Source organism: Blastococcus atacamensis (assembly GCF_002938425.1).
GTDB classification, from domain to species: domain Bacteria; phylum Actinomycetota; class Actinomycetes; order Mycobacteriales; family Geodermatophilaceae; genus Blastococcus; species Blastococcus atacamensis.
Window position 1 is genome coordinate 1 of record NZ_POQU01000009.1, and the last position, 55369, is coordinate 55369.

General features: G+C 73.8%; 59 protein-coding genes and 1 pseudogene (1 of these 60 cut by a window edge). 28 read left to right on the forward strand and 32 right to left on the reverse strand.

All coding sequences use genetic code 11. From position 1 onward, the window contains the following. The 3 genes and pseudogenes from C5508_RS19815 to C5508_RS19440 form a co-directional block, all read right to left on the reverse strand. Window positions 1-326, reverse strand: a pseudogene (locus C5508_RS19815) (hypothetical protein); the annotation flags it as partial. After that, window positions 326-1270, reverse strand: a complete 945-nt coding sequence (locus C5508_RS04020; RefSeq protein WP_104523669.1) for a Ppx/GppA phosphatase family protein — start codon at window positions 1268-1270, stop codon at window positions 326-328. The pseudogene C5508_RS19815 and the gene C5508_RS04020, both read right to left, overlap by 1 nt. An 18-nt stretch (window positions 1271-1288) precedes the next feature. Next, window positions 1289-1450, reverse strand: coding sequence for a hypothetical protein (locus C5508_RS19440; RefSeq protein ID WP_157943987.1), 162 nt, complete (start codon window positions 1448-1450; stop codon window positions 1289-1291). Between the two features lie 35 nt (window positions 1451-1485). Between C5508_RS19440 and C5508_RS04025 the strand changes: the two genes are divergently transcribed. Next, window positions 1486-2295: a hypothetical protein gene (locus tag C5508_RS04025; protein ID WP_232796904.1), complete on the forward strand. Its 810-nt coding sequence runs from the start codon at window positions 1486-1488 to the stop codon at window positions 2293-2295. On the opposite strand, the gene C5508_RS04030 is transcribed toward C5508_RS04025, so the two are convergent. Next, window positions 2188-3270, reverse strand: a complete 1083-nt coding sequence (locus C5508_RS04030) for a helix-turn-helix domain-containing protein (protein ID WP_104523671.1) — start codon at window positions 3268-3270, stop codon at window positions 2188-2190. The two genes, C5508_RS04025 and C5508_RS04030, sit on opposite strands and share 108 nt — an antisense overlap. Window positions 3271-3351: 81 nt before the next feature. Between C5508_RS04030 and C5508_RS04035 the strand changes: the two genes are divergently transcribed. Continuing rightward, window positions 3352-3579 carry a hypothetical protein gene (locus tag C5508_RS04035; protein ID WP_104523672.1) on the forward strand — a complete coding sequence of 76 codons (228 nt, stop codon included), beginning with the start codon at window positions 3352-3354 and terminating at the stop codon, window positions 3577-3579. 10 nt (window positions 3580-3589) lie between these two features. Beyond that, window positions 3590-3790 carry a DUF3072 domain-containing protein gene (locus tag C5508_RS04040; protein WP_104523673.1) on the forward strand — a complete coding sequence of 67 codons (201 nt, stop codon included), beginning with the start codon at window positions 3590-3592 and terminating at the stop codon, window positions 3788-3790. 4 nt (window positions 3791-3794) lie between these two features. Here the strand turns inward: C5508_RS04040 and C5508_RS04045 are convergent, their stop codons facing one another. Both C5508_RS04045 and C5508_RS04050 read right to left on the reverse strand, forming a co-directional pair. Further along, entirely contained in the window at window positions 3795-4481 is a 687-nt protein-coding gene (locus C5508_RS04045; RefSeq protein WP_104523674.1) for a response regulator transcription factor, read from the reverse strand. Then, complete coding sequence (locus C5508_RS04050) at window positions 4478-5683, reverse strand: sensor histidine kinase (protein WP_104523675.1); 1206 nt, start codon at window positions 5681-5683, stop codon at window positions 4478-4480. The genes C5508_RS04045 and C5508_RS04050 overlap by 4 nt, the downstream gene beginning before the upstream one ends. Window positions 5684-5851: 168 nt before the next feature. Between C5508_RS04050 and phoU the strand changes: the two genes are divergently transcribed. Then, entirely contained in the window at window positions 5852-6511 is a 660-nt protein-coding gene (gene phoU, locus C5508_RS04055; RefSeq protein ID WP_104523676.1) for a phosphate signaling complex protein PhoU, read from the forward strand. Between the two features lie 153 nt (window positions 6512-6664). Here the strand turns inward: phoU and C5508_RS04060 are convergent, their stop codons facing one another. The 5 genes from C5508_RS04060 to mshA form a co-directional block, all read right to left on the reverse strand. Next, window positions 6665-7423, reverse strand: coding sequence for a phosphoglyceromutase (locus tag C5508_RS04060; RefSeq protein ID WP_232796905.1), 759 nt, complete (start codon window positions 7421-7423; stop codon window positions 6665-6667). A 44-nt stretch (window positions 7424-7467) separates the two neighbouring features. Further along, the gene (locus C5508_RS04065; protein ID WP_157943988.1) at window positions 7468-8739 is read right to left on the reverse strand and encodes an aminotransferase class I/II-fold pyridoxal phosphate-dependent enzyme; all 1272 of its coding nucleotides are present in this window, start codon (window positions 8737-8739) and stop codon (window positions 7468-7470) included. A gap of 108 nt (window positions 8740-8847) precedes the next feature. Continuing rightward, window positions 8848-10440 carry an MFS transporter gene (locus C5508_RS04070; protein ID WP_104523679.1) on the reverse strand — a complete coding sequence of 531 codons (1593 nt, stop codon included), beginning with the start codon at window positions 10438-10440 and terminating at the stop codon, window positions 8848-8850. Continuing rightward, window positions 10437-10967, reverse strand: a complete 531-nt coding sequence (locus C5508_RS04075; protein ID WP_104523680.1) for a type III secretion system chaperone family protein — start codon at window positions 10965-10967, stop codon at window positions 10437-10439. The genes C5508_RS04070 and C5508_RS04075 overlap by 4 nt, the downstream gene beginning before the upstream one ends. After that, a complete protein-coding gene (gene mshA, locus C5508_RS04080) occupies window positions 10964-12304 on the reverse strand; it encodes a D-inositol-3-phosphate glycosyltransferase (RefSeq protein ID WP_104523681.1) in 1341 nt (446 codons plus the stop codon). The genes C5508_RS04075 and mshA overlap by 4 nt, the downstream gene beginning before the upstream one ends. Window positions 12305-12389: 85 nt before the next feature. On the opposite strand from mshA, the gene C5508_RS04085 reads away from it, so the two are divergent. Both C5508_RS04085 and C5508_RS04090 read left to right on the forward strand, forming a co-directional pair. After that, entirely contained in the window at window positions 12390-13175 is a 786-nt protein-coding gene (locus C5508_RS04085) for an SDR family oxidoreductase (protein ID WP_104523682.1), read from the forward strand. A gap of 6 nt (window positions 13176-13181) precedes the next feature. Next, window positions 13182-13664 (forward strand): DUF3995 domain-containing protein, encoded by a 483-nt coding sequence (locus C5508_RS04090; RefSeq protein WP_104523683.1) that lies wholly within the window; start codon window positions 13182-13184, stop codon window positions 13662-13664. A gap of 21 nt (window positions 13665-13685) precedes the next feature. On the opposite strand, the gene C5508_RS04095 is transcribed toward C5508_RS04090, so the two are convergent. Beyond that, complete coding sequence (locus C5508_RS04095; RefSeq protein ID WP_104523684.1) at window positions 13686-14693, reverse strand: UDP-N-acetylmuramate dehydrogenase; 1008 nt, start codon at window positions 14691-14693, stop codon at window positions 13686-13688. Window positions 14694-14786: 93 nt separating this feature from the next. Here C5508_RS04095 and C5508_RS20470 point away from each other — a divergent pair, with 93 nt between their 5' ends. From C5508_RS20470 to C5508_RS04110, 3 genes are read left to right on the forward strand one after another with little or no spacing between them, the layout of a single operon-like run. Further along, entirely contained in the window at window positions 14787-15641 is an 855-nt protein-coding gene (locus C5508_RS20470; RefSeq protein ID WP_104523685.1) for a class I SAM-dependent methyltransferase, read from the forward strand. Window positions 15642-15645: 4 nt separating this feature from the next. Beyond that, window positions 15646-16485 (forward strand): spermidine synthase, encoded by an 840-nt coding sequence (locus tag C5508_RS04105; protein WP_104523686.1) that lies wholly within the window; start codon window positions 15646-15648, stop codon window positions 16483-16485. Window positions 16486-16518: 33 nt separating this feature from the next. Beyond that, window positions 16519-16713 carry a PspC domain-containing protein gene (locus C5508_RS04110; protein WP_104523687.1) on the forward strand — a complete coding sequence of 65 codons (195 nt, stop codon included), beginning with the start codon at window positions 16519-16521 and terminating at the stop codon, window positions 16711-16713. Between the two features lie 15 nt (window positions 16714-16728). Here C5508_RS04110 and C5508_RS04115 read toward each other — a convergent pair whose 3' ends face one another. From C5508_RS04115 to C5508_RS04145, 7 genes are all read right to left on the reverse strand, one after another. Then, complete coding sequence (locus tag C5508_RS04115) at window positions 16729-17013, reverse strand: DUF2516 family protein (protein ID WP_104523688.1); 285 nt, start codon at window positions 17011-17013, stop codon at window positions 16729-16731. A 141-nt stretch (window positions 17014-17154) separates the two neighbouring features. Further along, a complete protein-coding gene (locus C5508_RS04120) occupies window positions 17155-17940 on the reverse strand; it encodes a hypothetical protein (protein ID WP_104523689.1) in 786 nt (261 codons plus the stop codon). A 27-nt stretch (window positions 17941-17967) separates the two neighbouring features. Further along, window positions 17968-18432: a helix-turn-helix domain-containing protein gene (locus C5508_RS04125; protein ID WP_104523690.1), complete on the reverse strand. Its 465-nt coding sequence runs from the start codon at window positions 18430-18432 to the stop codon at window positions 17968-17970. An 87-nt stretch (window positions 18433-18519) separates the two neighbouring features. Beyond that, window positions 18520-19491 (reverse strand): asparaginase, encoded by a 972-nt coding sequence (locus tag C5508_RS04130; RefSeq protein WP_104523734.1) that lies wholly within the window; start codon window positions 19489-19491, stop codon window positions 18520-18522. Beyond that, window positions 19488-20048, reverse strand: a complete 561-nt coding sequence (locus C5508_RS04135; protein WP_104523691.1) for an RsiG family protein — start codon at window positions 20046-20048, stop codon at window positions 19488-19490. The genes C5508_RS04130 and C5508_RS04135 overlap by 4 nt, the downstream gene beginning before the upstream one ends. Before the next feature lie 123 nt (window positions 20049-20171). Beyond that, window positions 20172-21272, reverse strand: a complete 1101-nt coding sequence (ygfZ, locus tag C5508_RS04140; RefSeq protein ID WP_232796907.1) for a CAF17-like 4Fe-4S cluster assembly/insertion protein YgfZ — start codon at window positions 21270-21272, stop codon at window positions 20172-20174. Continuing rightward, complete coding sequence (locus C5508_RS04145) at window positions 21269-21727, reverse strand: Fur family transcriptional regulator (RefSeq protein WP_104523693.1); 459 nt, start codon at window positions 21725-21727, stop codon at window positions 21269-21271. The genes ygfZ and C5508_RS04145 overlap by 4 nt, the downstream gene beginning before the upstream one ends. A gap of 38 nt (window positions 21728-21765) precedes the next feature. Here C5508_RS04145 and C5508_RS04150 point away from each other — a divergent pair, with 38 nt between their 5' ends. From C5508_RS04150 to C5508_RS04160, 3 genes are all read left to right on the forward strand, one after another. Next, on the forward strand, window positions 21766-22614 hold the full coding sequence (locus C5508_RS04150; protein WP_104523735.1) for an aminotransferase class IV: 849 nt from the start codon (window positions 21766-21768) through the stop codon (window positions 22612-22614). A gap of 70 nt (window positions 22615-22684) precedes the next feature. Continuing rightward, window positions 22685-24061, forward strand: a complete 1377-nt coding sequence (nhaA, locus tag C5508_RS04155) for a Na+/H+ antiporter NhaA (RefSeq protein WP_104523694.1) — start codon at window positions 22685-22687, stop codon at window positions 24059-24061. Between the two features lie 246 nt (window positions 24062-24307). Continuing rightward, on the forward strand, window positions 24308-25114 hold the full coding sequence (locus tag C5508_RS04160; RefSeq protein ID WP_232796908.1) for a hypothetical protein: 807 nt from the start codon (window positions 24308-24310) through the stop codon (window positions 25112-25114). Between the two features lie 4 nt (window positions 25115-25118). On the opposite strand, the gene C5508_RS04165 is transcribed toward C5508_RS04160, so the two are convergent. Continuing rightward, the gene (locus C5508_RS04165) at window positions 25119-26819 is read right to left on the reverse strand and encodes a DUF885 domain-containing protein (protein ID WP_104523696.1); all 1701 of its coding nucleotides are present in this window, start codon (window positions 26817-26819) and stop codon (window positions 25119-25121) included. Continuing rightward, on the reverse strand, window positions 26816-27349 hold the full coding sequence (locus C5508_RS04170; RefSeq protein ID WP_104523697.1) for an FABP family protein: 534 nt from the start codon (window positions 27347-27349) through the stop codon (window positions 26816-26818). Before C5508_RS04170 ends, C5508_RS04165 begins: the two co-directional genes overlap by 4 nt. A gap of 282 nt (window positions 27350-27631) precedes the next feature. Between C5508_RS04170 and C5508_RS04175 the strand changes: the two genes are divergently transcribed. The 4 genes from C5508_RS04175 (at window position 27632) to C5508_RS04190 (ending at window position 31159) form a co-directional block, all read left to right on the forward strand. After that, the gene (locus C5508_RS04175) at window positions 27632-28681 is read left to right on the forward strand and encodes an ABC transporter substrate-binding protein (protein WP_104523698.1); all 1050 of its coding nucleotides are present in this window, start codon (window positions 27632-27634) and stop codon (window positions 28679-28681) included. A gap of 78 nt (window positions 28682-28759) precedes the next feature. After that, window positions 28760-29542: an ABC transporter ATP-binding protein gene (locus C5508_RS04180; RefSeq protein WP_198597853.1), complete on the forward strand. Its 783-nt coding sequence runs from the start codon at window positions 28760-28762 to the stop codon at window positions 29540-29542. Continuing rightward, entirely contained in the window at window positions 29535-30299 is a 765-nt protein-coding gene (locus C5508_RS04185) for an ABC transporter permease (protein ID WP_104523700.1), read from the forward strand. The genes C5508_RS04180 and C5508_RS04185 overlap by 8 nt, the downstream gene beginning before the upstream one ends. Window positions 30300-30319: 20 nt before the next feature. Further along, window positions 30320-31159, forward strand: a complete 840-nt coding sequence (locus C5508_RS04190; protein WP_104523701.1) for an ABC transporter permease — start codon at window positions 30320-30322, stop codon at window positions 31157-31159. Window positions 31160-31251: 92 nt separating this feature from the next. On the opposite strand, the gene C5508_RS04195 is transcribed toward C5508_RS04190, so the two are convergent. From C5508_RS04195 to C5508_RS04210, 4 genes are read right to left on the reverse strand one after another with little or no spacing between them, the layout of a single operon-like run. Continuing rightward, entirely contained in the window at window positions 31252-32310 is a 1059-nt protein-coding gene (locus tag C5508_RS04195) for a LacI family DNA-binding transcriptional regulator (RefSeq protein WP_198597854.1), read from the reverse strand. A gap of 59 nt (window positions 32311-32369) precedes the next feature. Further along, complete coding sequence (locus tag C5508_RS04200; RefSeq protein ID WP_104523703.1) at window positions 32370-33560, reverse strand: MFS transporter; 1191 nt, start codon at window positions 33558-33560, stop codon at window positions 32370-32372. Next, the gene (locus tag C5508_RS04205) at window positions 33560-34477 is read right to left on the reverse strand and encodes an ABC transporter substrate-binding protein (RefSeq protein WP_104523704.1); all 918 of its coding nucleotides are present in this window, start codon (window positions 34475-34477) and stop codon (window positions 33560-33562) included. The genes C5508_RS04200 and C5508_RS04205 overlap by 1 nt, the downstream gene beginning before the upstream one ends. Before the next feature lie 13 nt (window positions 34478-34490). Further along, complete coding sequence (locus C5508_RS04210) at window positions 34491-35648, reverse strand: M24 family metallopeptidase (RefSeq protein ID WP_157943989.1); 1158 nt, start codon at window positions 35646-35648, stop codon at window positions 34491-34493. Between the two features lie 96 nt (window positions 35649-35744). On the opposite strand from C5508_RS04210, the gene C5508_RS04215 reads away from it, so the two are divergent. From C5508_RS04215 to C5508_RS04235, 5 genes are all read left to right on the forward strand, one after another. Continuing rightward, window positions 35745-36803 carry an alpha/beta hydrolase family protein gene (locus C5508_RS04215; RefSeq protein WP_104523706.1) on the forward strand — a complete coding sequence of 353 codons (1059 nt, stop codon included), beginning with the start codon at window positions 35745-35747 and terminating at the stop codon, window positions 36801-36803. A 12-nt stretch (window positions 36804-36815) separates the two neighbouring features. Further along, the gene (locus C5508_RS04220) at window positions 36816-37391 is read left to right on the forward strand and encodes a carboxymuconolactone decarboxylase family protein (RefSeq protein WP_104523707.1); all 576 of its coding nucleotides are present in this window, start codon (window positions 36816-36818) and stop codon (window positions 37389-37391) included. Window positions 37392-37529: 138 nt separating this feature from the next. Beyond that, window positions 37530-38504, forward strand: coding sequence for an NAD(P)-dependent oxidoreductase (locus C5508_RS04225; protein WP_269801756.1), 975 nt, complete (start codon window positions 37530-37532; stop codon window positions 38502-38504). A 4-nt stretch (window positions 38505-38508) separates the two neighbouring features. After that, on the forward strand, window positions 38509-39747 hold the full coding sequence (locus tag C5508_RS04230; RefSeq protein ID WP_104523709.1) for a M24 family metallopeptidase: 1239 nt from the start codon (window positions 38509-38511) through the stop codon (window positions 39745-39747). A gap of 13 nt (window positions 39748-39760) precedes the next feature. Then, window positions 39761-41224 (forward strand): NAD-dependent succinate-semialdehyde dehydrogenase, encoded by a 1464-nt coding sequence (locus C5508_RS04235; RefSeq protein ID WP_104523710.1) that lies wholly within the window; start codon window positions 39761-39763, stop codon window positions 41222-41224. A 69-nt stretch (window positions 41225-41293) separates the two neighbouring features. On the opposite strand, the gene C5508_RS04240 is transcribed toward C5508_RS04235, so the two are convergent. Next, window positions 41294-41800, reverse strand: coding sequence for a VOC family protein (locus C5508_RS04240; protein ID WP_104523711.1), 507 nt, complete (start codon window positions 41798-41800; stop codon window positions 41294-41296). A gap of 145 nt (window positions 41801-41945) precedes the next feature. Here C5508_RS04240 and C5508_RS04245 point away from each other — a divergent pair, with 145 nt between their 5' ends. From C5508_RS04245 to C5508_RS04265, 5 genes are all read left to right on the forward strand, one after another. Next, the gene (locus C5508_RS04245; RefSeq protein WP_104523712.1) at window positions 41946-44126 is read left to right on the forward strand and encodes an alpha-ketoacid dehydrogenase subunit alpha/beta; all 2181 of its coding nucleotides are present in this window, start codon (window positions 41946-41948) and stop codon (window positions 44124-44126) included. A 2-nt stretch (window positions 44127-44128) separates the two neighbouring features. Next, on the forward strand, window positions 44129-45481 hold the full coding sequence (locus C5508_RS04250) for a dihydrolipoamide acetyltransferase family protein (RefSeq protein ID WP_104523713.1): 1353 nt from the start codon (window positions 44129-44131) through the stop codon (window positions 45479-45481). Beyond that, the gene (locus tag C5508_RS04255) at window positions 45481-45981 is read left to right on the forward strand and encodes a (2Fe-2S)-binding protein (RefSeq protein ID WP_104523714.1); all 501 of its coding nucleotides are present in this window, start codon (window positions 45481-45483) and stop codon (window positions 45979-45981) included. Before C5508_RS04250 ends, C5508_RS04255 begins: the two co-directional genes overlap by 1 nt. After that, entirely contained in the window at window positions 45978-48125 is a 2148-nt protein-coding gene (locus C5508_RS04260) for a xanthine dehydrogenase family protein molybdopterin-binding subunit (protein ID WP_198597855.1), read from the forward strand. The genes C5508_RS04255 and C5508_RS04260 overlap by 4 nt, the downstream gene beginning before the upstream one ends. Window positions 48126-48244: 119 nt before the next feature. After that, window positions 48245-49999, forward strand: a complete 1755-nt coding sequence (locus tag C5508_RS04265) for a SpoIIE family protein phosphatase (RefSeq protein ID WP_104523715.1) — start codon at window positions 48245-48247, stop codon at window positions 49997-49999. A 67-nt stretch (window positions 50000-50066) separates the two neighbouring features. Here C5508_RS04265 and C5508_RS04270 read toward each other — a convergent pair whose 3' ends face one another. The 5 genes from C5508_RS04270 to C5508_RS04290 form a co-directional block, all read right to left on the reverse strand. Next, window positions 50067-50360, reverse strand: a complete 294-nt coding sequence (locus tag C5508_RS04270) for a DUF1416 domain-containing protein (RefSeq protein WP_104523716.1) — start codon at window positions 50358-50360, stop codon at window positions 50067-50069. A gap of 6 nt (window positions 50361-50366) precedes the next feature. Continuing rightward, window positions 50367-51194 carry a sulfurtransferase gene (locus tag C5508_RS04275; RefSeq protein ID WP_104523717.1) on the reverse strand — a complete coding sequence of 276 codons (828 nt, stop codon included), beginning with the start codon at window positions 51192-51194 and terminating at the stop codon, window positions 50367-50369. A 230-nt stretch (window positions 51195-51424) separates the two neighbouring features. Continuing rightward, on the reverse strand, window positions 51425-51796 hold the full coding sequence (locus C5508_RS04280) for a thioredoxin family protein (RefSeq protein ID WP_104523718.1): 372 nt from the start codon (window positions 51794-51796) through the stop codon (window positions 51425-51427). Window positions 51797-51825: 29 nt separating this feature from the next. Next, on the reverse strand, window positions 51826-52515 hold the full coding sequence (locus C5508_RS04285; RefSeq protein WP_104523719.1) for an LmeA family phospholipid-binding protein: 690 nt from the start codon (window positions 52513-52515) through the stop codon (window positions 51826-51828). Then, on the reverse strand, window positions 52512-53336 hold the full coding sequence (locus C5508_RS04290; protein ID WP_104523720.1) for a hypothetical protein: 825 nt from the start codon (window positions 53334-53336) through the stop codon (window positions 52512-52514). Before C5508_RS04290 ends, C5508_RS04285 begins: the two co-directional genes overlap by 4 nt. A 226-nt stretch (window positions 53337-53562) precedes the next feature. On the opposite strand from C5508_RS04290, the gene C5508_RS04295 reads away from it, so the two are divergent. Continuing rightward, window positions 53563-54321: a winged helix-turn-helix domain-containing protein gene (locus C5508_RS04295; protein WP_104523721.1), complete on the forward strand. Its 759-nt coding sequence runs from the start codon at window positions 53563-53565 to the stop codon at window positions 54319-54321. Between the two features lie 7 nt (window positions 54322-54328). Further along, entirely contained in the window at window positions 54329-55291 is a 963-nt protein-coding gene (gene mshD, locus C5508_RS04300; protein ID WP_104523722.1) for a mycothiol synthase, read from the forward strand. Here mshD and C5508_RS04305 read toward each other — a convergent pair. Beyond that, a protein-coding gene (locus C5508_RS04305) for an ArsR/SmtB family transcription factor (protein ID WP_104523723.1) crosses the window boundary here: on the reverse strand, window positions 55227-55369 show its end. The gene runs 217 nt beyond the window's last position; the window shows 143 of its 360 coding nt (coding positions 218-360); its start codon lies beyond the right edge, outside the window; its stop codon occupies window positions 55227-55229. The two genes, mshD and C5508_RS04305, sit on opposite strands and share 65 nt — an antisense overlap.

The window sequence follows — 55369 nt, forward strand, 5'->3', positions numbered from 1 at the left end:
CCCGCGGTCACGCCCGGCCCCGCGCGTGACCGCGGGTCCGTCCACCGCGGCCATCCCCGGTCTCCGCCCCGACCGGAAGCCCGGCGTCCCGCAGCCGTCCGCGCCGGGGGCGGGGTCGGCTCGACGTCGCTGCGCCGCCGGCTGAAGCCCGCGCGCTCGGCGGCGGCCGCGTCGCTCGCCCGTCGCTGCCGGATGCCGGTGTCGTCGTCGTCGTCCAGGCGGCGTCGGCGGGCCTGCTGCCGGGCCGCGGACTCGACGCCGGCCTCGCGCAGGATCTCGGCGAGGGACCGCCCTCCTGTGTCCGGGTTCCAGTCCGGTTCGGCCATCACGCCCCTCCCAACGAGTCCAGCCTGCGGAGGATGACACCCTCGCGCAACGCCCACGGACCAATCCGCACGCACGGTACGTCCAGCGCACGCAGAGTTGCGGCAGCGACAACCGCTCCAGCGGGAACCTGGTGCGCACGGTCGGCCGAGACGCCGGGCAGCTCGGCCAGCGCGGAGGACTCGATCCGCGACACGAACCCCACCACCTGGCCCAGGCCGACCGCGCTGAGCTGCCGCGGGGCACGCAGTCCGGCCGACGACGGGGCCGCGCCCGCGAGCCGCGCGAGAGTGCGGAACGTCTTGCTGGTCGCCACCACCAGGTCCGGTGGCCCGAGGGCCGTGATCTTCTCCGCGGCGGGCGCCAGCAGCTCGTCGGCGTGGTCGCCGAGCGCCTCGAGGGCGGCGAGATCGGGTCGGCCGCCGTCGCGGGCGGACGGCAGGAAGCGGCGGGTCATCCGACCCGCGCCCAGGGGCAGGGAGAGCGCCACCTCGGGGTCCTCGTCGATTCCGGCCGCCAGCTCCAGGGAGCCGCCGCCGATGTCGAGGACCAGCAGCCGCCCGGCGCTCCAGCCGAACCAGCGGCGGACGGCGAGGAAGGTCAGCCGCGCCTCGTCCTCACCGTTGAGCACCTGCATCTCGACGCCGGTGCGCGCCCGGACCCGCTCGAGCACCTCCAGGCCGTTGGCCGCGTCGCGGATGGCGGAGGTCACCAGGGCCATGAACTCGTCGCAGCCCTGCTTCTCGGCCTGCTGGCGCGCCTCCTGGACCGCGGTGAGCAGCGACCTCTCCCCCGCCTTGGACAGCATCTCGTCCGGGCCGACGTGCTCGGCCAGCCGCAGCACCGACTTGTCGTCGTGCATGGGTGTCGGGTGGGCACCGCGGTGTGCGTCGACGACCAGCAGGTGCACCGTGTTCGAGCCGACGTCCAGCACACCGAGTCGCATGGGGGCGATTCTGCCGGGTCAGCAGACCGCGCCGCTGGTCGCCACCGTCATCCACAGGACGGAGCGGACGTGGGACTCGTGGACCTGGCCGGCGAGGCGGAGCCGGCTCGGCGTACGGGCGGCACCGGACAGGCACAGCCGGGCCGGGTGCTGCCCGACGGCGCGAACGGGGGTGGCCACGGGGAGCATGCTGGCAGACCTAGGCTGTACCGGTGGTGAACGAGCCCCCGGAGGAGGTCGCGCTGGACTTCCCCCGGGAGTGGGTGGAGTTCCCCGACCCGGCCGACCCCGAGCACGTCGTGCGGGCCGACCTGACCTGGCTGACCTCGGCCTGGACGTGCGTCTTCGGCCGCGGCTGCGCGGGCGTGGTCGAGGGGCGGCCGGACGACGGCTGCTGCAGCCACGGCGCCTTCTTCACCGACGAGGACGACCTGGCGCGCGTCACGGCGGCCGTCGCGGACCTGAGCGACGAGGACTGGCAGCTGGCCCCCCTCGGACGCGGCGAGTGGACCGAGGAGGACAGCGCCGACGACGCCGACGACGGCGTCCGGTCGCTGCGGACCCGCGTCGTGGACGGCGCGTGCGTGTTCCTCAACCGGCCAGGGTTCGCCGGTGGCACCGGCTGCGCGCTGCACGGGATGGCGCTGCGCACCGGCGTGCACCCGCTCACGACCAAGCCCGACGTCTGCTGGCAGCTGCCGGTCCGCCGGGAGCAGGAGCACGTGGACCGGCCCGACGGCACGAGGGTGCTGGTGTCGTCCATCGGGGAGTTCGACCGGCGCGGCTGGGGCCCTGGCGGGCACGACCTGCACTGGTGGTGCACCGGCTCGCCGACCGCGCACGTCGCCCCCGAGCCCCTGGTGGACACCTACGCCGCCGAGCTCCTCGCACTGCTCGGCGGGCCGGCCTACGCCGAGCTACGCCGGCTGACCCAGCTCCGCCTCGACCAGGGGATGATCGCTCCCCATCCGGCCAGCCCCGAGCCGGTGCCCGTCCAGCTGCACCGGCGCCGCCCGGGCAGCTGAGACGGCGGCGCCGGAGCGGAAGGTCTGCCGGTAGGTCCGGGGCGAGACCCCGCGCCGCCGGGAGAACTGCTCGCGCAGGCCGGCGGCGGTGCCGAAGCCGACGAGCCGGGCGATCTCCTCGATCGAGGCGTCGCTGTTCTCCAGCAGCTCCTCGGCCGCCGCCAGTCGCTGGCCGAGCAGCCAGGCGTGCGGCGTGGTGCCTGTGGTGGCCTTGAACCGCCGGGCGAAGCTGCGCGAGCTCATCAGGGCCCGCCGGGCGAGGACATCGACCGAGATGTCCTGCGCCAGGTGCTTCTGCGCCCAGTCCAGCACCGCGCCCAGCCGGTCGTCCTCGCACGCGGCGACCGGGGCGTCGATGAACTGCGCCTGCCCGCCGTCGCGGTGCGCCGGCACGACCATCTCCCGGGCCAGGGAGTTCGCCGCGTTCGCCCCCCACTCGCGGCGGACCAGATGCAGCAGGGCGTCCACCCCCGCCGCGGTGCCGGCACCGGTGATGATCCGGCCGTTGTCGACGTAGAGCACCGACGGGTCCACCTCCAGCTGCGGGTACCGCACGGCCAGCTCCCCCGCCCACTTCCAGTGGGTGGTGACGCGCATGCCCTCCAGCAGTCCGGCCGCGGCGAGCACGAAGACGCCGGTGCAGTGGCTGACCAGCTGGGCGCCGCGGGCGTGCGCCCGGCGCAGGGCGTCGAGCAGCAGCGGTGAGGGCTGCTCCTCGAAGTCCTCCCACGCGGTGATCAGCAGGATGTCGGATCGCTCCACCCGCTCCAGCCCGTGCTCCACGAGCACCCCGATGCCGGTGTCGGTGCGCAGGACGCCTGGCTCCTCGGCGGCTATCCCGAAGTCGAACCGCGGAAGGCCCAGCCGGGTGCGCTCGTAGCCGAAGACCTCGTTGCACACGCCCAGGCCGAAGGCGGCCACCAGCCGGTCGGCGAGGACGACGGTGACGACCAGGGGACGGTCCGGGAGCGGCATGGCGGCATCATGGCAGAAAACCGGCGGTAGCGGTCAGTCCTGCCACTCGTCCGCCGACCGCACCCGGGCCAGGCTGCACCCATGTTGCTGATCACCTGCCCCGTCACCCGCACCGACGAGCTGGTTCCCGACCGGCGCATCCGATCGGTCACCAACCACCCGACGCACATCGCGCTGCACGTCGACTGCCCGGCCTGCGGCACCGTCCACGTGTTCCGCACCGGACGCCGGTGGGACGCGACCCGCGCGGCACGGGCGGCTGCTCCGAGCCCTGTCGCTCGCCGTGCGGAGCAGTCCGTCCCGGCCTAGGCTCGAACACATGAGCGAATCCACCGACAACACCGCGCCCGCCGCGTCCCCCGAGAAGAACCCGGCCGACTGGGTCACCGGCGACGAACCGGCCACCGGTGCCCAGAAGAGCTACCTGGAGACCCTCGCCCGTCAGTCCGACGAGGACGTGGACCCCGACCAGCTCACCAAGGCGGAGGCCTCGCAGAAGATCGACGACCTGAAGAACTGAGCCGTCAGGCCTCGAGCTTGTAGCCCAGGCCCCGCACCGTCAGCAGGTACGTCGGGTTGGCGGGGTCGGGCTCGAGCTTGGCCCGCAGCCGCTTGACGTGGACGTCGAGGGTCTTGGTGTCACCCACGTAGTCCGATCCCCACACGCGGTCGATCAGCTGCGATCGGGTGAGCACCCGGCCCGCGTTGCGCATCAGGAACTCCAGCAGGTCGAACTCCTTCAGAGGCAGCGCCACCTGCTGGCCGTCGACCGCGACGACGTGCCGCTCGACGTCCATCCGCACCGGGCCCGCCGTGAGCACGCCGTCCGAGGGCGAGGGCTCCGCGGTCTCACCGCGGCGGCGCAGCACCGCGCGGATGCGGGCGACCAGCTCGCGGGCCGAGTACGGCTTGGTCACGTAGTCGTCGGCGCCGAGCTCCAGGCCCACGACCTTGTCGATCTCGCTGTCCTTGGCCGTCAGCATGATGATCGGCACGTTGCCGCGGGACCGCAGCGCCCGGCACACCTCGGTGCCGGACAGGCCGGGCAGCATGAGGTCCAGGAGCACGATGTCGACTCCGCCGCGGTCGAACTCGGCGAGGGCGTCGGGCCCGGTCGCGGCGACGACCGGGTCGAAACCCTCCCGGCCCAGCATGTAGGACAGCGCGTCGGAGAAGGACTCCTCGTCCTCGACGACCAGCACTCGGGTCATGAACGCTCGTTCTCCAGGGTCTGAGGAGCGGGGGCGGATCGGGGTCCGGCGACCGGAGGGTCCACCGGGCCGGCGAGCGGGATGCGCAGGGTGAACGTGGAGCCGAGCCCCTCCTCGCTCCACACGCTCACCGAGCCGCCGTGGTTGCTGGCGACGTGCTTGACGATGGCCAGCCCGAGGCCGGTGCCACCGGTGCTGCTGGCCCGCGACTGGTCCACACGGTAGAAGCGCTCGAAGACGCGCTGCCGGTCGGCGCGCGGGATGCCGATCCCGCTGTCGGTGACGGCGATCTCCGCGAAACCCGAGCGGGCCCGGGCCCCGACGGCGATCCTGCTCTCCCCGGCGCTGTAGGCGACGGCGTTGGCCAGCAGGTTCGTGACGGCGGTGGCCAGCTGGCTCTCCACGCCGCGCACCACGAGGCCCGGCTGCCCGCCGACGACGATGTCGAGCTTCTTCGCCCGCGCCGCGGTGCGGGTGCGGTCCACCGCCTCGGCGAGCACCCGGTCGACGTCCACCGGGCGCAGCTCGGGCAGCGGCTCCCCGCCCTGGAGACGGGAGAGGTCGATCAGCTCGCGCACCAGCCGGCCGAGACGGTCGGCCTCCACCGCGATCCGCCCGGCGAACCGCTGCACCGCCTCCGGGTCGTCCGCCGCCCCCTCGATCGCCTCGGCGAGCAGGGCGAGCGCACCGACCGGCGTCTTGAGCTCGTGGCCGACGTTGGCCACGAAGTCGCGGCGCACAGCCTCGACGCGACGCGCCTCGGTGACGTCCTGGAGCACGAGGGCGACCGGTCCCGGGCGGGCGACCGTGCCGCTGTCCAGGCGCACCCCGTGCACGCCGACGAGGCGGGGCCCGGAACCCACCAGGTCACCGGGCAGGCGGACGTCGACCCGGGAGCTGCCGCCGCGGCGCACGTCGTGGGAGACCGCCAGCAGTTCGGGGACGAGCAGCCGGTCGCCGCGCACGATCCCCAGGGCCCGGGCGGCCGGGTTGGCGAGCAGCACGGAGTCGTCGGTCGCCACGAACACGATCGCCGGGTCGATGAGGTCGACCAGGCGCCGGGTCAGGGCCGCCTCGGGCGCCGGCGATCCCGGGTCGTCGCCGGAGAACCGCCCCAGGTCGGGGCGGGAACGGATGATGACGGTCGCGGCCACCACCCCACCGAGGAGGAGGCCGACCACCAGGGCGACCAGCGGACTCACGCGCCAGATGCTAGGTGTGGAACGGCTCCGGGCGCGTCATCCCGGAAGGGTTCACCGCCCGGACGGGTCAGTGTTCACCGTGGGATGGGGGCTCGTTCACCTGGCGGCGACCGAACCGCTCCCGGCCGCGCCTAGCGTCGTCCGAGGACACCGACGAGAGGGACCACCGTGCGCGACAACTACCACGAGGAACTCGACGACATCAACGCCTGCCTGGTGGAGATGGCGAACGCGGTCGGCTCGCAGATGAGCACGGCCACCACCGCGCTCCTCGACGCCGACGTCGAGCTGGCCGACCGGGTGATCGCCGGCGACGACGCGATCGACGCGACCCGCGAGAGCATCGAGCAGCGGACCTTCACCCTGCTGGCTCGCCAGCAGCCGGTCGCGGGAGACCTGCGCACGATCACGACGGCGATGCGCATCGTGAGCGACCTGGAGCGGATGGGCGACCTCGCCGCGCACATCGCGAAGGTGGCGCGCATGCGGTTCCCCGACCACGCGGTGCCCCAGGAGGTGCGACCGGCGTTCCTCGAGGCCGGGAACGTGGCGGAGCTGCTCATCACCAAGACCGCGACGGTCATCGCCAAGCGCGACATCGAGGCCGCCCGCGAGCTCGAGACCGACGACGACGCCATGGACCGCATCCACAGCGGGCTCTTCCGCCAGCTGCTCAGCGACACCTGGCCGCACGGCATCGAGTCGGCCATCGACATCACGCTGCTCGGCCGCTACTACGAGCGCTTCGCCGACCACGCGGTCAGCGTCGCCCGCCGGGTCTGCTACCTCGTCACCGGCGAGCGCTACGTCACCGGGCAGGCCGGCTGACCCGGTCGTCCTCCGGACCCCGGCCACGTGCCGTACCCCCTTGCGGCGCTGAGCCCCTCCCTGGCGCCTCAGGGGACCCGCCGGGCCCCGTTCGGCACAGCGCCTCGCGGGGGGCGGCTGCAGCGCTTCCTCGGGGGCCCTCCGGGCCCCTCGTCAGCGCTTGCCCTGGTTCTTGACAGCCTCGATGGCGGCCGCCGCGGCGTCGGGGTCGAGGTACTGCCCACCGGGGTTGGTGGGCCGCAGGTCGGCGTCGAGGTCGTAGCGCAGGGGCACGCCGGTCGGGATGTTGAGCCCGACCACCTCGTCGTCGCCCATCCCGTCCAGGTGCTTCACCAGGGCACGGAGGCTGTTGCCGTGCGCGGCCACCAGCACGGTCTTCCCGGCACGCAGGTCCGGCACGATCGCGTCGTACCAGTAGGGCAGCATCCGGACGACGACGTCCTTGAGGCACTCGGTGGCCGGCCGGGCCTCCGGCGGCAGGAAGGCGTAGCGCACGTCGGCGTCCTGCGAGAACTCGTCGCCGGGCGCGATCGGCGGCGGCGGGGTGTCGTAGGAACGGCGCCAGATCATGAACTGCTCCTCGCCGTACTCGGCGAGGGTGGCGGCCTTGTCCTTGCCCTGCAGGGCGCCGTAGTGCCGCTCGTTGAGCCGCCACGAGCGCTTGACCGGGATCCACTGCCGGTCGGCGGCGGCCAGCGCGAGCTCCGCGGTGGTGATCGCCCGCTTCATCAGCGAGGTGTGCAGCACGTCGGGGAGCAGGCCGTTCTCGGCCAGCAGCTCGCCGCCGCGGGCGGCCTCGGCACGCCCCTTCTCCGAGAGCGGCACGTCCACCCAGCCGGTGAAGAGGTTGGCCTTGTTCCACTCGCTCTCGCCGTGGCGGAGCAGCACCAGCGTTCCCGTCGACGTCGTCACGGCGATCATCCTGCCCGACGGCGTCCGCGCAGGCAGCAGTGCCGTCAGGCGAGCGCCATCTCCCGCTCGCCGTCGCGCGCCCGGCGCACCGCCGCGGCCACGACCTGAGCGGCCTCCCGCAGCTGGTCGTCGGTGTGGGTCGCCATGACGGTCAACCGGAGCACGCCCTTCCCGCGGGGGACGGCAGGGTAGGCCACGGCGTTGATGTAGACGCCGTCGTCGAAGCAGGCCCGCCAGGCTCCCGCGGTGACCTCCTCGCTCCCGGTGAGGACGGCGAGAACCGCGCCGCGGCCGGGAACCGGCGTCGCCCCTGCCTCCGCCAGCGCGGTGCGCAGCAGCTCGCCGTTGCGCTGGAGGCGCGCCACCCGCTCGGGCTCGGCGCGCAGGATCCGCAGCGACGCCAGGGCCGCGGCCACCGATGCCGGGTCGTTGGCCGCGCTGAACACGTAGGGCATGGCACCGGCGCGGATGCCGTCGGCGGCGGCCCGTGAGGTCATGGCGGCGCCGCCGACGCTGGCCAGCGACTTGCTGAGGGCGACCGTGACCGCGTCCACCCGGGACAGCACGCCGAGCTGCTCCCCCGCCCCGCGCCCTCCGGCACCGAGGACGCCCAGGCCGTGCGCCTCGTCGACGACGAGCCGGGCGCCGTAGCGGTCGCACAGCGGCACGATCGCGTCCAGCGGCGCGAGCTCGCCGGTCATCGAGTAGACGCCGTCCACGACGACCACGGCACCGGCGCGCGCATCGAGCCGCTCCAGCCGGGCGGTCAGGGAGTCGAGGTCGTTGTGCCGCCAGCGCACGACGGTCCCCCGGCTGGCCGCGGCGGCCGCGTGCAGGCTCGCGTGCACGTGGGCGTCGACCAGCAGCGCGTCCTCGGGGCCGCAGACGGTGGACAGCAGCGCGAGGTTCGCGTTGACGCCCGACGAGGTGAGGACCGCCGCCTCGGTGCCGTAGTGGTCGGCCAGTTCGGCCTCCAGCTCCAGGTGCAGCGCGGTGGTGCCGTTGAGGACCCGGCTGCCCGAGGCGGAGGTGCCGTACTTCCGCAGCGCGGCCGTGGCCGCCTCGACGACCCGCGGATCACCGGCCAGGCCGAGGTAGTTGCCGGTGCCCAGGTTGATCCGCGAGCGGCCGTCGGCGTACGTGGTGACCGGCAGCGGCGCTCCGCCGGTGGGCACGGCGTGGGTCGCGGCACCCGCGTCGCTGTGCTCGCGCAGCAGGGCGGCCAGCGGATTCTCCAGCAGCGGAGCGAACGCGTCGCGGCGCCCACGGAAGGTTCCGGACGGGTCGGGACGGGTGGCGGCCAGGCCGTCGCTCACAGCTGTTCTCCCACGATCCGCCCCGCGCGAGTTCCCCTCCCCCACGCGGTGACCCAGCAAGCCTGTGCAGAACGTCACGGAGCGTCGACACTGCGCGCTCCGTTCACCTCAACGGGTGGTCGGGACCACCCGATCGCGGCGCCCCGGTAGCCAGATCAGGACGACGACGGCCGCGACCAGCGTCGCGGCGGCGGTGCCGACGGCGGTCACGTGCATGGCCGAGACGAACGCCTCGCGCGCCGGCTCGACCACCGAGGCGGCTGCTCCCGCCGCGTCCGCGTCCCCCTCGGCCTGCACCCGGCGGACGGCCTCCAGGGTCGCCACGATCGACTCGGAGGCCTCCTCCCGCACCTCGGCGGGCAGGGCGTCGGCGGAGCTGCCCAGGTGCGCGGCGTAGGACCCGGCGAGCAGCGAGCCCAGGATGGCCACCCCGAGGGCACCACCGACCTGGCGAACCGAGTTGTTCACGGCCGCACCGGCGCCGGCCTTCTCGCGCGGGACGACGGACATGATCGACTCGGTCGCGGGCGCCATGACGGTGCCCATGCCGATGCCCTGCACGGACAGGACGGCGAGCAGCACCCACACCGGTGTGGTGAGGCCGAGCAGCTGCACGCCGACGAACGACAGCGCGATCAGCAGGAAGCCGACCGTGCAGACGGCCTTGGCGCCGAACCGCTCGGCCAGCCCGGAGCTCAGCGGCGCCATGACCGCCATGCCGAGCGCCACCGGGATGAGCGCGGCCCCGCTCTCCAGGGGGCTGAGGCCGCGCACGCCCTGCAGGTAGAAGACCAGGTAGAACGTCGCGCCCAGCAGCGCGAAGAAGTTCAGGCCCAGCGCCCCGGCGGCCGCCGAGAACGCAGGGTTGCGGAACAGCGACACGTCGAGGGCCGGGTGCTCCGAGCGTCGCTGCAGCCACACGAACAGCCCGAGGAGCGCCAGGCCGCCCAGCAGCGGACCCAGCACGCCCGGCGTCGTCCACCCCTCACCCCCGCCGCCGCGGATGATGCCGTAGACCAGACCGGCCAGCGCCGCGATCGAGATCAGCACGCCGGGGATGTCGAGCCGGCCGGGGCTGGGGTCCCGCGACTCGGGGACGAGGGCGTTCACCGCCACGATGCCCAGGACGGCGACGGGCACACCGACGAGGAAGACCGCGCCCCACCAGAAGTGCTCGAGGACCGCCCCTCCGGCCAGGGGCCCGCCGGCCACGGCGATGCCCGCCGTGCCGGCCCAGACGCCGATGGCCCTCCCGCGCTCGCGGGCGGGGAAGACGTTGGTGATGACGGCCAGCGTCGTCGGCTGGACCGCCGCCCCGCCGATGCCCATGACCGCGCGCCACGCGATGAGCTCCAGCGCGCTGTCACTGAAGGCCGCGAGCACCGAGCCGGCGCCGAAGATGCTCAACCCGATGAGCAGGACCCGGCGGCGGCCGATCCGGTCACCGATGACGCCCCACGAGAACAGCAGGCCGGCGAACACGAGGATGTAGGCGTCCACTGCCCACTGGAGCTCGCCCTGGGTGGCGCCCAGCTCGCGCTGGAGCGTGGGGATGGCGACGTTGAGGATCGTGTTCCCCATGATCACCACGAGGAGGCAGACCGTCATCGTGGCCAGCACCCACCAGCGGCGGGCGTAGCCGGGGCTCTCCTGCAGGCCGGGCGGCACCGCGCCCGGCTGCGACTTCCCGGTCGCCGTCACGCTCCGCGGGAGGGGTCGGCGGCCGGCCGGCGCGTGGGGTCGGCGAAGGCGGCGAACGCCTCCAGGTTGCGCAGGGACTCCCCGCGCTTGACCCGCCAGTCCCACTCGCGGCGGATCGAGGTGCCGAACCCGATCTCCAGCATCGCGTTGAAGTGGTCGTCGGCGTAGCTCAGCACCGCGCCGAGCAGGCGGTCGAGCTCCTCGGGGGTGACGGCGGCGTGCGGGAGCCGGCCGGTCAGGTAGACGTCGCCGACCGAGTCGATCGAGTAGGAGACGCCGTACATGCGCGCGTTGTGCTGCAGCAGGTAGGTCCACAGCTGCTCGCGGTTCTCGTCGGGCTGCCGGCAGACGAATGCCTCCACCCGCAGCGAGTGCTCCCCCACGATCAGCCCGCAGACGGTCTTCAGCTTCTTGGTGCCGGGCAGCTCGACCAGCCAGGTGCCCGGGGCCGGGTGCTCGTGCACCAGCTCGCTGTCGCGCAGCGTCTGGTCGATGACGGCGTCGAGGTCGTGCACCGAGCGGTTCACCGGGCGACCTCCAGACCGGGCAGCGCGCGCAGCGGACCCCCGGACCTGCGGTCGCGCGCGGGCCGCGGCGGCGCGGCGGCCATCTCGGCGGCCGCCGAGGCGTAGGCCTCGACCAGCGCGTCGACGGTGCGCTCCCAGGAGAAGAGTCCGGCGTGCCGGCGGGCGCCTGCGGCCAGCAGTTCCCGGCGGGCGAGCACGGCCCGGACCGCGGCCGCGTAGTCGGCCGGGTCGTGGCCGGGGACCAGGACGCCGGAGACACCGTCGCGGACCGCCGTCGACAGCCCCCCCACGGCGGCAGCGACCACCGGGGTGCCACAGGCCTGGGACTCCAGGGCCACCAGGCCGAAGGATTCGTTGTGGCTGGGGACCACGGTCACGTCGGCGGCCCGGTAGAAGTGCGCCAGGCGGTCCGGGGGCTGCGGCGGGTGGAAGCGCACGACGTCGGGAATCCCGAGACCGGCGGCGAGCTGCTCCAGCTGGCGCGGGGCATCCAGGCCGCTGCCGCTGGGGGCGCCGACGACGTGCACCTGGAGCCGGGACCGCAGGCCCGGGTCGTCGGCGAGCATCCGGGCGGCGGTGTGCAGCAGGACGTCGGGCGCCTTGAGCGGCTGGATCCGGCCCACGAACAGGAGCACGACCGCGTCGTCGGGCACCCCGACGGCGCGACGTGCCGCGGCGCGGCTGCCCGGGCTGAAGCGGTCGAGGTCGACGCCCGGTGGGACCACGAGCGTGCGCGCCGGGTCGGCGCCGTAGAGCCGGACCAGCTGGCGCGCCTCCTCGTCGGTGTTGGCGATCAGTCGGTCGGCCTCGGCGACCACCTGCTCCTCACCGATCACGCGGGAGCGCGGCTCCGGGCGGTCACCGGCGGCGAGCGCCTCGTTCTTGACCTTGGCCAGGGTGTGCGCGGTGTGGATCAGCGGCACGCTCCACCGGTCGCGGGCCAGCCAGCCGACCTGGCCCGAGAGCCAGTAGTGGGAGTGCACGACGCCGTAGTAGCCCGGCTCGTGCTGGGCCTCCTCGCGCAGCACCGCGGCGGTGAAGGCGCACAGCTGGGCGGGGAGCTCCTCCTTGCCCAGGCCCTCGAACGGGCCGGCGCTGACGTGGCGGACCGTCACCCCGGGGCTCATCTCGACCACCGGGGGCAGGTCGCTGGAGGTGGCGCGGGTGAACACGTCGACGGCGATGCCGCGCGCGGCCAGGCGCCGGGAGACCTCGACGATGTAGACGTTCATGCCGCCCGCGTCGCCGGCGCCGGGCTGGTCCAGCGGGCTGGTGTGCACCGAGAGCGTCGCCACCCGGGCGGGCAGGCCGGGGCCGGGAGTGCGGCGAGCGGGCACCTACGACCTCCCGCTCTGCCTGTACCGGTGCGGACGACGCACCCCTGTCTCCTGTCCATCCTGCAACAGCGCGAGGATGGCCCGCATGCCCGACCCCGCGCAGACCCCCCAGTCCGACGGCCGCGCCCTGCCCGGCCGCGGCCGCACCGCCGTCGTCACCGGCGCCTCGAGCGGCATCGGAGCCGCCACCGCGACCCGCCTGGCGGCCGAGGGATTCGACGTCGTCGTGGCGGCCCGGCGGGTCGACCGGCTCACCGAGCTGGCGGCCACGATCGGCGCCCGCGCGCTGCCCCTGGACATCACCGACGCCGGCTCCGTCGCCGCGTTCGCCGCCGCGCTGGACCGGGTGGACGTGCTGGTCAACAACGCCGGTGGCGCGTTCGACGCGAACCCGGTGGCCGACGCCGACCTGGACTCCTGGGCCCGCACCTACGAGGTGAACGTGCTCGGCACCGTGCGGCTGACGAAGGCCCTGCTCCCGGCGCTGCGGGCCTCCGGCGCCGGCGACGTGCTGTTCGTCAGCTCGACCGCCGGCCTCGTCACCTACGAGAACGGCAGCTCGTACACGGCGGCGAAGCACGGCGTGCACGCCCTGGTGGGTGCGCTGCGGCTCGAGATGGTGGGCGAGCCCCTGCGGGTCATCGAGGTCGCGCCCGGCATGGTGCACACCGAGGAGTTCTCGCTGAACCGGCTGCGGTCCCAGGAAAAGGCCGACGCCGTGTACCGGGGTGTGCGGGAGCCGCTCGTGGCCGAGGACGTCGCCGACTGCATCGCGTGGGCCCTCACCCGGCCGCACCACGTGAACGTCGACCTCCTGGTCGTCCGTCCCCGCGCCCAGGCCGCCCAGCACAAGGTCGCCCGGGAGAGCTGAGGACCGGTGCCCGCGCTCCGGTCGCGGTGGTGGGGCGTCGTCGCCGCCGTGTGGGCGTCGCTCTTCGCCGTCCTGCACCTGTTCTGGGCGCTCGGCGGCTCCGCGGGCCTCACGTCCTCGGCCGGCGAGGAGCTGGCGGAGGAGCGGCCCGGCTGGCTCGTCGCCGGTGGGCTCTGGGGCGTCGCGGCACTGCTGCTGATCGCAACGGCGCTGGCCCTCGCGCTCGCGCTCGCACCCACGCACGGGCGAGGGCGACATCTCCTGCAGGTCTGCGGCACTGCCGTCGGACTGCTGCTGCTCGCCCGCGGAGTGGGGCTGCAGGTCCTCATGCTCAGCGGGGCGTACGACGGGAACGCCGCGATCACTCCTGGACAGCGGTTCTGGTCGATCCTGCTGTGGAATCCCTGGTTCGCGGTCGGCGGGGCTGCCTTCTGCCTCGCCGCCTGGGCGTTCACCCGCGCCCTCCCGGGTCGCCCGTCCCCGCGGTGAGCCGGGCGCGGCGCTCCGGGCTCAGGGGCGTACGGCGGTGGGCTCGCGCTCCAGCGTCACACCGAACTTCTCCTGAGCGGTCGCGATGATCCGGTCGGCGAAGGCCAGCAGCTCGGCAGCGGTGGCGCCGTCGGAGGTCGTGAGCGCCAGGCTGTGCCGCGACGACGTGCCGACCCGACCGTCCCGGGTTCCGCGCCCGAAGCCGGCGTGCTGCACCAGCCAGGCGGCGCTGAGCTTCACCAGCCCGTCGCCGGCCGGCCAGCTCGGGCAGCCCTCGACGGCACGCTCGGCGGGCACGATCGGGTTGGTGAAGAAGGAGCCGGCGCTGCGGGAGTCGGGGTCGGCCGGGTCCCAGACCATGCCCTTGCCGCGGCGCAGGCCGAGCACGGCCTCCCGGACGGCGGTCAGCGGCGCCCGCTCCCCCACCTCGACGCCCAGCGTCCGCGCCAGCTCCGCGTAGCCGACCGGCCGCGACAGCTCACCCGGGTCGAGCGCGAACTCCACCTCGAGGACGACGAACCGGCCGGGCTCCCGCTTCAGCCGGCTGTCGCGGTAGCCGAACCCGCACTCGGCCGGCGTCAGCGTGCGCTCGACCTTCTCGTGCCGGTCGAGGACGCGGACGGCGGTGATCGTCTGGGCGACCTCCTGGCCGTAGGCGCCGACGTTCTGCACCGGCGTCGCGCCCGTCGAGCCCGGGATGCCCGAGAGCGCCTCCATGCCGGCCAGCCGGTCCTCGACGGTGAACGCGACCAGGGCGTCCCAGTCCTCACCCGCCTGCACGGTCAGCCGGTCCCCGGACCGCACGATGCCCCGGGACCGGACCGCGACGACGTCGCCGGGCCAGCCCTCGTCGGGCGCGATCAGGTTGGAGCCGCCGCCGATGAGCAGCAGCGGGCGGCCGGCCTCGTCGGCGTCCCGGACGGCGGCCACCAGCTCGTCGGCCGTCTCCACCTCGATCAGCCGCTCGGCGGGACCGCCGACGGCGAGGGTCGTGAGCTCCGCCAGCCGGACGTCGGATCGCACCTGCACGGCACGACGGTAGCCGGGACTACCCTCTGCACCGTGGAAGGACCTCGTCCTCCCCACCCCTCGCAAGCTCGGGGCGGGGCCCGGGACGAGGCCATGGGGAGCCAACACAAGCGGCGGGCCTCGTTGTCCCCGCAGCCGCAGCGCCGCGCCCCTCGCCTGGCCGCCGGTCGCGCCCGGGCCCTGGGCCTGCCCACCCGCGGCACCACGAACGCCAACCGCCTGCGCCGGGTCGACCGGTGGCTGCTCGCCACCCAGGTCCCGCGGCTGCGCGACTCGGCCCGCCCCCTCGTGGTGGACCTCGGCTACGGCTCGTCGGCGGTGACCACGCTGGAACTCGTCGAGCGGCTGGGCCCGGAGGTCGATCGCCTGGAGGTCGTGGGCCTGGAGATCGACCCGGAGCGGGTGAGGGCGGTGGCCGCCGACCGCGATCCGCCGCGGGTGGACTTCCGCATCGGGGGCTTCGAGCTCGCCGGCCTGCAGCCGGTGATCGTGCGGGCGTTCAACGTGCTGCGCCAGTACGACGAGGAGTCCGCGGCCCGGGCCTGGGACACCATGCGCGGCGCGCTCGCGCCCGGCGGGCTGGTCGTGGAGGGGACCTGCGACGAGTGGGGGCGCCGGTCGGCCTGGGTGGCGCTGGGCGCCGACGGGCCGCTCACCCTCACCCTGGCGGCGCGGGTGTCGGACCTCGCGACGCCGTCGGACCTGGCGGAGCGGTTGCCCAAGGCACTGATCCACCACAACGTGCCCGGTGAGCCGGTGCACGAGTTCCTGCGGGCCTTCGACGCCGCCTGGGCCGCGGCGGCGGGCATGTCGGCGTTCGGGCCGCGCCAGCGCTGGGTCGCCGCCGTGGAGGCGCTCGGCGAGCAGGGCTGGCCGCTTGTCGGGTCGAGCCGGCGGTGGCGCCACGGCGAGGTGACGGTGCGCTGGTCGGCCGTCGCCCCGGCCTGAGCCGATGCGGATCCCACCGGGGCCGACGCCCGTCGACGGCGGCACCGCCGAACTCCTCGGGGACGCCGACCGCGACGGCGCCTGGGTGCTGATGCTCGACGGCACACCGCAGTCGCACGTGGACCTCGAGGACCCCGCGCACCTCGAGTTCGAGTACGTCCGGCGCATGGGCCACGTGCTGGACCTCGCCGCCGAGCCCGGCGTCCCGCTCGACGTGGTCCACCTGGGGGGCGGCGCGCTCACCCTCCCCCGCTACGTCGCCGTGACCCGGCCGGGGTCGCGCCAGCGGGCGGTGGAGATCGACCAGCCGCTCACCGACCTGGTCCGCGAGTACCTGCCGCTCCCCCGCAACGCCCGGATCCGGGTGCGCGCCGCGGACGCCCGGGAGGCACTGCAGTCGATGCACCCCGCCAGCGCGGACGTCGTGGTCACCGACGTCTTCGCCGGGGCGCGCACGCCGGCGCACCTCACCAGCGTCGAGTTCGCCGCCGAGGTGGCCCGGGTGCTGCGGCCCGGAGGTGTGCACATCGCCAACGTCGCCGACGGCCCGCCGCTGCGGTTCGCCCGCGCCCAGGTGGCGACGCTGCGCACCGCCTTCGCGCACGTGTGCCTGCTGGCCGAGCCCGGGACGATGCGCGGCCGGCGGTTCGGCAACCTGGTGGCGGTGGCCTCCGACGACGAGCTGCCGATCGCGGCGCTCACCCGCGCCTGCGCCCGCGATCCCATGCCCTCGCGCGTGGTGGACGGCGCGGACCTCGACCGCTTCGTGGGGAAGGTGCCGCCGGTGACCGACGCCGAGGCGCAGCCCTCCCCCGAACCGCCCGAGGGCGTGTTCGGCCGGTGAGCGGGCTGCGCCGTCGTCCGTAGGGTGGGGCGCATGACGACACCCGCTCCGAACCGGCTCCGTCGCGACACCCGCAACAAGGTGCTCGGCGGGGTGTGCTCCGGCCTCGCCCGCCAGTTCGGCATGTCTCCGAACGGACTCCGCCTGGCCTTCGTGATCTCCTGCGTGCTGCCCGGGCCGCAGATCGTGGCCTACGCGCTGCTCTGGCTGCTCATCCCCGCGGGCTGACGCGGGCCGGGTCGGCTACCAGCTGTTGCCCCGCGGCAGGCCCCGCACCGCGGGCCGGACATCGACCAGGTAGACGATCGCCGCGATGATGGCCGGCAACCCGAGGAAGCTCATCAGGCCGAAGAACCAGATGATCGCCGCGGCCAGCGCGACGATGCCCAGCCAGCCGGCCTTGGTCAGCTTGCCGGTGGCGACGAACGCGTTGGCCGGCCGGGTCAGGGCGTCCACGAAGGCCCAGGCGGCCAGCGCCAGAGCGCCCCAGCTCAAGGCGGTGAGCAGCAACCAGTCGAACTCGGCCATGTGGCAAGGCTACCCGTGGGCCGCCCTGGGACCAGGCGCCGACGCCGCCGTTCCCCCGAAGGGCCTCCCCCGGCCCCGGACGCGACAGGGCCCCGGAGCGCCGTAGCCAGCTCCGGGGCCCTGGTTCGAGGACCGGGAAGGTCAGTTCTTCTTGGCCGGCACGGCGGTCGGGTCGTCACGGCGGGCGGTGCGGGCGCGGGTCACCTGAGCCGAGGTGGCCGGGGCCTTCTTGGCGGCGGCGGCGCTGTTCTTCTTCGCGCTCGCCTTGGCCGCCTTGGGAGCCGGGACCTCCTCGGCGGCCTCGGCCACGGAGGCCTTCGTCGTCTCGGCGGTCTCGTGCACCGTCTCCTCGGCCTTGGCGGCGGCCTTGGCGGCCTTGCCCGCGGTCTTCTGGACGACCGAGGTGACCTCGTTGGACGCCTCGGTGATGACCTCGGCGGTCTCCTCGAGAGCGTCCTCGAGGGTGTCCTCGACGGAGTCGACAGCAGCCTCGGCGCGACGGACGACGCGGCGGACGGCGGGCTGACGACGCAGCTCCTCGACGACCTCGGCGCCGCGCTCGGCCAGCGTCCCGACGGTGGTGGCGGCCTGCGTGCGGGCCACCTCGACCAGGCCGACGACGGTGCTGCGCAGCGCCTCCGGACGGACGGCGACGGCCAGCTGCTGGGCGGTGGTGCGGGCGGTGCCGGCGGCCTCGGTGGCCCGGGTTCGGGCCTCCTTCACGGCCAGGTCGGCTTGGACCGTCGCCTCGCCGGGCAGCTGCTCGGCGCGGGAGCGGAACGAGGCGACGGCGGTGCGGGCGCGCTCGACGGCCAGGTCACCGGCGCCGACGACGGCCAGCAGCGGGGTCCTGGCCTGCTCGGCGAGAGTGCGGCCCTGCGCGACGGCGAACTCGCCGTACTGCTTCACGGTCTGGGTGGGGGTCATGTCGACTCCTTGTATGTGGGGTGGGGGTCAGCCGGCGGCCGGGGCAGAGGCCCGGTGCTCACGGACGTAGGTCTCGTAGAGCTCGAGCAGGACGGCCTTGTGCCGTTCGGACAGCGCGTCGTCCGAGCGGATCGCCGCCACGGTGTCCGGATTCCCGGAACGCCGGTCGAGGATCCCTGCCTGCTCGTAGAGCGACTCGGCCGAGATCTTCAGGCCCCGGGCGATCGAAGCGAGGATCTCCGCTGACGGCTTCCGGAGACCCCGCTCCACCTGGGACAGGTACGGGTTGCTGACCCCCGCGCTGCGGGCCAGTTCGCGCAGCGACACCCGGGCAGCGCTGCGCTGCTCGCGAATGAAGTCACCCACCGACGAGCTGACGGCCGAGACGCTGGGGGCGTCGGCGACCGTCTCCGCCACACTGCCCGCGACGCGGTCCACGGTCTCGCGGACGGTCGTCACCTGCTCGCGGACGAAGTTCCCGGGGTTCTGCACGGCATCGACGTTAACCCCGGGTGCTAGCAGTTGCAAGCGGAGGAGTTAGCACAGCGGCGTGAAGACCCTCACACCCGGAAGGGCTGCTCAGGCGTTTAGATCCGCCGATTCCCGGACGTCCCCGACGACTCCATCGCCACCGGACACCGGCGTGCGCGACCACGGAGCAAGCACTTCGGCCGGGACGCCGAGCCGCCGCAGCCCCGCGGCCAGCGCCGGCGTACGGCCGCGGTCGCCGCCGTCGTCCAGCTTCAGCGCCACCGCCCCGGCACCCGGCAGCGCGGCCACGTGCACGCCGTCGGCGCCGCCCTTGACCAGCAGGCCGGGCACCGCCCGCATCAGGTCGGTGTCCTCGCGCCCCGTGCCGGCGACGAACCACGGGTTGGCCCGCATCGCGTCGGCGACCGCCCGCTCGCTCGAGCCCTCGGCTCCCTGGACCAGCGCGAGCACGCCCCGGGCCAGACCGGTCACCGACATCGCGTGCTGCGGCGCTCCGCAGCCGTCGACGACGACCGCCGTCACCGGCTCCCCCGCCGCCTCGGCCAGCCGCGCCTCGATCGCCTGCTGCAGCGGGTGCTCCCGCGACAGGTAGCCCTCGGTCGACCAGCCGGCGGCGACGCAGGCGGCCAGCATCGCCGCGTGCTTGCCGGAGCAGTTCATGGCCAGCCGCTCCGGCGCCCGGCCGGACGCCAGCCAGCCGGCCTTCGTCCCCTCGTGCGAGGGCAGCGCGGGCGGGCAGCCCAGCGACTCCGGCCCGAGTCCCGCGGCCGCGAGCACGGCGGCGGCGGTCTCCCGGTGACCGTCCTCGCCGTTGTGCGAGCCCGCGGCGATCGCCAGCTCCTCGCCGGAGCCCGGCGTCCAGCCCGCGGCCAGCATGACCGTCGCCTGCACCGGCTTGTTCGACGACCGCGGCAGGGTCGGGCGGTCGACCGCACCGGCGGCGAACGTCACCTCGCCGGCGGCGTCCAGCACCACCAGCGAGCCGCGGTGCACCGACTCCAGGAAGCCCGACCGCCGGACCTCGACCAGAACCGGGTTGTCGGGCCACTCGCCGTTCAGTGCCGGCCCTCGTCGGCGAGCAGGGCGGCGACGTCGGCCTCGCCGTCGCGGTACCGGCGGCCGAGCTCGGCGGCCAGCCCGTCCATGACCTGCTGCACTCCGCGCCGGCGCTCCGACAGCCCCTTCTCGGCCTCGGCCAGCGAACGCGCGGCGGACTCCAGCAACGTGCCCGAGAGCTCGGTGATCGCCGACAGGTCCGCGCCGGGGGTCAGCGAGTTCACCCAGGACTCGTACTCCTCCGGGCTCGCCGGCTGCACCGTCTGGTGCCGGCCCAGGCCGTGCGCGGGACCACGCCCCTTCTCGGCGAGGATCTCGGGCAGCAGGTCGACCAGCGAGCGGCCGTCGTGCTCCGCACGGCGCTGCAGCTCCCGGCGCACGATGTCGAGCCGGCCCTGGAGCAGCCGCCGGGTGTAGGAGAGGTTGACCTCCTCCTGCTCGGCCGCGCGGCGCAGCCGCCGCACCTCGCTCATCTGCAGCTGCACGGCGCCGTCGAGGAAGGACGGGTCCAGCAGCGCATCGACGGCGGCACCCCCGGCGGGGGACGGCTTCGGACTCACGGGGTGGCCTCCAGGGGCGTGATCCCCGGCATGGTCCGGGCATCGGCGGTGGTCATCGGCGGGCGCTGGGCGGAGCGTAGGACAGCGGTCCGGCCGCGCCCACCCGGAGGTGATCGCCGGCCGCTACCCGATCGTCGCAGACCGGACGGCCCGCACGCGGTCGCGCGCCGCGGCCCGGGTGTCGTCGAGCCCCGAGGGGGCGTCGTCGGGGTCCATGGCGGCGCTCGAGCCGGCGACGGTCAGGGCGGTGTCCGGCGCCACGGACTGCTTGACCAGCGCCAGCGCGACGACGCCCAGCTCGTGATGGCGCACCACGGTTCCCACGCGGCCGACGGTCCGCGTCCCGGCCAGGACGTCGGCGCCCGGGGCCGGCAGGTCCTCGCTGATCCCGTCCAGGTGCAGCAGGACCAGGCGCCGGGGCGGCCGGCCCAGGTTGTGCACGCGGGCGACGGTCTCCTGGCCGCGGTAGCAGCCCTTCTCCAGGTGGACGGCGGTGGTCAGCCACTCCAGCTCGTTGGGGATCGTGCGGTGGTCGCTGTCGACGCCGAACCGCGGACGCCGGGCCTCCACGCGCAGCGCCTCGTAGGCCGAGGAGCCGGTGGGCCGGGCGCCGGCGGCGAACAGCCGGTCGGCCGTCGCGGCCAGCTCGGCCCGCGGCACGAGGACGTCGAGGACGGCGGCCCCGCCGTCTCCGACCGGCGGCATCCGGCGGACGAAGCCCGGGCCGCTCGGCTCGACGGCGTACTCCCGCTCCGGCGCGGCCAGCCCCGCGGCGGCCACCACCCCGGGCGCCTCCGGACCGACGACGCTCAGCACCGCCCAGGCGTCGGTGACCAGCTGCGGCTCCACGCGGAGCATGAAGCGCATCCGCTCGAGGTAGCCCAGCAGGGCCGGGCCCGTGCCCGGCTCCACGTCGGCCCACGTGGTGCCGGCCAGCTCCGCCACGACCAGGTGGTGCTCCACGTGCCCGTTCGGCGACAGCACCAGCGCCTCGCTGCCGGCGCCGTCGGTCATCCGCTCGAAGTGCTGGCTGGTGATGCTGTGCAGCCAGGAGAGCCGGTCGGCGCCGGGAACCACGAGGACGTCACGATCGCTGCGGTCGACCAGACCCGCGCCCTCGGCCAGGACCCGCTGCTCGCGCAGGGGGTCGCCGTAGTGCACGGCGACGGAGCCGTCCTCCTCCTGGACGGCGCCGGGGCGGGACAGCAGGGGTGAGGCGGTCACGGTGTCTCCTGGGCTGCTCGGTTGCGGCATGCGCGGCACGTCCCGGACAGGGCGACGTGACCGACGTCGACGGTGAAACCCAGTTCGGCCGCCAGACGTTCCGCCGCCTCGTCCAGGAGGTCCGGGGCCGCGGAGGAGATCTCGCCGCAGGAGGCGCAGACGACGTGCAGGTGGGGGCGCTCGGAGGCGTGGTAGACCGGCGCCCCGCGGCCCAGGTGGGTGTGCCACACCAGCCCGAGGCTCTCCAGCAACTCCAGGGTGCGGTAGATCGTCGAGGTGTCCGGTGCGCTGCCGCCGGGACCGGCCTCCTCCCGCAGCCGGGCGCCGATGGCCTCCGGCGTCGCGTGCTCCAGCGCGCTCACCGCCGCGAGCACCCGCGCCCGCTGGGGCGTCAGCCGCAGACCGCGGGCCCGCAGCTGCTCGGCGAGCGGCGCGGCCAGGTCGTCGGTGCCCATGACGTGAGCCTATGCCGGGCGTGCGGCAGGCTGGCGGCGTGACCGAGCAGCGCAGGGTGGCGTTCTGGCGCGACGGATCGGCGGTCGCCGTCCCCGCCGACCAGCCCGTCGTGACCGCCTTCGACCAGGGTCTGGCCCGCGGCGACGGCGTCTTCGAGTCCGTGGCCGTCGTCGCCGGGAGCACACCGCACCTGGACGCCCACCTGGCACGGCTCACCCGGTCGGCCGCCCTCCTCGACATCCCCTCCCCGGGGGACGGGACCTGGCGGGCGCTGATCGGCGCGGTCCTCGCCGACTGGCCCTCCGCGGTCGAGGGCGTCTGCCGGCTGTTCCTCACCCGCGGCCCCGGCGAGGGAAGCCCTCCGACGGCGCTGGCGCTGCTGGCCGCCGTTCCGGAGGAGACCCTGCGCCAGCGCACCGACGGGATCTCGGTGGTGAGCCTGGGTCTCGGCGTCCCCGCGGACTTCCGGGCCGGCGCGCCGTGGCTCCTGGGCGGCGCAAAGACGCTGTCCTACGCGGTGAACATGGCCGCCCAGCGGCACGCGCACGCACTCGGCGCCGACGACGTCGTCCTCACCAGCCTCGAGGGGCAGCTGCTCGAGGGGCCGACGTCCACCGTGGTGTGGGCCGCCGGCGGCACCCTGCACACCCCGCCGGTGGAGACCGGCATCCTCGCCGGGACCACGCAGGCCCGGCTGTTCGCGCGGGCCGGGGCCGACGGGTGGCCGACCGCGGTCACGCCGGGCACGGTCGAGGACCTGCACGCCGCCGACGCGGTCTGGCTGCTCTCCGGGGTGCGCGGCGCGGCGACGGTGCACACCCTGGACGGCGTTCGGCGCGGCGACGCAGGCCTGTCCGAGCGGGTGCGGGAGCTCCTCGCCCGGTAGCCTGGCCCCAGGTGAGCCGGGAAGTCTGGTCGGCAGTTCCTCCGTCGACCCCTCCCCTGGAGCCGCCCGTATGCCTGCCACCTCCTCCGCCCGTCTGTTCGGGCGCGGATCCTGGTCCGAGGCCAGCCGGATCGCCTCGGTCCTCCGCAAGGAGACCGTCGGCGGTGTCCTGCTGCTGATCGGCACGGTCGTCGCCCTGGTCTGGGCCAACTCGCCGTGGGCTGGGTCCTACGAGTCGTTGCGCGACCTCCGGGTGGGCCCGTCGTCGCTGCACCTGGACCTGCCGCTGGGCACCTGGGCGGCCGACGGGTTGCTGGCCATCTTCTTCTTCGTCGCCGGGCTGGAACTCAAGCGGGAGTTCGTCGCCGGCGACCTCCGCGACGCGCGCCGGGCCGCCCTCCCGGTGGCCGCCGCCGTGGGGGGCATGGCGGTCCCGGCGCTGCTCTACGTGCTGGTGAACCTGGGCGGCGGGGGCGCGCTCGGCGGCTGGGCGATCCCCACGGCGACCGACATCGCCTTCGCGCTCGCCGTGCTGGCCGTCATCAGCACCCACCTGCCCAGCGCGCTGCGCACGTTCCTGCTGACACTGGCCGTCGTCGACGACCTGCTGGCCATCATGATCATCGCGATCTTCTACACCTCGGCGCTCGCGGTGACGCCGCTGCTGCTGGCCCTGATCCCGCTGGCGCTCTTCGGCTTCCTCGTGCAGAAGCGGATCCGATCGTGGTGGCTGCTGATCCCGCTGGCCGTCGTCACCTGGGTGCTGGTGCACGAGTCGGGCGTGCACGCCACGGTCGCCGGGGTGCTGCTGGCCTTCACCGTCCCGGTCGTCCGCAGCCAGGCCGCCGGCGGTCCCGATGCCGGACCGGGCATGGCCGAGCACTTCGAGCACCGCTTCCGGCCCGTCTCGGCCGGCGTCGCCGTCCCGGTCTTCGCCTTCTTCGCCGCCGGGGTGACCGTAGGCGGGCTCTCCGGGCTGACGGAGTCCCTCACCGACCGGGTCGCCCTGGGCATCGTGGTGGGGCTGGTCCTGGGCAAGGCGATCGGCATCACCCTCGCCACCTGGCTGGTGTCCCGGTTCACCCGAGCCGAGTTGGCCGACGACCTCAGCTGGTGGGACGTCGTGGGTCTGGCCCTGCTGGGTGGGATCGGCTTCACCGTGTCGCTGCTGATCGGGGAGCTGGCGTTCGGCACCGGCAGCGAGCGCGACGAGCACGTGAAGGTCGGCGTCCTGGTCGGCACCCTGACCGCCGCGCTGCTGGCCACGGTGCTGCTCCGGGCGCGCAACCGGATCTACCAGCGCATGGAGCTCGAGGAGACCTCCGACGTGGACCTCGACGGCATCCCGGACGCCTGGGACGACGTGGACGACCGGCCCGGGAACCGTGCCGCGCGGCCCGGCGACACGCCCTCCGGTGGCGCCACCAGGCCGTTCGCCGACAGCTGACAAATACGGTTGCACGCGCCGCTCTCCCGGTCGTACCGTCGTGGCACACGAGAGAGGAGGTGGTCCGTAACTTGCTGAGCTACAGGACTCGTGAGGTGGCTGTCCGCTAGCCGCCGTCCAGATGGGCCGCCCGTCCGGCGTGGAAGCCGGACGACGGCACTTGTCGCCCGTCCGTCGTACGGCGGCGAGCGAGAACCGGACAGTCACCCGACCCCCGGGCCGCCGACCATTGTCCAGTCGGCCCGCGTGCTGCTCCCCCTCTCCGGAGGGCTGGGCGCCGCGGAACAGCCCGGGGGTTGTCCGTTCTCCGGGGGAGGTCAGGTGCAGCTCGGCGGGCTGCCGGTCGAGCAGGACGTCGCCGTCGGCACCTGGATCTCCGAGGCCGTGAGCCGGGCGCACTGGAGCACCGTCGGGTCGCTCGTGCCGCCACTCTTCCCCGCCTACGCGCGGGTGCTGCACCCCGCCTACCGCTACGACGGCGATGACGACGTCGAGATCGCCTGGTCCACGGTCGCGGAGCTGAACGGCACCACGCCGCATCCGCGGATGCAGTGGCCGGCCCTCACCGGGGGCTGGGAGTACATCAGCGAGGACAGCCAGCCGCCGACGTGGGACGGCACCCCCGCCGAGGGCCACCTGCCGTGCTCGCTCGCCGAGCGGATGGTCGCCGTCCTCGCCCGCCACACGACGACGCCGCAGGACTGCCTCTTCGGCCGCTGGACCGGCCACGGCTACGACACCGCCGACCTGCGCGCCGCACCGCGCCTGCTGCTCCCCCGCGCCCGCGACGTCGTGCTGGTCCGGGGCGCGGTCGCCGACGCGGTCCGCAATCTGGCGCCCGAGCCCTCGGAGCAGAGCGCCAACCTCTGGTGGCCGGCCGACCGCGCCTGGATCGTGGCCACCGACGTCGACCTGATGAGCACCTACGTGGGCGGGACGCAGGCGTGCATCGCGGAGCTCCTGGCCGCGCCGGGTCTGGAGGCCGTGCCGGCCGATCCCGGCGACCGGGTCGGCCACGCCGACGACCCGGTCAACCCGGTCCCACCCCGCTGACCTCTCAGAGCTGCGCCAGTTCCGCCTCGAGGTCGTCGAGGCCCAGCGAACCCTGGGACAGCGCGGCCATGTGCCAGGCCTTGAGGTCGAAGTCGGCGCCCCGGGCGCGCCGTGCCGCCTCCCGGCCCTGCCGCCAGGCCCGCTCGCCGAGCTTGTAGCTGATGGCCTGACCCGGCATGCCGAGGTAGCGCACCAGCTCGCTGTCGAGGAAGGCCGGATCGGCGCCGGAGTGCTCGCCCAGGAAGGCCCGTGCCAGCTCCGGGGTCCACGGCCGGCCGCGGTGCTCGGTCAGCACCCCCTCGCCGTCGTCGGGCACCGGCAGCTCCAGGTGCATGCCGATGTCGATGACCACCCGGACCGACCGGAGCTGCTGCGCGTCGAGGAAGCCCAGCCGTTCACCGGGGTCGGGGAAGTAGCCCAGCTCGTCCATGAGCCGCTCGGCGTAGAGCGCCCAGCCCTCCACGTTCGCCCCGACGGACCCCACCGACGTCTGGTAGGTGGAGAGCTCGCCGGAGACCAGCGCCCACTGGGCCAGCTGCAGGTGATGGCCGGGAACGCCCTCGTGGTACCAGATCGACACCAGGTCCCAGAGCGGGAAGCGCGTGCGCCCCAGCGTCGGCAGCCAGGTCCGGCCCGGCCGGGAGAAGTCCTGCGCCGGCCGCGTGTAGTACGGCGCCGCGGCGCTGCCGGGCGGCGCGATCATCGCCTCGACGCGCTTCACCGGCTCGGCGAGGTCGAAGTGCGTGCCGTCCAGCGCGGCGATGGCGTCGTCCATCATCTGCTGCAACCGTTCCCGGACGGCCTCGACGCCCTCGACCGCCGGGCCGTTGGCAGCCAGCCAGCGCATCGCCTCCATCGGGGTCGCACCCGGCAGCACCCTTCCCGCCTCGGTCCGCTGCTCGGCGACGATCCGCCGGTGCTCGGACCAGCCCCACGCGTATGCCTCCTCCAGCCCGCGACCGGCGCCCAGGTCCGACCCGGTCCACCGGCGGGCGGCGACGGCGTAGCGCTCGCGCCCGACGGCGTCCGGCGTGCCCTGGGCCAGTGGCAAGTACTCGTCGCGCAGGTGGTCCCGGATCTCGGCGACGGCGGCGTCGGCGGCTCGCGCGGCCGAGTCCAGTTCGGCACGCAGGGCGTCCGGACCGGCAGCGGCGAAGCCGGCGAAGTACGGGCCGGCGAGCCACTGGTCGAGCTGGGCGACGACGGTGCGCACCTGCCGCGGGGCGACCAGCAGCCCCCGCCGGGCACCCTCGGCCAGCGTCTCCCGGTAGCCGCGGTAGGCCTCGGGGACCCGCGCCAGGCGGCGGGCGAGGACGGCCCAGTCGTCCTCGGTCGCCGCCGGCATCATGGAGAACACCTGGCGGATCGAGTGGATGGGCGTGAACAGGTTGTTCAGCGACCGGAAGCCCTCACCCGCCTCGGAACCGGCGATCTCCGCCTCCAGGCGCTCGCGCAGCAGGCGGGCGCACCGGCGCTCGACCGGGTCATCGTCCAGCGAGGGATCGGCGGCGAGCACGCGGTCCAGCTCGGCCAGCGTCTCCCGGGCCAGCTGCGCCTCGGCCTCGAGGCCCGCCGGGCTGGGATCGGGCAGCCGGTCCTCGCGCGGCCGGGTACCGAGGGCCGTGCCCAGCGTGGGGTCGAGGTCGGTGGCGGCCTCGACGTAGCGGTCGGCGACCTGCCGGGGCGTGGTGGCCGGCGCCGTCACCGGATCCGCTCCAGCCGGGCCGACATCGTCGGGCGCAGGGGGCCCTCGCCGACGGCGCGGTCGATGGCGTACATGAGCGCGCCCTCGACGATCCCGTACAGCCGCACCGAGCGGGTCACCTCCGGGGCGTCGGGGGTGCGCGCCACGACGTCGCTGGAGAGCTCCCAGCTCGTCGTCGTCCGGGCCGTTCCGACGTAGATCTCCAGGAGACCGTCCGGGGCGGCGACCAGCAGCTCGACGTCGTCGCCGCCGCGGGGACGCCAGAAGCCGGACTCCCGGACGTCGGGGCCGACGATCTTCCCGTCATCGGTCAGCCGCCACGTCCGCGATTCGTAGACGAGGAACCCACGACCGTCGTGGGCGAAACGGACCCACTGGCCGAACCGGTGGTCACCGCCGGTCCCGGCTGCCTGCCCCTCCCCGTGCCACTCCCCCAGCAGCGGGAGGACGGAGAGGATGTCCTCGGAGACCTCGGCACCGCTGCGGACGTCGGCGGTGTCGGGGACCGGTAGTTCGGTCTGCTCGCTCATCGCCGGGCCGCCGTCGGACGACGTGCCAGCCGGACGGCGCCGTAGCCGAATCCGAGCGCCGACACCGCGGTCAGGGAGACCAGGACCCAGGCAGAGATCATGGCGCCACGGTAGCGATGTCCGTCGACCCCGGCGGAGCCGCTCCGCGGCCCTCCCGGGCAACCGGATGGCATCAACCGGCCGCCGACCCTTGACAGCGACAACGCGAAGGGCCATCTTTCGTGCAATCGATTGTGTAGGCCGCGTCACACCGGGGCGGCCCCTTCCTGAGAGGTCGGCCACATGGCTAAGCACGGAGCAGTGCAGGCAGGTGCCACCGGAGCGGCTCTCGTCCTCCTCCTCACCGCCTGCGGCGGCAGCAGCGACTCGTCGGGCGGCGGAGGAGGCGGCGGCGGCGGCGGCGGCGAGGACTCCAACACGGTCGTCGTCAGCATGCCGGTGATCCCCCCGAACTTCGTCCACATCATGCCGTGGGTGGCCCAGGCCCAGGGCTTCTACGAGGACTTCGACGTCGACGTCGAGATCGTCAGCCTCGACAGCGGCGTGACCGCGCTGCGCGGCGCCGAGGCAGGGTCGGCCGACGTCGCCGCCGTGCCCACCCCGACCCTGATCAACGCGGTCGGCAGCGGCAGCGACGTCAAGGGGTTCTACACCTACAGCCCCGGCGTCGAGGTGGCCCTCGTGGCCAACGAGGACATCAAGTCCTGCGAGGACCTGCGCGGCAAGCGGCTGGCGATCGACGAGGTCGGCGGCTTCGCCGACGCCCTCTTCACGCAGTACTACACCTCTTGCGGTCTGACCAAGGAGGACGTCGAGTACGTCAGCTTCCCGGGCGCCGAGGACGACGCACTCGTCAACGAGCAGGCCGACGTCGGCCTGCTCCACATCGACGAGGCCCTCGCCATCCTCGAGGAGTTCCCGGACGCCCCGCTGCACAACCTGGTGAACCTCTGGGAGGTCGTGCCGGACTGGCACTACGCCGGCTACGCGGCTCCGCAGGAGATCATCGACCGCAAGCGGGACGCCCTGGTCAAGTTCGTCGCGGCCAACATCGCCGCCAAGGACTTCATGAGCGACCCGGCCAACAAGGAGACCGTGCTCGACGTCGCGGAGGAGCAGACCGGCCTGAGCCGCGAGGTCCTGGACGAGACGTTCGACATCTTCCTCCAGGACGAGATCTACCCGACGGACAACGGCTACCCGCAGCAGATGGTGGACTTCACCGCCGAGCAGCAGGTCGTGGTCGGCAACGTCGAGGAGGCGCCGGCCTACGAGGACCTCGTCGACCCCTCGATCTACGAGGACGCCCTCGCACTGGTCGAGAAGCAGTAGTGACACCGGGAGGGGTGGCGAGCGATGCTCGCCACCCCTCCTCCGCACTCCCCGACACACGACCGGAAGGAAGCCCCGGTGGCGACCATCAGCGCGCAGAGCGTGCAGAAGTCCTTCGATTCCCTGGAGGTGCTCAGCCGCCTGGACCTGGAGATCCAGGACTGCGAGTTCGTCTCCATCCTCGGCCCCAGCGGCTGCGGCAAGACCACCCTGCTGCGCACCGTCGCGGGTCTGGAAAAGGCCACCTCCGGCCAGATCCTGCTCGACGGACAGCCCGTGACCGGGCCCCGGCCCGACCTCACGCTCGTCTTCCAGAACTTCCGGCTGCTGCCCTGGCGGACGGTCGAGGCCAACGTGGGCTACGGCCTGCGCCTGCGCGGCGTGCCGAAGGCCGAGGCGCGCGAGCGCGTGCAGCAGAAGATCGACATGGTCGGCCTGCGCGGTTACGAGAAGAAGTACCCGTACCAGCTCTCCGGCGGCATGCAGCAGCGCGTGGGCCTGGCCCGGGCGCTGGCCATCGATCCCAAGTACCTGCTCATGGACGAGCCGTTCGGCGCGCTGGACGCCCAGACCCGCGAGCTGATGCAGGAGGAGCTGCTGTCGATCTGGGCGGACTCGCCCAAGACCGTCATGTTCGTGACCCACTCCATCGACGAGGCGATCGTGCTGTCCGACCGCGTCGTGGTCATGGAGGCCAAGCCGGGTCGCATCGTCGACGACATCCGCATCCCCTTCGAGCGCCCGCGGTCGGCCGTGGACATCCGCACCGACCCGGTGTTCGCCGAGCTCCGCCAGCACATGTGGGGCCTGCTGCGGCACGAGGACCGGCCCGTGGCCGCCGGGGGAGCGCCCGGTGAGTGACGTACCCGACCGCCGCACAGTCCTGCTGGCCCGGATCGGCTTCGGCCTGCTCGTCGTCGGCCTCTGGTGGGCGCTGTCGGCGATGCTGGGCTCGCTCTTCCTGGCCTCGCCCGCGGACGTGGTGTCCTCCGCCGCCCGGGTCCTCGGCACGGGTGAGTTCTTCGACTACCTGCTGCCGTCGCTGAAGATCCTGGCCATCGGCGCCGCCCTGGGCCTGCTGGTCGGGATCCCGGTCGGCCTGCTGATCGGTCGCTCCAAGCGGCTCTACTGGTTGACCGAGGCGCCGATCAACATCTTCTACTCGACGCCGCTGGTGGCGCTGATCCCGTTCCTGCTGGTGATCATCGGCTTCAACGACACGACGAAGATCTTCATCGTCTGGTTGTTCACGGTGCTGCCGGCACTGATCAACACCGCGTCCGGCGTCCGCACCGTCGACCGGGACCTGGTGGAGCTCTCGCACTCCTTCTGCGCCGGGGAATGGGCGCTCTGGCGCGACATCCTCATCCCCACGGCCGTGCCGGGCATCATCACCGGCGTCCGGGTCGGCTTCATCCACGCCCTGACCGGGGTCGTGCTCGCCGACTTCTACGCCGGCGCCAGCGGCCTGGGTTACATGATCATGCGTTACTCGAACCGCTTCGACGTGGCCACGGCGCTGGTCCCCGTCCTCTTCCTCGCGCTGGTCGGGGCCGTCTCGATCGTGGTCCTCAAGGGTGTCCAGCGCCGCATCGCTCCTTGGCAGGTGGTCTCGTGACGTCCTCGGCCGTTGCTCCCGTGTCCACGTCGTCCGCCGGGGCCTCGCCGGCCTCGCCGGCCGCACCGCCGGCCGGCGCGCCGCTCCGCCGCAGCCGCAACCGGCTCGGCTGGCTCGGCAGCGAGCCGGTCCTGTGGGTGCTCGGGCTCCTGCTCGTGCCGGTGGTCTGGCACCTGTACTCGATGGTCAACGACGACAAGCTCATCGTCGGCCCGCTCGACGTCGCCCGGGCCTTCGGCGACCTCACGGCCAGCGGCGAGCTGTTCACCGCCGCGCAGTCGAGCGGCACGGTGCTGGTCACGGGGCTGGTGGCCGGGGCGATCCCGGGGCTCGTCGTCGGCATCCTGGTCGGCCGCTTCCGGCTGCTCGACCTCGTCGTCGACCCCTACATCAACGCAGCCTTCGCCACCCCGCTGGTCGCCATCGTCCCGATCCTCATCGTCGCCCTGGGCTTCGGCGTCCAGGCGAAGATCGTCATCGTGGCGATGTTCGTGTTCTTCCCGGTCGCCATCAGCACCGCGACCGGGGTTCGCGAGGTGCCTCGCGACCTGGTCGAGCTGGCGCGGTCGTTCTGCGCCCGCGAGTACACGGTCTGGCGGGACGTGCTCATCCCCGGGGCGCTGCCCTACATCGTCACGGGCTTCCGGCTCGCCATCGGGCGGGCGCTGATCGCGGTCGTGGTGGCGGAGTTCAGCACGTCGGTCACCGGCCTCGGGTTCATGATCCTGCGGTACTCCCGCCGGTTCCGGATGGCCGAGGGCCTGGTGCCGGTCGTCCTGCTGATGATCGTCGGCTTCGTCCTCTTCTGGGCCCTCAAGCGGGTCGAGAAGCGGCTGTCGGTCTGGCGCGCCACGCCCTGAGCACGACACGCGCGAACACCGGCCGGCAGGGATCCCCTGCCGGCCGGTTCGCGTTCCGGGCGGTCGCTCAGCCGGGCGACGGAGCCGGTCGTTCAGCCGGGGGACGGAGCGGAGCCCCGGCCCCGCCGGCGCGCCCGGGCCCCCGGCGGCGGGGCGGTGGAACCGCGCACGACGAGGGTGACCGGGAGGAGCACCGACCGGGGCGTCGTGCTCCGCCCGCTGAGCCGGTCCAGCAGCAGCCGGGCCGCCTCGATGCCGAGCTCGTACTGCGGCACCCGCACCGAGGTCAGCGGCGGCCGCAGCCGCCCGATGAAGGGCATGTCGTTGAAGCCGACGACGCTCACGTCCCGCGGGCACTCCAGGCCCAGGTCGTCCAGCGCGTCGTAGCAGCCGATGGCCAGCAAGTCGTTGCCGGCGACCACCGCGGTCGGCGCACCGGCCTCGAGGAGCTCCAGCATGGCGGTCCGCCCGGCGGCCTCGGTGAACGCCTGCGCCGTCACGGCCGCCGCGGCGGAGAGGTCGTACCGCTCCAGCGCGGACCGGAACGCCCGCTCCCGGGCGATGCCGGTCGAGGTGCTCGACGGGCCGGCGACGTGCCCGATCCGGGTGTGCCCGAGATCCACGAGGTGGTCGACGACGCGGCTGATGCCCACGGAGTCGTCGCCGGTCACCGCGGAGACGTCCAGGCCCTCGGTCTGGCGGTTCACCAGGACCATGGGCACGCCGCGGCCGGCCGCGTCGTGCAGCAGCGGGTCGTCCCGTCGCGCCGTCGCGATGATGTAGCCGTCCACCTGGCGTGCCTGCATGGCCGCGAAGTTCAGTGCCGCCCGCTCCGGGTCGTTGTCCGTGTTCGCCGTCAGCGCCGTGTACCCGTGCTCGGCGAGGAAGTCCTCGACCCCCCGGACGATGGGCGGGAAGACCGGGTTGGTGATGTCGGGGACCAGGACGCCGACGGTCTCCGACCGGTTCGTCTTGAGGCTCCGCGCGATCGGGTTGGGCGAGTAGCCCAGCGCCGTCGCGACCTGGCGCACCCGCTCGACCGTGGCCGGCCGGACCAGGGATCGGGTGTCCTCGTTCAGCGCCCGCGAGGCCGTCGCAGGGTGCACCCCTGCAGCGGTCGCGACGTCTCGGAGCGTCGGGCGCGGAGCCACGCGCGACAGCGTAGCGATCGGGGCCTGCCGCGGCCTGCGCGTTCCGGGGGGTACCGCCATCAGCGTCCCCGTCGCGTTCGCAGGTACCGGCGCCGGGCCAGCGCCGACGTGACCGTCAGGGGGACGAACACCGCGGCGGACACGCCGAACAGCAGGGCGTAGTGGTTCCCGTCCGCGAGCCGTCCGCCCAGCGCCGCTCCCGTGGACCCGCCCAGGAAGAGGCAGGCGGCGAACAGGGAGACCACTTGGGCCCGCGCCGCCGGCGCCACCGAGGTCGCCCACGTCTGCAGCGTGGAGTGCATGAAGGCCCAGGCGGCACCCAGCAGCACGCAGGCGAGCACTCCCCCGACCAGTCCGCGCTGCACGACGAGCACGCCGAAGCCGGCGGACCCGGCGGCCCCGCCGATGACGAGCAGCGTGGGGGTGCTCAGCCGCCGGGACAGCGGCCGCACGACGCGGGTGAACAGCAGCACCGAGACACCGAAGGCGGCGACGACCGTGCCGGCCAGCCCGGCCCCACCGGTGATGGACTCCTCCACACCGGGGGCGACGAAGGTGAACACGCCGGTGAGGGCGGCCCCCTCGACGAACCCGAGCGCGAGGACCAGCGCCGTCCAGGGCTCGCGGACGGCAGCGAGCAGGGCGCGCACCGGGCGGGCGGCCCCCGGCACCCGGGGCAGCTCGGGCAGGGTGCGCAGCAGGAAGGCCAGGACGCCGCCGGCCACCGCCGTCACCGCGAAGGCCCATCGCCAGCTGATCAGCTCCGCCGCCCAGCCGGCGGCCACGGTGGCCACCGCCATGCCGACGGCGACCCCCGCCATGAGGTCGGCCAGGGGCTGCTGCCGCCGCTCGACGGGGACCGTCGTCCCCACGTAGACGAGGCTGGCGGGGATCGCGGCGGCGAAGAGGCCGCCGGCAATGCTGCGGAGCACCGCGAGCACCACCACGTCCGGCGACAACGACGAGGCGATGCCGACGACGGCGGCGCCGATCAGGGTCAGCCGCAGGGTGCGGACCGTGCCGATCCGGGCCGAGACGATCCCCCACACCGGCTGCATCAGGCCGTAGGTCAGGTAGTACACGCTGGCCACGAGGGTGACCTCGGCGACCGACACGCGCAGGTCCGCCGCGATGACCAGCAGCATCGGGGCGATCGTCGACCGGTCCAGCGAGCTGACCAGGTTGACGCCCTGGAGCCCCCGCAGTTGGCTGCGGCCGATGCCGACCTGCGGGTCCTGCACCGCGCTCATCAGCTCGCCGGCGACGGGGCCGGCACGAGCCCTCCGCCCGGCCGCGAGAGCGCCGCGAGGTCCAGGTCGCGCTCGAAGCCGCCGGCGGCCGCGCGCAGCCGCAGGACGCTCTCCAGAGCCGCGGGGTCGATGTGCCCGCCCGCGCACAGGCCGTGCACCGGGTCCAGCAGGGATCCGTACATCGCCTCCGCGACGCCGCGGTCGGTGTCGGGCTGCTGCTGCAGCAGGGCCAGCACGTCCTCGGCGGCCGCGGGGTCGAGCACCTCGCGCTCGGCGGCCGTCCACGCGGCGAGGAAGCGCTCGACGGCATCCGTCCGCCCACCCGCCACCGTCGCCAGCACCGACCCGAGGTAGGGCGTGACGACGTCGCTGACCTCGCCCAGCACCCGGGCACCGCCGCGGACCGCCCGCGCCTCGTGCCCGGCGTTGAGCAACGTCACGTCGAACTCCCCGTCGGCCAGCAGCTGACGGCGGCGCGGGGTGGCGCCGGCGGTCACGACCGCGTAGTCGCGGTGCGGCTCCAGGCCCACCGTCCGCAGCAGGGCGTAGGCGACGTAGGCAAAACCGGAGGTCGGCACGTCGACGCCGAAGCGCTTGCCGGCCACCTCCTCCAGGCGGCCGATCGACGGGTCGGCCACCAGCGAGAGCCGGGAGCCGCCGTCCACCGCGCGCAGCAGGAGCAGGTCCAACCGACGGCCGAGCGGGTTCTGCTCGTTCAGCACGTAGGTCGCCACGTTGTCCGGGGACGTGAGCACCACGTCGTACTCCCCCGCCAGCAGCGACGAGAACTGCTGCGGCGAGGAGGTCACCGGCAGCTCCTCGACGACCAGGTCGTGGTCGGCGAAGGTGCCGTGCTCCTGGGCCCACCTCGACACCACGCTCGTGCTGAAGTAGCCCAGCCGGATCGTGTCCGCCATCTCGCGTCCCCTCTCAGCAGACCCGCTGCAAACCGTGCGGGAACGTGTGCAGTCGTTCGGCCCCGGCGTCGGTCACCAGGAGCAGCTCGCCGACCTGGACCCCGGACAGGTGGTCGGGCGTGGAGACGTTGGGCTGCACGACCAGCGTCATGCCGGCCTGGAGCTCAAGGTCGGGCACCGGCTCGAGCGTGCGGCTGCGCGTGCCCAGGACCGGGGGGAGGTAGCCGCCGCCGAAGCCGTGCACCAGGTCGTCGACGGTCGTGAACCCCCGGTCCTCGACGACCGACGAGGCGTCGACCAGTTCCTGCGCCCGCACACCGGGGCGGAGGAGCGCGGCGATGGCCTCGAACGCCTCCTGCGCGACGTCGTGCAGCTCGCGGTACAGCGGTTCAGGGTCCGCCCCGACGGTGAACGTCCGCAGCAGCTGCCCGGGGTAGTCCGGCACGAACGCGGTGCTCAGCTCGAAGGTGACGACGTCGCCCTCGGCGACCCGGCGGCCGGTGGGCCACTGGGACGGCACGCAACGGTCCGGATCGGCCATCGAGGTGACCGAGACGTAGTGGATGTGGTTGCTCCCGCCCAGGGGCAGATAGGCCTGCTCGACGGCGGCCACGAGCTCGTGCTCGGTCACGCCCGGGACCAGGCGGTCGCGCAGGGCCTCCGCGGAGGCATCGGTGAGACGGGCCGCCGTGCGGAGCGCGCCGAGCTCCTCCTCCGACTTGACCATGCGCAGCCGCGTGTACGTCGGGTTCAGGTCCACCACCCGCACGCCGGCGGCCTCGAGCCGCCGGTACGCCTGCCACGGCAGCGGGCCCACGACCCCGAGCGCCGGCGCCGCGGGGCCGCGCTCGCGCAGGACCTCGAGCGCCGGGACCACCGCGGACGCGCCTCCGTAGCGGACCTCGGCGTCCCGGACGAGCCGCGTCGCAGCCGGCACGTGGTTGAAGAAGGAGACGAACAGGACGTCGCGGTGCCCCGGGCTCACGACCACCGCGGCCTCACGGGTCACCGGCCACTGGGTCAGCCACGTCACCGCGCCGGCCGAGCGGTTGGCGCCGTACAGCAGCACGGAGTCCACGCCGGCCTCCGCCGCGATCGCCAGGAGGGCCGCACGGCGCCGGGCCATCTCGTCGCCGCCGAAGCGCCGCAGCTCCGTCTCGTCGACCCTCACCGTCGCCCCATCTCCCGGACAGTCCGCCATTGACATCGCCGCGGAGCCTGCCCGAGCATGCACTCGATTGCAAGCCTCCCGACGGAAGGACGCACGATGGATGCGCGTGTTGCCAGCGCGGTAGCGAACTGGGCACCCCGGTTCACGACGAACGGCGTGGCGGTGGCCGATTTCCAGCGGGTCACGTCCGGGCTCGAGTCGTGGTCGGACTGGTGCAGGGCCTGGTCCGACGCGGCCCGGGTGCACGAGGACCTGGGCCGGGAGGCCCTGGCGGAGGGACGTACGCGGTCCGCCGGCACGCACCTGTCCACGGCGGCGGTCTACTACCACTTCGGGAAGTTCCTCTTCGTCGAGTTCCCCGACCAGATGCGCGCTGCGCACGAGCGGGCCGTCGCCTGCCTCACCGACGCGCTGCCGCACCTGGACCCGCCCGGCGAGCGGATCGAGATCCCGTTCGAGGGCAGCCGCCTGGTGGGCATCCTCCGCCGGCCGCACGGGTCCGGGCCGCACCCCGTCGTCGTCATGGTGCCGGGCCTGGACTCCACCAAGGAGGAGTTCCGCTCGACCGAGGCGCTGTTCCTCGAGCGGGGGCTGGCCACCTTCTCGGTCGACGGCCCCGGCCAGGGCGAGGCCGAGTACGACCTGCCCATCCGCGGCGACTGGGAGGTCCCCGGTCACGCGATCGTCGACACGGTGGCCGCCCAGCCCGGGATCGACCCCGACCGGATCGGCGTCTGGGGGGTCAGCCTGGGCGGCTACTACGCGCCCCGGCTCGCCAGCGGGGTCGACCAGGTCAAGGCGTGCGTGGCCCTGGCGGGGCCCTACAACTTCGGCGAGTGCTGGGACCAGCTGCCGCCGCTGACCCGGGAGGCGTTCACCGCCCGTTCCTTCGCCGCCGACCAGGAGGAGGGACGCAAGCGCGCGCTCGAGCTGGACCTGTCCCAGGCGGCCGGACGGATCCGCGTACCGCTGCTGGTGGTGGCCGGCAAGCAGGACCGCCTCATCCCCTGGCAGCACGCCGAGCGGCTGGTGGCCGAGGCCGCCGGACCGACCGAGCTGCTCATGCTCGACGACGGCAACCACGGAAACATGAACGTGGCCGCCAAGCACAGGTACAAGACGGCTGACTGGATGGCCCGGCAGCTCGGCTCCTGAGGAGGCACGACGATGGCACGGATCAGCTATGTGGACGTGGACGCCCTCGACGACCCGGAACTGGCCGGGTACCTCGAGGACTCGCGGCGTTTCGGCACCCCCCGGCCGGAGAGCCAGAGCATCCGGGCCCACGTGCCCGAGGTCCTCCGGTCGTTCTCCCGCACGTGGGACGGGGTCTTCCGCAACGGCGTCACCGACCACCGCATCAAGGAGCTGTGCCGGGTCTTCGTGGCCCGCACGCTGGACTGCGGGTACTGCGCGGGCCAGCGGTCGCACGTGGCCGCGGCCGACGGGCTCACCGAGCGCGGGTACGACGACCTCATCGAGTTCCGCACCTCCGACCAGTACACGGACAAGGAGAAGGCGGCGCTGGCCTACGCCGAGGCCATCGCCTGGGATCCCGCCATGGCCGACGACGGTCTCTGGGATCGGCTTCACCAGCACTTCTCCGAGCCGGAGATCGTGGAGCTGGGCTACTTCATCGGCGTGACGATGGGGCAGCAGCGCTGGCTCAAGACCATGCAGGTCAAGCACGGCGAGGTGCCGACCGGCACGACGGCCGGGCTGGCTCCGGGCCTCGTCGGCTGAGCGCACGGGCCGCCCAGGGCACTCACCCCGGGCGGCCCGCAGCGGGCTCGTCCGGATGCGGGTCGCCGAGGGGACGACGCCCCTCGACCGAGCCGCGAGACCTTGACATCGCCTTCGCCGCAGTTATCGTACAAACGATTGCAGTCCACCACCGGATGGGGTTCCTCGATGACACGCACAGACCTTCCCGAGCTCACCGTCGGGTGGATCGGAACCGGCCACATGGGTGCCGCACTGGCCGCCCGCATCGGCCGGGCGGGCATGGACCTCACCGTGTGGAACCGGACGCGGAGCAAGGCCGAGCCGCTGATCGACGCCGGCGCCAAGGTCGCCGACGAGCCGGTCGAGCTCGCCGACCGCGACGTCGTCTTCACGATGGTCACGACCTCGGCGGACCTCGAGCAGGTCGTCGGCCGGCTGCTGAGCGACCCGGCCAAGGCGCCGCGCATCCTCGTCGACTGCTCGACGGTCTCCACCGAGGCCTCGGAGCGGGTGCGGGCCGTGGCCGAGGAGCGGGGCATCGCCTTCCTCGCCTCGCCGGTGAGCGGCAACGGCAAGGTGGTCTCCGCCGGGAAGCTGAGCCTGGTCAGCAGCGGCCCGCGCGAGGCCTACGACCAGGTGGAGCCGATCCTCAGCCTGCTCGGCCGTCACGTGACCTACGTGGGCGAGGGCGAGAAGGCCCGGCTGGTGAAGATCTGCCACAACATCATGCTGGGCGTGGTCGCCCAGAACATGGCCGAGATCGTCGTGCTGGCGGAGAAGGGCGGAGTGCCCCGGGCCGCCATGCTCGACTTCCTGAACAACAGCGTGATGGGCTCGATGTTCACGCAGTACAAGTCGCCGGCCTACGTGAACCTGGACTTCACGCCCACGTTCACGCCGGTGCTGCTGCGCAAGGACCTCGACCTCGGCCTGCGGGCGGGCGACGAGCTCGGCGTCCCGATGCCGGTCACCTCCGCCGCCCGCGAGACGGTCCAGGCGGCGATCGCCCAGGGGCACGTCACCGAGGACTTCGCCGTCCTGCTCCAGCTGCAGGCCCGCAACTCGGGCCTCGAGCTGGTCTCCGAGGACGTCGAGGTCGATGACGGCCTCGCCCCGCTCGAGGAGGGCTGAGCGCATGGCCGCACCGCTGGCCGCCCCCGGACACATGGGCGTCGACTACGAGACGCGGGTCGACTTCGCCCGCCTGCGCGACTACCGGCTCGGGCGGGCCAAGCAGTCCCTGGACGCCAGCGAGTGCGGCGCCTTCCTGCTGTTCGACTTCTACAACATCCGCTACACGACCAGCACCTGGATCGGCGGCGCGCTCGGCGACAAGATGATCCGCTACGCCTTGCTGGCCCGCGGCAAGGACCCGGTGCTGTGGGACTTCGGCTCGGCGGTCAAGCACCACAAGCTGCACTCCCAGTGGGTCCCGACCGAGAACTACCGCGCCGGCTTCCTGGGTTTCCGCGGAGCCGTGGCGCCCTCGGTCGGTCTCATGGCCGAGGCGGTGACGGAGATCAAGTCGATGCTCGTCGAGGCCGGCGTGGCCGACCTGCCCGTCGGCGTCGACATCGTGGAACCGGCATTCCTCTTCGAGATGCAGCGGCAGGGTCTGACGGTCGTCGACTGCCAGCAGCTCATGCTCGACGCCCGGGTGATCAAGTCGCAGGACGAGATCGTCCTGCTCAACCAGGCGGCGGCCATGGTCGACGGCGTCTACCAGGACATCGTCGAGATGCTGAAGCCCGGCATCCGCGAGAACCAGATCGTCGCGCACGCCAACAAGCGCCTGTACGAGATGGGCTCCGACCAGGTCGAGGCGGTCAACGCCATCTCCGGTGAGCGGTGCAATCCGCACCCGCACAACTTCACCGACCGCCTCATCCGGCCCGGCGACCAGGCGTTCTTCGACATCATCCACTCGTTCAACGGGTACCGGACCTGCTACTACCGCACGTTCGCCGTGGGCAGCTCCACCCCCGCGCAGCGGGACGCCTACACGAAGGCCCGCGAGTGGATGGACCGCGGGCTGGCCGGCATCAAGGCCGGTGTGGGCACCGACGAGGTCGCGGCACTGCTGCCGAAGGCCGAGGAGTTCGGGTTCGGCAGCGAGATGGAGGCCTTCGGGCTGCAGTTCGCCCACGGCCTGGGCCTCGGTCTGCACGAGCGACCGATCATCTCGCGGCTCAACAGCATGAAGGAGCCGGTGGAGCTGCAGGTCGGCATGGTCTTCGCGCTGGAGACCTACTGCCCCGCCAGCGACGGCTTCTCCGCGGCGCGGATCGAGGAGGAGGTCGTCGTCACCGCCGACGGCCCCCGCATCCTCACGCTGTTCCCCGCCCAGGACCTCGTCGTCACCAACCCCTACTGAGAGGGATCTCCGCATGACCGCGCTGGACGACCGCCCCTGGATGTCCACCATCCCCACCGACCTCTACATCGGGGGGAACTGGCGGCAGGCCGGCCGGCCCGACCCGATCCCGGTCCTCGACCCGGCCACCGAGCAGGTGCTCGTGACGGTCGCGGACGCCTCCCCCGAGGACGGCATCGCGGCCGTGGACGCCGCCGCCGCGGCGCTGCCCGGTTGGGCCGCCGCCTCACCGCGCCACCGCAGCGACGTCCTCATGCGGGCCTTCGCCCTGATGACGGAGCGACGCGAACAGCTGGCCGAGCTGATCGTGCTGGAGAACGGCAAGGCCCTGGCCGACGCGCGGGGCGAGGTGGCCTACGCCGCCGAGTTCTTCCGCTGGTACGCGGAGGAGGCGGTCCGGGCCGCCGGCACCGTGCAGACCGCACCGGCCGGCACCAACAACATCCTGGTGCTGCGCCAGCCGATCGGCGTCGCCGTCCTGGTCACCCCGTGGAACTTCCCGGCGGCCATGGCCACGCGCAAGATCGGGCCCGCGCTGGCCGCGGGCTGCACGGTGGTGCTGAAGCCGGCCACGGAGACGCCACTGACCGCCTTCGCCATCGTCGCCCTCCTCGAGGAGGCCGGCGTGCCGCCGGGCGTCGTCAACTGCGTCACCACCCGGAGCGCCGGCAGCGTGGTGAAGGCCATGGTCGACGACCCGCGGGTGCGCAAGCTGTCCTTCACCGGGTCCACGGAGGTGGGCCGCCGCCTGCTGGCCACGGCAGCGGAGACCGTCGTGAGCTGCAGCATGGAGCTGGGCGGCAACGCGCCCTTCCTGGTGCTCGCCGACGCCGACCTCGACACCGCGGTGGCGGGGGCGATGCTCGCCAAGATGCGCAACGGCGGCTCGGCCTGCACGGCCGCCAACCGGTTCTACGTGCACGCCAGCATCGAGCGGGAGTTCGCCTCGCGGCTGTCGGTGGCGATGAGCCGGCTCCGGGTGGGCAACGGGCTGGACGCCGGCGTGGATGTCGGCCCCCTGGTCAACGCCCCCACCCGCGACAAGGTGGCCGAACTCGTCACCGGCGCACTCGACGGTGGCGCAGCGGTGCTGTCCGGCGGGTCCGCCCCCGATCGCCCGGGCTTCTTCTACACGCCCACCGTCCTCGGGGAGGTGCCGGCCGACGCCTCGATCCTGCGGGAGGAGATCTTCGGCCCGGTGGCCCCGGTGGTCCCGTTCGACACCGTCGACGAGGCGATCGCCCTCGCCAACGACACCGAGTACGGCCTGGTCTCCTACGTCTACACCGGCGACCTCGCGCAGGGCCTCGCCGTCAGCGAGCGCCTGGACTCCGGCATGGTCGGGCTCAACCGCGGCGTCGTGTCGGACCCGGCCGCGCCGTTCGGCGGGACCAAGCAGAGCGGTGTGGGGCGCGAGGGCGGGCACGAGGGCATGCTCGAGTACCTGGAGAGCAAGTACATCGCCGTCGGCTGGTAGCCGGGCCACCCTTCCCCCCACGCCTCGCAAGCTCGGCACGGGCCCCTGAAGGGTGGCCTCTCGGTTCCGTCACCCGGCGAAACGCTCCGGGTGACGGAACCATGCTTTCCCGTCGGGGTAGCTGACCAGTTCGAACTGCATCCCCCACGGCGCGAGGAAGTAGACCCAGCGCTGCCCCTCGTGGGCTCCCGAGCTCGCCGTCGGCTCCCCCAGCACGCGGACGCCGCGGCTCCGCAGGTAGGCCACCGCGGCATCCAGGTCGTCGACGTAGAGGGCGACGTGGTGCCCGCCCACGTCGCTGTTGCGCGGCGGGACCGAGGTCTGGTCGGGCGCCTCGTAGTGGAACACCTCGAAGATCGCCTGACCGCCGCACCGGAAGAACGAGTTCCGCCGCATGACCGCCCGCGGGTGCACGGCGAGGTGCTCGGCCATCCAGTCGCTGTCCTCGTGCACGAACGGACCGAGCGAGTAGAGGTACTCGCACCCGAGCACGTCGACGAGGAACTCCGTGGCCTCGTCGAGATCGGGGACGGTGAAACCGATGTGGTCCACACCGGTCAGACCGGGGAGCGCCATGCGTCCTCCTGGCTCGTCGCAGACGACTGGGAACCCCACCCTGGCACACCACCGGACACCGCGGCGAGAATTTATGCAATCGGTTGTATTCGTCCCTCCGGCGTGCCACGCTGTCCGGGTCCGACCGACTGCCGATGGGATCGACATGCCTGAGCGCAAGCTGCTGGAGCCGGCGGTGGACTGGGTCGAGCTGGTGACGACCGAGGCCGACTGGGACGCCGCCGAGCCGCACCTGCTGACCAGCATGCTGAGCCAGCTCGTGCTGATCCGGACGTTCGAGGAGCTCGTCCTCGAGCTCGCGGGCGCGGGGCTCATCCACGGGCCGGCGCACTCCAGCATCGGGCAGGAGGGCGGGGCGGTCGGCTCGATCATCGGGCTGACGAGCCAGGACACGGTCAACGGCTCCCACCGCGGCCACCACCAGTTCCTCGCCAAGGTGCTGACCCACATCCACCCGGAGGGCATCGACCCGACCAAGCCGTGGTCGGAGGAGGTGCGGGCCGTCCTGCTGCGCAGCCTGGCCGAGATCTGCGGCCTGGACCGCGGCTTCAGCCACGGCCGCGGCGGCAGCATGCACCTGCAGTGGAAGGAGGCCGGGGCGATCGGCACCAACGCGATCGTCGGTGGCGGCGTGCCCCTGGCCGCCGGGTCGGCCTGGGCGCACCGCCAGGCCGGCACCGACGCGGTCGCGATCACGTACTTCGGCGACGGCGCCATCAACATCGGCTCGACGCTGGAGTCGTTCAACCTCGCCGCCGCGTGGAAGCTGCCGGTCTGCTTCTTCGTCGAGAACAACGGCTACGCAGTGTCGACCAGCGTCCACGAGGCCACCGGCGAGGCGCGCCTGTCGGCCCGGGGGCCGGGCTTCGGCATCGCGAGCTGGAAGGTCGACGGGATGGACCCGCTCGCGGTCCACCTCACCATGCAGCAGGCCCTCGCCCACATGCGCGCCGGGCACGGCCCGGCCCTCGTCGAGGCCGACGTCTACCGGTACTTCCACCAGAACGGCGCCTTCCCCGGCAGCGCGTTCCGCTACCGGACCCGCGAGGAGGAGGCCGACTGGCGCCGGCGGGACCCGATCGACCAGGTCCGGGTCAACCTGGTCCGCCGGGGCATCCTGACCGACGAGGACGTCGACGCCGCGATCGCCGCCGCCAAGGCGCTGTGCGCCGAGGTGAGCGAGGTCCTGCTGGAGCCCCGCCCCGGCGGGAAGCCCGGGGAGCGGCAGATCCGGCAGGCCGAGTGGCCCGACCCCGCCTTCGTGAACGTCGGTGTCCGGGGCGACCTCTCCGAGTTCGCCGACGCACCCCTGGCCGACCGCGAGGACTTTGCCGGCCGCATGCAGGAGACCAAGTTCATCGACGCCGTCGCCGGCGTCATGGGTCGCCGGATGGAGACCGACGACCGCGTCGTCGTCATGGGCGAGGACGTGCACCGTCTCAACGGCGGGACCAACGGCGCGACCCGCGGGCTCAAGGACGCCTTCCCCGACCGGATCCTCGGCACCCCCATCAGCGAGAACGCCTTCACCGGCCTGGGCGGCGGGATCGCGCTGGACGGACGGTTCCGCCCCGTCGTCGAGTTCATGTACGCCGACTTCATGTGGGTGGCGGCCGACCAGCTGTTCAACCAGATCGGCAAGGCCCGGCACATGTTCGGCGGCGACGACGACGTCCCGTTCGTCCTGCGCAGCAAGGTGGCGATGGGCACCGGGTACGGCTCCCAGCACTCCATGGACCCCGCCGGCATCTTCGCGACGTCGCCCGGCTGGCGGATCGTCGCCCCGTCCACGCCCTTCGACTACGTCGGCCTGATGAACAGCGCCCTGCGCTGCAAGGACCCGGTGGTCGTCCTCGAGCACGTCGACCTCTACACCTCGGTCGGCGAGGGCGCCGTGGACGACCTCGACTACTGCATCCCGGTGGGGAGGGCCGCCGTCCGGCGCGCGGGCAGCCAGATCACCGTCATCTCGTACCTGGCGATGACCAACTACGTGCTGCAGGCGGTCGACGAGGTGGGCACCGTCGACGCCGAGGTCATCGACCTGCGCTGGCTGGACCGCGCCAGCCTGGACTGGGAGACCATCGGCGAGAGCATCAAGAAGACCGGCAACGTGCTCATCGCCGAGCAGGGTGCCGTGGGCACCTCCTACGGCGGCTGGCTGGCCGACGAGATCCAGCGGCGGTTCTTCGACTGGCTCGACTCGCCGGTCCAGCGGGTGACCGGTGGAGAGGCCTCCCCCAGCATCAGCAAGGTGCTGGAGCGGGCCGCGATCGCCCAGGCCGACGAGGTCGCCGCCGCCCTCCGCGACGTCCTGGGAGCCTGACGATGCCCGAACTCCTGCGCATGCCCGAGATCGCCGCCGCCACGACCTCCGCGGTCCTGGCCGGGTGGCCGGTCGCCGAGAACACCCCGTTTTCGGCGAAGGACGTCATCGCCACGGTGGAGACCGACAAGGCCGTCGTCGACGTCGAAGCGGAGGTCGACGGCGTCATCCTGCGGAGGCTCGTCGCCGAGGGCACCGAGGTCGCCGTCGGCAGCGCGATCGCCGTGCTCGCGCAGCACGGCGAGGAGATCGGCGATCTCGACGCCGTCCTCGTGGCGCTCGGTGTCCAGGAGGCCTCGGGGAACGGGGCGGCCCCGGACGGCGGAGCCGTCCCCACCCCGGCGACCGAGCCGGGTCCGCCGCCGGTCGTCGACGGTGCCGGCAACGGCAGCCCCCGGCGGTTCGCCAGCCCGCTCGCCCGCCGGCTGGCCGCCCAGGCCGGGTTGTCGATCCACGACCTGACCGGCACCGGCCCCGGCGGACGCATCGTGCGCCGGGACGTCGAGACCGCCCTCGCCCAGCGCGTCGCGCTGGAGGAGGCCGCGCCGCACGACGCCTCCCCCGCGCTCGCCGCACCACCCGCACCCGCACCCGCACCCGCAGCCGCAGCCGCTCCGGCACCCGCACCGGCCAGCAGGCCCGTACCGGCCCCGGCGCCAGCGGGGAACGCCCCGGCCGGCGCCGTCGACCAGCCGCTGAGCCGCATGCGGCGGGCCATCGCCGCCCGGCTCACCGAGAGCAAGACGACGACGCCGCACTTCTACCTGCGGGGCTCGGCGCGCGTCGACGAACTGCTCCGGATGCGCGCTCAGCTCAACGAGGGCGGGGACGTCCGCATCTCGGTGAACGACCTGGTCGTGAAGGCCGTCGCCCGGGCACACGCCCTGGTGCCCGCCATGAACGTCGCCTGGGCCGGGGACGCGATCCGCTCGTTCGACGGCGCGGACGTCGCCGTCGCCGTGGCGACCGACAACGGCCTGGTCACCCCGGTGCTCCGGGGGGTCGACAGCATGTCGGTCAGCGCGGTCGCCCGGGCTACGCAGGACGCGGTCGCCCGTGCGCGCGCCGGCCGCCTCCAGCAGACCGAGCTGGAGGGCGGGAGCATCAGCGTGACCAACCTCGGGATGTACGGCACCGAGGAGTTCGCCGCCATCATCAACCCGCCGCAGGCCGCGATCCTGGCCGTGGGCGCCGCTCGTCAGGAGCCGGTGGTCACCGACGGGCAGCTCGCCGTCGCCACGGTGCTGCGGGTGACGCTGTCGGTCGACCACCGCCCCGTGGACGGCGCGACGGCTGCCGAGTGGATGCGGGCGTTCGTCGGCCTCCTCGAGTCGCCCGTGCGGATCCTCGCCTGATGAGCGCCGCCCCGGCAGCCGAACCGGTCCGGCTGCACGTGAACGGGGTCGAGCACGACGTCGTGTGCGACCCCGACACCCCGCTGCTCTACGCGCTCCGCAACGACCTGGGCCTCGTGGGCGCGAAGTTCGGCTGCGGGCTGGGGCTCTGCGGCGCGTGCAACGTCCTGGTCGACGGGCACCCCACGCATTCCTGCGACACCCCTGTCTGGGCGGTGGCCGGCAAGCGGATCACCACGGTCGAGGGGCTCGGCCAGGACGGCCGTCCGCACCGGCTGCAGGAGACCTTCGTCGAGGCGCAGGCCCTCCAGTGCGGGTACTGCACCTCGGGCATGATCGTGACCGCCGCCGCCCTGCTGGAGCGCGAGCCCGAGGTCGACGAGGCGGGGGTCCGCCGCGCGCTGGACGGCAACCTCTGCCGCTGCGGAGCCCACAACCGGATCGTCCGCGCGGTCCTGTGCGCCCGGCCCTGCGCCGGACGAGCGACGGGGACGACGTGACCGCGCCGGGCAACCCCAGCCTGGGGAACAACCCCCGGCTGGACCGCTGGGTGAGCATGTGCGCCGACGGCCGGGTCCTGGTCCGCTCGGGCAAGGTGGAGCTCGGGCAGGGGGTCCTGACCGTCCTTGCGCAGATCGCCGCGGACGAGCTGGAGGTCGATCCCGCCCGGGTCGTCATGGTGCCCGCCTTGACCGACGCCAGCCCCGACGAGTCCTACACCGCGGGCAGCCTCTCGGTGCAGCACTCCGGTGGGGCGTTGCGCCAGGTGTGCGCCCGGGTGCGCACGCTGTTCCTGGACGCGGTGGCCGCCCGGTGGGACGTCCCCGCCGACGACCTCCGGATCGACGACGGCACGATCTGCGCCCCCGACGGACGCCGCAGCAGCTACTGGGAACTGAGCGGCGAGGTGGCGCTGGACCAGGACGCCGCCGGTGCCGGCGCCCGCCCGGCCGGCGTCCGCCGCTCGGTCGGCCGCTCCCTGCCCCGCCTGGACGTCCCCGACAAGGTCGCCGGACGGCGCCGGTTCCTGCACGATCTGCGACCGCCCGGCCTGCTGTTCGGCCGTGTCGTGCGCCCGCCCTCGCGGGGAGCGCGGTTGCTGACGGTCGACGACGCTCGCGCCCGCGCCGTTCCCGGCGTGGTCGCCGTCGTGCGCGACGGTTCCTTCCTCGGAGTCCTCGCCGAGCGGGAGGAGAGCGCGCTGCGAGGCCTGGAGGCGCTGCGCGCCGGCTGCACGTGGGACCAGCCCGGGACGCTCCCGGACGAGCTCGATCTGGCGGCCTTCCTGGTCGGCGCCCCGGCACAGACCGTGGTCCTGCACGAGGACGGGCCGGACGGGGACGGACCGGACGGGGACGAGCCCCCGGCCGCCGATGTGCGGACCATCCGGGCCCGCTTCACGCGTCCCTTCCTCGCCCATGCCTCGATCGCGCCGTCCGCCGGGATCGCCCAGTGGGACGACGGCCGGCTCCGGGTCTGGACGCACTCCCAGGGCGTCTACAACCTGCGCACGGAGATCGTCCGCTCGCTCGGGCTGCCCCCCGAGGACGTCGTCGTCCAGCACGTCGAGGGCGCCGGCTGCTACGGGCACAACGCCGCCGACGACGCCGCCTACGACGCGGTGCTGCTGGCACGCACCGTGCCGGGCCGGCCCGTGCAGGTCGTGTGGACCCGCGCCGACGAGCTCAGCTGGGGACCGCTCGGCCCGGCGATGGTCGTCGAGGTCGAGGCCGACGTCGACGCGTCCGGTCAGGTCCGGCGCTGGCGGCACGACGTCTGGAGCAACGGGCACTCCGCGCGTCCCGGCGGGCCGTCGGCCTCCCCGCCGCTCGCCGCCATGCACGTCGCAGACCCGGCCGCGCCGGTCCCCTCGACCGACCCACCGCTGAAGAACGGGGGCGGATCGGGCCGCAACGCGGTGCCGGGCTACGCCTTCCCCCGGCAGCGCGTGCGCAGCCACGTCCTCACGACGATGCCGCTGCGGACCTCGGCGCTGCGCGCCCTGGGCGCGCACCTCAACGTCTACGCCATCGAGTCGGTCGTGGACGAGCTGGCACTGGCCTGCGGCGCGGACCCCGTGGAGTACCGGCTGGGCCTGCTGACCGACCCCCGCGCCCGCGAGGTGCTCGTGGCGGCCGCCGAGCGGGCCGGCTGGAGCTCACCGCTGGAGGACCCGGCGGGCACCCGCGGCCGGGGGGTGGGTGTGGCCCGGTACAAGAACACCGGCGCCTACTGCGCCGTCGTGGCCGAGGTGGAGGCCGAGTCGAGCGTCCGCGTGGCGCGCCTGACCATCGCCACCGACGTCGGCCTGGTGGTCAATCCCGACGGGGTGGTCAACCAGATCGAGGGTGGCGCCCTGCAGGCGGTGAGCTGGACGACCAAGGAGCGGGTGCGGTTCGACACGCACCAGGTCACCAGCCAGGACTGGGAGCAGTACCCCATCCTCACCTTCAGCGAGGTGCCGCCGGTCGACGTCGTCCTGCTGGACCGTCCCGACCAGCCCTCGCTCGGTGCCGGTGAGACCTCCATCGGTCCCACGGCGGCCGCCATCGGCAACGCCCTGCGCGCGGCCATCGGCGTCCGCGTGGGGTCGCTGCCCCTGTCGGCGGAGAACGTGGTCGCGGCCATGGACGCCTCTTCCTGACCGCTTCCGACGGCCGACGGCGGGTGGGGTGCGACTGACCCGACACCCCCGCTGGTGGCGACGCGGCCCGATCTGGGAGAGGCTGTACGTCCGGACGAGACGGAGGAGCAGTCATCGAGATGGCCGAGGCCGGCGGGGCGGCGCCGACCACGGAGGACGAAGCGCTCCCCGGAACGCCGTCCTGGTACTCCGTGCTGCACGACTCCGCCTTCATGTTCGCCTCCGTGTGCGACCCGCAGGGCCGGCTGCTGACCAGCAACCTCCTGGCGGTCGAGGGGTGCGGGTTCGACCGGCACGACCAGCTGGGCCGCCTGTTCTGGGACACCGGCTGGTGGGCGGGCAGCGCCGAGGTGCAGCGCGAGGTCGAGCGAAGCTTCCGTGCCGTCGCCGCGGGCGGTGAGCCGGTGCGCACCACCACCCCGTACTTCCTCGCCGACGGCACGCGACGGGTCGCGGACTTCACCCTGCAACTGGTGCGGGAGGGCGAGAAGCCGCAGTACCTGCTGGCCACCGGCATGGACATCACCGACCGGCTGGAGACCGAGCGCACCGTGGCCGAGGCCCGGGCCGCCGGCGCCGAGGCCTCGACGCTGCGCCAGGTCGCGGCCAGCCGGGCCCGGGACCTCGAGTCGCTCCGGGAGACCGAGGCGAAGCTCTCCCGGGCGCTCGCGATCAGCGACCGCGTCCTGGCCAACGTCGCCGACGGCATCTACGGCCTGGACGCCGGCGGGCGGGTCGAGTTCGTCAACCCCGCGGCCGTGCGACTGACCGGCCACCCCGCCGAGGAGCAGCTGGGCAACGACCAGCACGCCCTCATCCACCACCACCGGACCGACGGCTCGCCCTACCCCCGGGAGGAGTGCCCGGTCTGGCGCGCGCTGCGCACGGGCCGGACCGTCGTCTCCGACGACGAGACGTTCTGGCGCCGGGACGGGTCGGCCATGCCGGTCGAGATGGTCGTGGTCCCGACCGTCGAGGACGGGGTGCAGACCGGTGTCGTCGTCTCCTTCCGCGACCTCACCGAGCGGCTCGCCGCCCAGCGGCAGGCCGCCGAGCTGGAGGCCCTCGCACTCCGGGCCGCCAGCGAGAGGGCCCTCTCCGACCGGCTGCAGCAGTCGCTGCTCACCCCGCCGCCGGAACCCGACCACCTGCAGATCGCCGTCCGCTACCGCCCGGCCGCGCACGAGGCGCAGGTGGGCGGCGACTGGTACGACGCCTTCCTCCAGCCCGACGGCGCGACGATGCTGGCGATCGGCGACGTGGTCGGGCACGACAGCAACGCCGCCGCGGCCATGGGTCAGCTCCGCGGCCTGCTCCGGGCGCTGGCCTACGCCTCCGACGCCGGACCGGCCGAGACGCTCACCCGGGTCGAGCACGCCGCCCAGGGCCTGGCGGTCACCACCCTGGCCACCGGTGTGCTCGCCCGCATCGAACGCCATCCCGACGAGCCGGTCAGCGGCACCCGGCTGCTGCGCTGGAGCAACGCCGGCCACCCGCCGCCGCTCCTGCTCGCCCCCGACGGCAGCGTCACCGAGCTGGTCAGCCCGCCGGAGCTGATGTTCGGCATCGACCCCGACGCGCGACGCACCGACCACCTCCTGGTGCTGCCCGACCACCACACCCTGCTGCTGTTCACCGACGGCCTGGTCGAGCGCCGCGACATCGACCTCGACGAGGGCACGGGTCGGCTGCGCGAGGCGCTGGCCGATCTGGGCAGCACCCCGCTGGAGGAGCTGCTGGACACGGTGCTGGCCCGGCTGGTGCCCGACGCCGGTGCGGACGACGTCGCCATCGTCGCCGTCCGCACCTTCCCCGAGGACCGGCCCCGGCCGGCCGAGGCCGGACCCAACCGGCTGCCCCCGGGCCTGGACTGAGGAGACGACAGCGGCCCGCCTCCCCCGGAGGGGAGGCGGGCCGCTGGAGTGGCTCTGCGGAGGGCCGTCAGGCGATGACGACGGTGGTCTCGTTGAGGCCGGTCTCGGCCTCGAGGACCCGCTCTCCCTTGCCGGCGGGGGCGAGCGCACGCAACTTCCACGCGCCCGGAGCCGCGAAGAAGCGGAACTCACCCTCGGGGCTGGTGACCACCTCGGCGGTGAACTCGTCGGTGCCGTCGAGCAGCCGGACGTAGGCACCGGCCACCGGTGCGCCGTCGTGCCACACCGAGCCCTGGATCACCGTCTGCGTGCTGAGGTCGATGCCCGCGAGGGAACCGCCCTGCTTCGGGGCGCCGCACATGTCAGCTCACTTCTCGATCGGGACGCCGACCAGCGAGCCGTACTCGACCCAGCTGCCGTCGTAGTTCTTGACGTTCTTCTTGCCCAGCAGCTCCTGGAGCACGAACCAGGTGTGGCTCGACCGCTCGCCGATGCGGCAGTAGGCGATGGTTTCCTTGCTGTCGTCGAAGCCCTGCTCGGCGTACAGCGCCGCCAGCTGCTCGTCGGACTTGAAGGTGCCGTCCTCGTTGGCCGCCTTGCTCCACGGGATGTTGATCGCCGTCGGCACGTGGCCGGGACGCTGCGACTGCTCCTGCGGCAGGTGCGCCGGGGCGAGGATCTTGCCGGAGAACTCGTCGGGCGAACGCACGTCGACGAGGTTCTTCGTGCCGATGGCGGCGACGACCTCGTCGCGGAAGGCGCGGATCGACAGGTCGGGCTCACCGGCGACGTACTGGGTGGCCGGGCGGTCGACGGCGTCCTTCGACAGGGGGCGCCCGTCGAGCTCCCACTTCTTGCGGCCGCCGTCCATGAGCTTCACGTCGCGGTGCCCGTAGATCTTGAAGTACCAGTAGGCGTAGGCGGCGAACCAGTTGTTGTTGCCGCCGTAGAGCACGACGGTGTCGTCGTTGGCGATGCCCCGGCTCGACAGCAGCGCCTCGAAGGCGGTCTTGTCGAGGTAGTCGCGGCGCAGCGGGTCCTGGAGGTCCTTCTTCCAGTCCAGCTTGACGGCGCCCTCGATGTGGCCGCCGTCGTAGGCGGTGGTGTCCTCGTCGACCTCGACGAAGACGATGCCGGGCTGGCCCAGGTGCTCCTGGACCCAGTCGACGGTGACGAGCACGTCGGTGCGGCTCATGGGTGTGTTCCTCCGGATGTCGGTGTGCGGTCGGTTCGGCGGTGCGAGAGGGACGCGGATCGCACGAGCGCGGGACTCACGGGAGAAAGGGGCATCCCGGCGGCGCGGAGAGCGCGTCCGGACGGCGCTGTGCCGCCCTCAGAGGGCCGGACACAGGCAGCTGCCGACGCGGCACAGGTCGACTGTGCGGCGCGAGGTCAGCAGAAAGCCCACGGCGCGAGGGTAACCGATCACGACACGCCGCCGATCCGGCCCCCGACGTGAGCGTCCACGAAGGCGGACAGCTCGCCGGGATGCGGGGCACCGGCGCTGCGCCGGACCACCGCCCCTGACCGGTCCAGGAACAAGAGCGTGGGGGTGACGCGGACGTCGAGGTCGCGCACCTCCTGCAGATGGCTCTCCGCGTCCACCTGGACGACGGCCAGCCCCGGCCGGGTCGCCCGCAGCTGCGCGAGCCGGGCCTTCGTGACGCGGCACGGCCCGCAGAACGCGCTGGAGAACTGGACGACCGTGAGGTCGGCATCGGCCGGGCGCACACCCAGCCGACCGAGCACCGCGGCGGCCGGAACGCCGTCCTCGCGCGGCGCCGTGGTCCCTGTCACGCCTGGCACAACCGGCGGCGGCGGACGGACTATTCCGCCGAGAGGACGGCGTCGCGCGCCGTCACCCGCACGTCGACCCCCGTCGCGGCCGGGGTGACGTCGGTCAGCCGGAGACCGAAGGGCAGCTCGACCGGATAGCGCAGGTCCAGGAGCTCACGCGCGCGGTCCACCACGAACCCGGGCACGTCGACGCCGGCGCCGGAGACCTCGCGCACGTCCACGACGAGGGCGTCGCCGTCCAGGCGCACCGTCCCCGTCGCCGTCAGCGGCAGCCGGTAGCCGAGGACGTCGACGGTCCTGGTGATCCGCAGGCCCTCGCCCTCGGGGCGCAGGGTCGTGTTCCCGCCGAACTCCTGCGCCAGGACGTCGTAGGAGAGCGTGGCCGTGCCGTCGATGCGCTCGACCGGGACCGACCGCACCTCGCCGGCGAGCACGGCGGACAGCGGCAGCCGCACGCCGCGCAGGACGACGTCGGCCTCGGTGCCCGCGGGCCGGCCGAGTTCGGCGGCGGTGAGGGAGATCCGGACCTCGTCGTACCGGCCGGCGAGAGCCTGGGTGAGGAAGGGGAAACCCCGCACGTCCACGTCGGGCCGCCCCGCGAGACCGCCCTCGGCCGCCAGCTGCCGGGAGATCTGCCCCTCGGCGACGTCCACCGCCACGCGGTCGAGGAGCACCCCCAGCCCGACGAGGAGGACGAGCAGGACCGCGAGGACCTTCACAGCACCGTCAGCAGGCCGAGCGCGACAGGGGCGGCCGCGGCCAGCGGGAGGACGACCTGGACGACGGTGAGCACCCACGGGGAGGTCTCGCCCGCTCCCGGGTCGTCCCCGGCCTCGACGGCGACGTAGCTCGCGGCCAGTGCGACCAGAGCGACGACGCCCGCGACGGCCGCACCGACGAACAGCGAGCGGAACATCCCGAGGTCGGCGAGGCCGCGGGCGGCCCACGCCACCGCGGCCCCGGCAAGGACAGCCAGGACGGCGCCGACGAGCCCGCGCGGCACTCCTTCGGCAACGACCGGCCGGGGCAGCACCCGGTCGACGAGGTGACCGACGACCAGCGCCGCGCCGGCGGCCAGCGCGGTGACCACCAGGCGCCCCTCGTCGGAGCGGCCGAGCAGCAGCAGGGCGGCCAGGGCGGCCACCGCGGTCGTCAGCAGCGCCGCACCGGCCAGCGAGTCGACCAGGTGGTGCCTCGGCGACCGCAGCATCTGCTGGGCCACCGAGACCAGGAAGCCCACGGCGAGCACCCCGAGCAGCCCACCGAGCTCCGGTCGCTGCGGCAGCACCAGCACGAGATCGGCGGCCACGGCGGTCGCGGTGCCGACCACCAGCGAGGCGGTCGCCCCACGCATGCGGGCGACCATGACCCAGGAGAGCACCAGCGCCAGCTGGAGCACCAGCACCGCGGCCAGCGCACCGACCCCGTCGAGAACGGCGGGCAGGCCGGCCAGGACGGCGGTGACGAGCGCCGCCAGCCCGGCTGCGGGCAGGTGGTGCGCGCGGTCCGGCGTCGCAGGGAGGGCGGCGGTGGGACTCACGCCCCGATGGTCTCAGACGTCCGGCGTCCGGGGCGCCCGACGAGCGGAGCGGAGCGCCGGTTCCGGCGAGGTCCGGACCCCTGGCCCCTCCCCTCCCGCCGGGCGACGCGTCCGCCGTCGGCGCTCCCCTGCGGAGCCGTACATCCGCTATCCTGCCCTCTCACCTCGACAGCGTCGTCGTAGGTCCGGCCGGCGATCGCCGGCCCTGGACCCCAGAGGAGACGACATGCGACTCGTGCTCATGACCGCAGCCCGTCAGGCCACGACCGAGGTGCTGCCCGCCCTGGGCCTCCTGCCCCACCGGGTCCGCGTGGTCGCGCCCGAGCTGTCCAGCCTGCTCGACGGCGACGGGGTGGGCCACGGGGATGACGTGATCCTCGTCGACGCACGCCACGACCTCATCCAGGCGCGCACGCTCTGCGGCCTGCTGTCCTCCACCGGTGTCGCGGCCTCCCTCGTCGCCGTCCTCTCCGAAGGCGGCCTGGTCGCGCTCTCGGCCGACTGGGGCATCGACGACGTGCTCCTGGACACCGCCGGCCCGGCGGAGGTCGACGCCCGCCTGAAGTGGGCCGCGGCGCGCCGGCTGGCCGCGGCCACCCCCGCCGACGGCGCCGAGGGCGGCCTCACGCAGGCCGGGGAGCTGGTCATCGACGAGCACAGCTACTCGGCCAAGCTGCGCGGGCGCTCGCTCGACCTCACCTACAAGGAGTTCGAGCTCCTCAAGTACCTCGCGCAGCACCCGGGCCGCGTGTTCTCCCGCGCCCAGCTGCTGCAGGAGATCTGGGGCTACGACTACTTCGGTGGCACCCGGACCGTCGACGTCCACGTGCGCCGGCTGCGGGCCAAGCTCGGCACCGAGCACGAGGCGCTGATCGGGACCGTGCGCAACGTCGGGTACAAGCTCGACCGGCAGGTGGCCGACGCCACCGCCAGGGCCGCCGACGCCACCACCTCGACGGACAGGGCCGGCGCCGAGCTGGTCTGATGGCCGGGTGCGCCAGCCCTTCGACGTCGACGAGGTCCTCGAACTCCTGCGCGCCGCGGTCACCGCGGACGGCGTCAGGCCGGTCTCCGAGGAGGCCGAGCTGCGGCTGCAGCACCGGTCCCCCGGCGGCTCGGACCTCGTCGTCCGCACCGACGACGGCACCCTCGCCGGGTACGCCCGGTTCGACGACGGCGCCGCGGAACTGGTCGTGCACCCGGGGCTCCGGCGCCGGGGCCACGGGCGCGCACTGCTGGCGCAGCTCCTGGCGCTCGCCGGGGACAGCCCGCTGAGCATCTGGGCGCACGGCGACCTGCCCGGGTCCGCGGAGCTGCTCGCCCCGCACGGCTTCGAGCGCGCCCGGGTGCTGCTGCAGATGCGGCGCGACCTGGCCGGCGTCGACGCCGATCCCCGCCCCGAGCTGCCGGCCGGCGTGCAGGTGCTGCCGTTCGTGCCCGGCCGCGACGAGGAGGCCTGGCTGCGGGTCAACGCGCGCGCCTTCTCCTGGCACCCCGAGCAGGGCCGGATGACCCGGGCCGATCTCGAGCTGCGCGAGGCCGAGCCGTGGTTCGACCCGGCAGGCTTCCTGCTGGCCTGGCGCGGCGACCCGGCGACCGGCGGCGAGCTGCTCGGCTCGCACTGGACCAAGGTGCACCCCGCGGGCGACGCCGGGCCCGAGCCGGTCGGTGAGATCTACGTGCTGGGCGTCGACCCCGCCGCGCAAGGGCTGCGGCTGGGCCGCGCGCTCACCGACCTGGGCCTGGCCCACCTCCGCGGCCTTGGGCTGCACGAGGTGCTCCTGTACGTCGAGGAGGACAACACGGCCGCCGTGCGGCTGTACGAGGGGCGCGGCTTCACCCGCCACGCCGTCGACGTCGCCTGGCGCCGGGACCCCGCCGGCTGGCCGCTCACTCCCGGCAGCAGGCGTCGGCCCCCTCGGGGGTCATCGCGGCGAGCGTGGCCAGGAGCTTGACAGGGCCGGCGAGGGCCTCGCAGCAGAGCGAGTAGACGTTGCTCCGCCCCCTGGGCGTGATCGCCACCAGGCCGTGCT

Coding starts and splice junctions, on each gene's coding strand:
- C5508_RS04020 (WP_104523669.1), bottom strand. CDS start 1,270: ATGCGACTCGGTGTGCTGGACGTCGGCTCGAACACGGTGCACCTGCTG.
- C5508_RS04030 (WP_104523671.1), bottom strand. CDS start 3,270: ATGCCGCTCCCGGACCGTCCCCTGGTCGTCACCGTCGTCCTCGCCGAC.
- C5508_RS04035 (WP_104523672.1), top strand. CDS start 3,352: ATGTTGCTGATCACCTGCCCCGTCACCCGCACCGACGAGCTGGTTCCC.
- C5508_RS04040 (WP_104523673.1), top strand. CDS start 3,590: ATGAGCGAATCCACCGACAACACCGCGCCCGCCGCGTCCCCCGAGAAG.
- C5508_RS04045 (WP_104523674.1), bottom strand. CDS start 4,481: ATGACCCGAGTGCTGGTCGTCGAGGACGAGGAGTCCTTCTCCGACGCG.
- C5508_RS04085 (WP_104523682.1), top strand. CDS start 12,390: ATGCCCGACCCCGCGCAGACCCCCCAGTCCGACGGCCGCGCCCTGCCC.
- C5508_RS20470 (WP_104523685.1), top strand. CDS start 14,787: ATGGGGAGCCAACACAAGCGGCGGGCCTCGTTGTCCCCGCAGCCGCAG.
- C5508_RS04105 (WP_104523686.1), top strand. CDS start 15,646: ATGCGGATCCCACCGGGGCCGACGCCCGTCGACGGCGGCACCGCCGAA.
- C5508_RS04110 (WP_104523687.1), top strand. CDS start 16,519: ATGACGACACCCGCTCCGAACCGGCTCCGTCGCGACACCCGCAACAAG.
- C5508_RS04115 (WP_104523688.1), bottom strand. CDS start 17,013: ATGGCCGAGTTCGACTGGTTGCTGCTCACCGCCTTGAGCTGGGGCGCT.
- C5508_RS04120 (WP_104523689.1), bottom strand. CDS start 17,940: ATGACCCCCACCCAGACCGTGAAGCAGTACGGCGAGTTCGCCGTCGCG.
- C5508_RS04145 (WP_104523693.1), bottom strand. CDS start 21,727: ATGGGCACCGACGACCTGGCCGCGCCGCTCGCCGAGCAGCTGCGGGCC.
- nhaA (WP_104523694.1), top strand. CDS start 22,685: ATGCCTGCCACCTCCTCCGCCCGTCTGTTCGGGCGCGGATCCTGGTCC.
- C5508_RS04170 (WP_104523697.1), bottom strand. CDS start 27,349: ATGAGCGAGCAGACCGAACTACCGGTCCCCGACACCGCCGACGTCCGC.
- C5508_RS04175 (WP_104523698.1), top strand. CDS start 27,632: ATGGCTAAGCACGGAGCAGTGCAGGCAGGTGCCACCGGAGCGGCTCTC.
- C5508_RS04200 (WP_104523703.1), bottom strand. CDS start 33,560: ATGAGCGCGGTGCAGGACCCGCAGGTCGGCATCGGCCGCAGCCAACTG.
- C5508_RS04205 (WP_104523704.1), bottom strand. CDS start 34,477: ATGGCGGACACGATCCGGCTGGGCTACTTCAGCACGAGCGTGGTGTCG.
- C5508_RS04215 (WP_104523706.1), top strand. CDS start 35,745: ATGGATGCGCGTGTTGCCAGCGCGGTAGCGAACTGGGCACCCCGGTTC.
- C5508_RS04220 (WP_104523707.1), top strand. CDS start 36,816: ATGGCACGGATCAGCTATGTGGACGTGGACGCCCTCGACGACCCGGAA.
- C5508_RS04230 (WP_104523709.1), top strand. CDS start 38,509: ATGGCCGCACCGCTGGCCGCCCCCGGACACATGGGCGTCGACTACGAG.
- C5508_RS04235 (WP_104523710.1), top strand. CDS start 39,761: ATGACCGCGCTGGACGACCGCCCCTGGATGTCCACCATCCCCACCGAC.
- C5508_RS04240 (WP_104523711.1), bottom strand. CDS start 41,800: ATGGCGCTCCCCGGTCTGACCGGTGTGGACCACATCGGTTTCACCGTC.
- C5508_RS04245 (WP_104523712.1), top strand. CDS start 41,946: ATGCCTGAGCGCAAGCTGCTGGAGCCGGCGGTGGACTGGGTCGAGCTG.
- C5508_RS04250 (WP_104523713.1), top strand. CDS start 44,129: ATGCCCGAACTCCTGCGCATGCCCGAGATCGCCGCCGCCACGACCTCC.
- C5508_RS04255 (WP_104523714.1), top strand. CDS start 45,481: ATGAGCGCCGCCCCGGCAGCCGAACCGGTCCGGCTGCACGTGAACGGG.
- C5508_RS04265 (WP_104523715.1), top strand. CDS start 48,245: ATGGCCGAGGCCGGCGGGGCGGCGCCGACCACGGAGGACGAAGCGCTC.
- C5508_RS04270 (WP_104523716.1), bottom strand. CDS start 50,360: ATGTGCGGCGCCCCGAAGCAGGGCGGTTCCCTCGCGGGCATCGACCTC.
- C5508_RS04275 (WP_104523717.1), bottom strand. CDS start 51,194: ATGAGCCGCACCGACGTGCTCGTCACCGTCGACTGGGTCCAGGAGCAC.
- C5508_RS04295 (WP_104523721.1), top strand. CDS start 53,563: ATGCGACTCGTGCTCATGACCGCAGCCCGTCAGGCCACGACCGAGGTG.